General features: G+C 64.4%; 57 protein-coding genes (1 of these 57 cut by a window edge). 22 read left to right on the forward strand and 35 right to left on the reverse strand.

Going from position 1 to position 56067, the window contains the following annotated elements; translation table 11 throughout:
• From AC1DNF_RS10505 to AC1DNF_RS10570, 14 genes are all read right to left on the reverse strand, one after another.
• A protein-coding gene (locus tag AC1DNF_RS10505) for a hypothetical protein (protein WP_478148521.1) crosses the window boundary here: on the reverse strand, nucleotides 1-2030 show its 5' portion. It extends 1057 nt beyond the left edge of the window; the window shows 2030 of its 3087 coding nt (coding positions 1-2030); its start codon is at nucleotides 2028-2030; its stop codon lies off the left edge, out of view.
• Nucleotides 2031-2084: 54 nt separating this feature from the next.
• Nucleotides 2085-2921, reverse strand: coding sequence for a hypothetical protein (locus AC1DNF_RS10510; RefSeq protein WP_478148522.1), 837 nt, complete (start codon nucleotides 2919-2921; stop codon nucleotides 2085-2087).
• Entirely contained in the window at nucleotides 2918-4183 is a 1266-nt protein-coding gene (locus tag AC1DNF_RS10515; RefSeq protein ID WP_478148523.1) for a hypothetical protein, read from the reverse strand. The genes AC1DNF_RS10510 and AC1DNF_RS10515 overlap by 4 nt, the downstream gene beginning before the upstream one ends.
• 22 nt (nucleotides 4184-4205) lie before the next feature.
• Nucleotides 4206-4754 carry a hypothetical protein gene (locus AC1DNF_RS10520; RefSeq protein WP_478148524.1) on the reverse strand — a complete coding sequence of 183 codons (549 nt, stop codon included), beginning with the start codon at nucleotides 4752-4754 and terminating at the stop codon, nucleotides 4206-4208.
• Between the two features lie 323 nt (nucleotides 4755-5077).
• Nucleotides 5078-5485: a DUF6750 family protein gene (locus AC1DNF_RS10525; RefSeq protein ID WP_478148525.1), complete on the reverse strand. Its 408-nt coding sequence runs from the start codon at nucleotides 5483-5485 to the stop codon at nucleotides 5078-5080.
• Nucleotides 5486-5604: 119 nt separating this feature from the next.
• Nucleotides 5605-6099 carry a hypothetical protein gene (locus AC1DNF_RS10530; RefSeq protein ID WP_478148526.1) on the reverse strand — a complete coding sequence of 165 codons (495 nt, stop codon included), beginning with the start codon at nucleotides 6097-6099 and terminating at the stop codon, nucleotides 5605-5607.
• Nucleotides 6100-6111: 12 nt separating this feature from the next.
• The gene (locus tag AC1DNF_RS10535; RefSeq protein ID WP_478148527.1) at nucleotides 6112-7302 is read right to left on the reverse strand and encodes a hypothetical protein; all 1191 of its coding nucleotides are present in this window, start codon (nucleotides 7300-7302) and stop codon (nucleotides 6112-6114) included.
• 3 nt (nucleotides 7303-7305) lie between these two features.
• Nucleotides 7306-8706, reverse strand: a complete 1401-nt coding sequence (locus AC1DNF_RS10540; RefSeq protein WP_478148528.1) for a DotG/IcmE/VirB10 family type IV secretion system protein — start codon at nucleotides 8704-8706, stop codon at nucleotides 7306-7308.
• A gap of 14 nt (nucleotides 8707-8720) precedes the next feature.
• Nucleotides 8721-9596: a DotH/IcmK family type IV secretion protein gene (locus AC1DNF_RS10545; protein ID WP_478148529.1), complete on the reverse strand. Its 876-nt coding sequence runs from the start codon at nucleotides 9594-9596 to the stop codon at nucleotides 8721-8723.
• A 387-nt stretch (nucleotides 9597-9983) separates the two neighbouring features.
• Entirely contained in the window at nucleotides 9984-10244 is a 261-nt protein-coding gene (locus AC1DNF_RS10550; protein ID WP_478148530.1) for a hypothetical protein, read from the reverse strand.
• Nucleotides 10245-10302: 58 nt separating this feature from the next.
• Nucleotides 10303-10962, reverse strand: a complete 660-nt coding sequence (locus AC1DNF_RS10555; RefSeq protein ID WP_478148531.1) for a DotI/IcmL family type IV secretion protein — start codon at nucleotides 10960-10962, stop codon at nucleotides 10303-10305.
• 11 nt (nucleotides 10963-10973) lie between these two features.
• Nucleotides 10974-11375, reverse strand: a complete 402-nt coding sequence (locus AC1DNF_RS10560; protein WP_478148532.1) for a hypothetical protein — start codon at nucleotides 11373-11375, stop codon at nucleotides 10974-10976.
• 4 nt (nucleotides 11376-11379) lie between these two features.
• Complete coding sequence (locus tag AC1DNF_RS10565; RefSeq protein ID WP_478148533.1) at nucleotides 11380-11985, reverse strand: hypothetical protein; 606 nt, start codon at nucleotides 11983-11985, stop codon at nucleotides 11380-11382.
• Complete coding sequence (locus AC1DNF_RS10570) at nucleotides 11982-12827, reverse strand: hypothetical protein (RefSeq protein WP_478148534.1); 846 nt, start codon at nucleotides 12825-12827, stop codon at nucleotides 11982-11984. The genes AC1DNF_RS10565 and AC1DNF_RS10570 overlap by 4 nt, the downstream gene beginning before the upstream one ends.
• Before the next feature lie 223 nt (nucleotides 12828-13050).
• On the opposite strand from AC1DNF_RS10570, the gene AC1DNF_RS10575 reads away from it, so the two are divergent.
• The 3 genes from AC1DNF_RS10575 to AC1DNF_RS10585 are packed head-to-tail and all read left to right on the forward strand — an operon-like array spanning nucleotide 13051 to nucleotide 15187.
• Nucleotides 13051-14493: a replicative DNA helicase gene (locus AC1DNF_RS10575; RefSeq protein WP_478148535.1), complete on the forward strand. Its 1443-nt coding sequence runs from the start codon at nucleotides 13051-13053 to the stop codon at nucleotides 14491-14493.
• Entirely contained in the window at nucleotides 14490-14879 is a 390-nt protein-coding gene (locus tag AC1DNF_RS10580) for an HU family DNA-binding protein (protein ID WP_478148536.1), read from the forward strand. The genes AC1DNF_RS10575 and AC1DNF_RS10580 overlap by 4 nt, the downstream gene beginning before the upstream one ends.
• Before the next feature lie 38 nt (nucleotides 14880-14917).
• Nucleotides 14918-15187 (forward strand): hypothetical protein, encoded by a 270-nt coding sequence (locus AC1DNF_RS10585; RefSeq protein WP_478148537.1) that lies wholly within the window; start codon nucleotides 14918-14920, stop codon nucleotides 15185-15187.
• A 54-nt stretch (nucleotides 15188-15241) separates the two neighbouring features.
• Here AC1DNF_RS10585 and AC1DNF_RS10590 read toward each other — a convergent pair whose 3' ends face one another.
• The 6 genes from AC1DNF_RS10590 to AC1DNF_RS10615 form a co-directional block, all read right to left on the reverse strand.
• On the reverse strand, nucleotides 15242-16222 hold the full coding sequence (locus AC1DNF_RS10590; RefSeq protein WP_478148538.1) for a DUF72 domain-containing protein: 981 nt from the start codon (nucleotides 16220-16222) through the stop codon (nucleotides 15242-15244).
• Nucleotides 16223-16231: 9 nt separating this feature from the next.
• Nucleotides 16232-16732: a hypothetical protein gene (locus AC1DNF_RS10595; protein ID WP_478148539.1), complete on the reverse strand. Its 501-nt coding sequence runs from the start codon at nucleotides 16730-16732 to the stop codon at nucleotides 16232-16234.
• A gap of 20 nt (nucleotides 16733-16752) precedes the next feature.
• Nucleotides 16753-17037: a GIY-YIG nuclease family protein gene (locus tag AC1DNF_RS10600; protein WP_478148540.1), complete on the reverse strand. Its 285-nt coding sequence runs from the start codon at nucleotides 17035-17037 to the stop codon at nucleotides 16753-16755.
• Nucleotides 17038-17105: 68 nt separating this feature from the next.
• Complete coding sequence (locus AC1DNF_RS10605; RefSeq protein ID WP_478148541.1) at nucleotides 17106-17444, reverse strand: hypothetical protein; 339 nt, start codon at nucleotides 17442-17444, stop codon at nucleotides 17106-17108.
• A 294-nt stretch (nucleotides 17445-17738) separates the two neighbouring features.
• Nucleotides 17739-18656, reverse strand: coding sequence for a DNA/RNA non-specific endonuclease (locus AC1DNF_RS10610; RefSeq protein WP_478148542.1), 918 nt, complete (start codon nucleotides 18654-18656; stop codon nucleotides 17739-17741).
• 349 nt (nucleotides 18657-19005) lie between these two features.
• Nucleotides 19006-19998 (reverse strand): IclR family transcriptional regulator, encoded by a 993-nt coding sequence (locus AC1DNF_RS10615; protein ID WP_478148543.1) that lies wholly within the window; start codon nucleotides 19996-19998, stop codon nucleotides 19006-19008.
• On the opposite strand from AC1DNF_RS10615, the gene AC1DNF_RS10620 reads away from it, so the two are divergent.
• The 7 genes from AC1DNF_RS10620 to AC1DNF_RS10650 all read left to right on the forward strand — a co-directional run bounded on the left by AC1DNF_RS10620 (nucleotide 19986) and on the right by AC1DNF_RS10650 (nucleotide 27123).
• Nucleotides 19986-20966 carry a fumarylacetoacetate hydrolase family protein gene (locus AC1DNF_RS10620; protein WP_478148544.1) on the forward strand — a complete coding sequence of 327 codons (981 nt, stop codon included), beginning with the start codon at nucleotides 19986-19988 and terminating at the stop codon, nucleotides 20964-20966. The genes AC1DNF_RS10615 and AC1DNF_RS10620 overlap by 13 nt on opposite strands.
• Nucleotides 20967-21010: 44 nt before the next feature.
• Nucleotides 21011-21556, forward strand: coding sequence for a VOC family protein (locus AC1DNF_RS10625; protein WP_478148545.1), 546 nt, complete (start codon nucleotides 21011-21013; stop codon nucleotides 21554-21556).
• A gap of 96 nt (nucleotides 21557-21652) precedes the next feature.
• On the forward strand, nucleotides 21653-22807 hold the full coding sequence (locus AC1DNF_RS10630; RefSeq protein WP_478148546.1) for an alpha/beta hydrolase family protein: 1155 nt from the start codon (nucleotides 21653-21655) through the stop codon (nucleotides 22805-22807).
• A 167-nt stretch (nucleotides 22808-22974) separates the two neighbouring features.
• The gene (locus AC1DNF_RS10635) at nucleotides 22975-24024 is read left to right on the forward strand and encodes an IS110 family RNA-guided transposase (protein ID WP_478148547.1); all 1050 of its coding nucleotides are present in this window, start codon (nucleotides 22975-22977) and stop codon (nucleotides 24022-24024) included.
• A gap of 304 nt (nucleotides 24025-24328) precedes the next feature.
• Nucleotides 24329-25303 carry a Bug family tripartite tricarboxylate transporter substrate binding protein gene (locus AC1DNF_RS10640; RefSeq protein WP_478148548.1) on the forward strand — a complete coding sequence of 325 codons (975 nt, stop codon included), beginning with the start codon at nucleotides 24329-24331 and terminating at the stop codon, nucleotides 25301-25303.
• A gap of 15 nt (nucleotides 25304-25318) precedes the next feature.
• Nucleotides 25319-26344: an NAD(P)H-quinone oxidoreductase gene (locus AC1DNF_RS10645; RefSeq protein ID WP_478148549.1), complete on the forward strand. Its 1026-nt coding sequence runs from the start codon at nucleotides 25319-25321 to the stop codon at nucleotides 26342-26344.
• A 23-nt stretch (nucleotides 26345-26367) separates the two neighbouring features.
• Nucleotides 26368-27123: an alpha/beta fold hydrolase gene (locus tag AC1DNF_RS10650; RefSeq protein ID WP_478148622.1), complete on the forward strand. Its 756-nt coding sequence runs from the start codon at nucleotides 26368-26370 to the stop codon at nucleotides 27121-27123.
• Between the two features lie 42 nt (nucleotides 27124-27165).
• On the opposite strand, the gene AC1DNF_RS10655 is transcribed toward AC1DNF_RS10650, so the two are convergent.
• From AC1DNF_RS10655 to AC1DNF_RS10705, 11 genes are all read right to left on the reverse strand, one after another.
• The gene (locus AC1DNF_RS10655; RefSeq protein ID WP_478148550.1) at nucleotides 27166-27531 is read right to left on the reverse strand and encodes a hypothetical protein; all 366 of its coding nucleotides are present in this window, start codon (nucleotides 27529-27531) and stop codon (nucleotides 27166-27168) included.
• A gap of 51 nt (nucleotides 27532-27582) precedes the next feature.
• Nucleotides 27583-27837 carry a hypothetical protein gene (locus AC1DNF_RS10660; protein WP_478148551.1) on the reverse strand — a complete coding sequence of 85 codons (255 nt, stop codon included), beginning with the start codon at nucleotides 27835-27837 and terminating at the stop codon, nucleotides 27583-27585.
• A gap of 14 nt (nucleotides 27838-27851) precedes the next feature.
• Complete coding sequence (locus AC1DNF_RS10665; RefSeq protein ID WP_478148552.1) at nucleotides 27852-28700, reverse strand: DNA methyltransferase family protein; 849 nt, start codon at nucleotides 28698-28700, stop codon at nucleotides 27852-27854.
• Nucleotides 28697-28957 carry a hypothetical protein gene (locus AC1DNF_RS10670; protein ID WP_478148553.1) on the reverse strand — a complete coding sequence of 87 codons (261 nt, stop codon included), beginning with the start codon at nucleotides 28955-28957 and terminating at the stop codon, nucleotides 28697-28699. Before AC1DNF_RS10670 ends, AC1DNF_RS10665 begins: the two co-directional genes overlap by 4 nt.
• A gap of 112 nt (nucleotides 28958-29069) precedes the next feature.
• Complete coding sequence (locus AC1DNF_RS10675; protein ID WP_478148554.1) at nucleotides 29070-31004, reverse strand: adenine nucleotide alpha hydrolase family protein; 1935 nt, start codon at nucleotides 31002-31004, stop codon at nucleotides 29070-29072.
• 136 nt (nucleotides 31005-31140) lie between these two features.
• The gene (locus AC1DNF_RS10680; protein ID WP_478148555.1) at nucleotides 31141-32103 is read right to left on the reverse strand and encodes a type II toxin-antitoxin system HipA family toxin; all 963 of its coding nucleotides are present in this window, start codon (nucleotides 32101-32103) and stop codon (nucleotides 31141-31143) included.
• A 24-nt stretch (nucleotides 32104-32127) separates the two neighbouring features.
• Nucleotides 32128-32319: a hypothetical protein gene (locus AC1DNF_RS10685; protein ID WP_478148556.1), complete on the reverse strand. Its 192-nt coding sequence runs from the start codon at nucleotides 32317-32319 to the stop codon at nucleotides 32128-32130.
• A 127-nt stretch (nucleotides 32320-32446) separates the two neighbouring features.
• Nucleotides 32447-32968: a hypothetical protein gene (locus tag AC1DNF_RS10690; protein ID WP_478148557.1), complete on the reverse strand. Its 522-nt coding sequence runs from the start codon at nucleotides 32966-32968 to the stop codon at nucleotides 32447-32449.
• Between the two features lie 120 nt (nucleotides 32969-33088).
• A complete protein-coding gene (locus tag AC1DNF_RS10695) occupies nucleotides 33089-35692 on the reverse strand; it encodes a DEAD/DEAH box helicase (protein WP_478148558.1) in 2604 nt (867 codons plus the stop codon).
• Nucleotides 35693-36211: 519 nt separating this feature from the next.
• The gene (locus AC1DNF_RS10700) at nucleotides 36212-36919 is read right to left on the reverse strand and encodes a hypothetical protein (RefSeq protein WP_478148559.1); all 708 of its coding nucleotides are present in this window, start codon (nucleotides 36917-36919) and stop codon (nucleotides 36212-36214) included.
• A gap of 103 nt (nucleotides 36920-37022) precedes the next feature.
• The gene (locus AC1DNF_RS10705) at nucleotides 37023-37613 is read right to left on the reverse strand and encodes a TetR/AcrR family transcriptional regulator (RefSeq protein WP_478148560.1); all 591 of its coding nucleotides are present in this window, start codon (nucleotides 37611-37613) and stop codon (nucleotides 37023-37025) included.
• A gap of 267 nt (nucleotides 37614-37880) precedes the next feature.
• Here AC1DNF_RS10705 and AC1DNF_RS10710 point away from each other — a divergent pair, with 267 nt between their 5' ends.
• From AC1DNF_RS10710 to AC1DNF_RS10750, 9 genes are all read left to right on the forward strand, one after another.
• Entirely contained in the window at nucleotides 37881-38861 is a 981-nt protein-coding gene (locus tag AC1DNF_RS10710) for a VOC family protein (protein ID WP_478148561.1), read from the forward strand.
• A 42-nt stretch (nucleotides 38862-38903) separates the two neighbouring features.
• Nucleotides 38904-40046, forward strand: a complete 1143-nt coding sequence (locus AC1DNF_RS10715) for an FAD-dependent oxidoreductase (RefSeq protein WP_478148562.1) — start codon at nucleotides 38904-38906, stop codon at nucleotides 40044-40046.
• 29 nt (nucleotides 40047-40075) lie between these two features.
• Nucleotides 40076-41260: an amino acid ABC transporter substrate-binding protein gene (locus tag AC1DNF_RS10720; protein ID WP_478148563.1), complete on the forward strand. Its 1185-nt coding sequence runs from the start codon at nucleotides 40076-40078 to the stop codon at nucleotides 41258-41260.
• 38 nt (nucleotides 41261-41298) lie between these two features.
• Nucleotides 41299-42183, forward strand: a complete 885-nt coding sequence (locus AC1DNF_RS10725; protein ID WP_478148564.1) for a branched-chain amino acid ABC transporter permease — start codon at nucleotides 41299-41301, stop codon at nucleotides 42181-42183.
• Nucleotides 42183-43142, forward strand: coding sequence for a branched-chain amino acid ABC transporter permease (locus AC1DNF_RS10730; RefSeq protein ID WP_478148565.1), 960 nt, complete (start codon nucleotides 42183-42185; stop codon nucleotides 43140-43142). The genes AC1DNF_RS10725 and AC1DNF_RS10730 overlap by 1 nt, the downstream gene beginning before the upstream one ends.
• Nucleotides 43139-43882 carry an ABC transporter ATP-binding protein gene (locus AC1DNF_RS10735; RefSeq protein ID WP_478148566.1) on the forward strand — a complete coding sequence of 248 codons (744 nt, stop codon included), beginning with the start codon at nucleotides 43139-43141 and terminating at the stop codon, nucleotides 43880-43882. Before AC1DNF_RS10730 ends, AC1DNF_RS10735 begins: the two co-directional genes overlap by 4 nt.
• Nucleotides 43866-44579, forward strand: coding sequence for an ABC transporter ATP-binding protein (locus AC1DNF_RS10740; RefSeq protein WP_478148567.1), 714 nt, complete (start codon nucleotides 43866-43868; stop codon nucleotides 44577-44579). Before AC1DNF_RS10735 ends, AC1DNF_RS10740 begins: the two co-directional genes overlap by 17 nt.
• The gene (locus AC1DNF_RS10745) at nucleotides 44579-45481 is read left to right on the forward strand and encodes an alpha/beta hydrolase (RefSeq protein ID WP_478148568.1); all 903 of its coding nucleotides are present in this window, start codon (nucleotides 44579-44581) and stop codon (nucleotides 45479-45481) included. The genes AC1DNF_RS10740 and AC1DNF_RS10745 overlap by 1 nt, the downstream gene beginning before the upstream one ends.
• A 182-nt stretch (nucleotides 45482-45663) precedes the next feature.
• Nucleotides 45664-45789, forward strand: coding sequence for a hypothetical protein (locus tag AC1DNF_RS10750; RefSeq protein ID WP_478148569.1), 126 nt, complete (start codon nucleotides 45664-45666; stop codon nucleotides 45787-45789).
• 245 nt (nucleotides 45790-46034) lie between these two features.
• On the opposite strand, the gene AC1DNF_RS10755 is transcribed toward AC1DNF_RS10750, so the two are convergent.
• The 4 genes from AC1DNF_RS10755 to AC1DNF_RS10770 form a co-directional block, all read right to left on the reverse strand.
• Nucleotides 46035-49520, reverse strand: coding sequence for a hypothetical protein (locus AC1DNF_RS10755; RefSeq protein WP_478148570.1), 3486 nt, complete (start codon nucleotides 49518-49520; stop codon nucleotides 46035-46037).
• 863 nt (nucleotides 49521-50383) lie between these two features.
• The gene (locus AC1DNF_RS10760; protein WP_478148571.1) at nucleotides 50384-51478 is read right to left on the reverse strand and encodes a hypothetical protein; all 1095 of its coding nucleotides are present in this window, start codon (nucleotides 51476-51478) and stop codon (nucleotides 50384-50386) included.
• A 52-nt stretch (nucleotides 51479-51530) separates the two neighbouring features.
• The gene (locus AC1DNF_RS10765) at nucleotides 51531-52124 is read right to left on the reverse strand and encodes a hypothetical protein (RefSeq protein WP_478148572.1); all 594 of its coding nucleotides are present in this window, start codon (nucleotides 52122-52124) and stop codon (nucleotides 51531-51533) included.
• Between the two features lie 4 nt (nucleotides 52125-52128).
• Nucleotides 52129-53850, reverse strand: coding sequence for a UvrD-helicase domain-containing protein (locus AC1DNF_RS10770; RefSeq protein ID WP_478148573.1), 1722 nt, complete (start codon nucleotides 53848-53850; stop codon nucleotides 52129-52131).
• Nucleotides 53851-54029: 179 nt separating this feature from the next.
• Between AC1DNF_RS10770 and AC1DNF_RS10775 the strand changes: the two genes are divergently transcribed.
• From AC1DNF_RS10775 to AC1DNF_RS10785, 3 genes are all read left to right on the forward strand, one after another.
• The gene (locus AC1DNF_RS10775) at nucleotides 54030-54527 is read left to right on the forward strand and encodes an RNB domain-containing ribonuclease (protein ID WP_478148574.1); all 498 of its coding nucleotides are present in this window, start codon (nucleotides 54030-54032) and stop codon (nucleotides 54525-54527) included.
• Nucleotides 54508-55344 (forward strand): RNB domain-containing ribonuclease, encoded by an 837-nt coding sequence (locus AC1DNF_RS10780; RefSeq protein WP_478148575.1) that lies wholly within the window; start codon nucleotides 54508-54510, stop codon nucleotides 55342-55344. The genes AC1DNF_RS10775 and AC1DNF_RS10780 overlap by 20 nt, the downstream gene beginning before the upstream one ends.
• 164 nt (nucleotides 55345-55508) lie before the next feature.
• A complete protein-coding gene (locus AC1DNF_RS10785) occupies nucleotides 55509-55871 on the forward strand; it encodes a double-stranded RNA binding motif domain-containing protein (RefSeq protein WP_478148576.1) in 363 nt (120 codons plus the stop codon).
• Nucleotides 55872-56067: the final 196 nt, after the last annotated feature.

Raw genomic sequence — 56067 nt, forward strand, 5'->3', positions numbered from 1 at the left:
TCGGCCATCACAACATGGCCCGCCTTGAACAGAGCGTCGACCACGTCCCACACGCGGGTACGCCCTTCGATGATCTCGTTGCCCAACTGCTCATACAGCGCGCCGACTTCCGGATCCATCGCGTTCTGCCATGGCTTCGCGTCCGATGACAGCCGCGAGAAGCGCTCGTACGCAGCGGCGATCAGCTTCTGGAAGAACTTGTCGGCTTCTGCTCCAAGAGCCGGGGAGATGGTGCCGAGGACCGCAACGATGAAGTCGCGATCCTGCTCAGTGCACTGGTCGAGGCCCAGGAAGGTGTCGAACGGGTTGACCGTGTACTCGGGAGAGTTCTTGATCCGGATGGAGACGACCTGGTCGCGCTTGCTCGCCGGCAGCATGGCGCGATAGAGGTCCATGATGAGCTTCGAGCTCGGCCCCACGTCGACCACCGTCACGTAAGGCACGTCTTGCGCGCCAGGCGCCATGAGAAGCCCCGAGTTGAGCAGGTTCATGAAGAACGACTTGCCCGAGCCGGTCGGGGCGAAGCCTACCGTCGCCCAAGACGTTTGCAGGCCCGAGCCGAGCGCGATCGGGTACGGCCGGCCCTCCAGGGTCGAAGCGATCAGCTGCCCGGTCTTCCAGATCGACGCCGCGCGCACCACCGGTGACATCCGGGTGATCTCGCCGATGGGCGCCGGAAGGTAGGGCGCGGAACTCGCGCGCGAGAAGCCCGCCGCCGTCGAGATCGCCGCGAGCGCGGGCTCGCCCGTCTCGTTGGAACAGACGGTCGAGCCCCAGGCCTCGATCGAGCTGCGGAGGTACTCGACCTGGAACTGCAGCTGCTCTTCGGTCTTCGCCCAGGTGGTCATCGTCATGCGGGTCGCCGCGACGTAGCCGCCCTCCCTTTCAAGGCTCTTGAGCTGGTCCCACCCGCGCTTGATGCCCTTGTTGAAGTCACCCATGGCGGCCATGAAGCTGCCGAAGAACTGGTCGGCCTTCCGGAACTCGAGGCCCGAGGGCAGCACGTCCTGCGCGTAGGCCAGCGGGATCGTGCGGCCCAGCTTGTCCATGAGCTTGTTGAAGGGCTGGGAGCCTTCCTCCGGCAGCACTTCGACGACGACACTGGCCGTGAAGCTTGAACCTTGACGAGCGAACTCAAACGCCTTGAACTCTTCCTTGAAGCTCGCGGGGATCATCTGGCGGGAGAGCGCGACAGGCATTACCGCGGCTTCGTCCGCTCGCCTGATCGGACTCGCAGCCATGGCGCCCTTGTCGCCGAGGAATCGCGGCGCCCAGGTCGATGGGAAATCCGTGTGGTCGAACACGCGACGCACCATGTTCGCAGCCTCGCGCACGCTCATCGTGTGGGCCAGCAAATAGGTGCCGCCTGTGTTGATCTCCACTGAGAGATCCTTCACCAGGTTCTCGACCATCGACTTGTGGCGGGTAACCAGTAGGTTGGACGGCTGTGCCAGGGACTGCGAGAAAGTGTCGTTGAAGGCGACGGTGACCTTGCGGTTGCGAAGCTCCGCCGCCGCCTTCTTCTGCCGCTCGACCAGGTTGGCCTGCTCGTTGGCGTTCATGCCCGCGCGGTGCGTGAACACAGCCAGGTAGACCGCTTCATCGGTACAGGCCCGCGCCAGCTCGTCCACGCGCGCATCGAAGAACGCGGTCTCGGTCATGCCCAGGCGCTTGGCCGTCGTGGACATGGGAGCCATGAGCTCTCGCGCCAGCCGCACAGACCCCGCCGGATCGCTGCGAAAGCAGAACGTCATGCTGTGGTTGCGCCCGTTGCCGGCCTTCATCCGATTGGACAGGATCGTGGCGAGGTTCTCGGCCAAGGTCTCGAACTCCTTCGCGCCGACATAACGCCGGATGCCCTTGATCTCGATGAACGAGACCACGCTCCCGCTCTTGAGCGCCATGATCTCGGCGGGCACATCCGCATCCGTCTGGATTGGAGCGCGCCAGTCGCAGGCCAGGTCTGTGTCGCCGAGAGTGAGCTGGGAGCCGGCCCAGTAGATGAACGACTCGATTGCGTTGATGAGCATGGGTCTCCTAAGAACTGGCGCGCCTGCGGGCGCGTGAAAGGTGAACGCCGCGGCTCAACCGGCAGGACGCCGGAAGCCGAATCCGAGGGGCCGATCGCCAGGGGGCCGATCAGGGGCAGGCGCCGTCGAGCCTGGGCTCGTCGCGACCTCACCAGGCTCCATCGAGCCTGTCGATGCGGCACGAAAGCCGAGACGCCCCGGGCGCTCCGCTGGAAGGCCGATGGCCTGGTCGCCGCCTTGTTCGCGGGTCGCACCTGCTGCACTGGCGGACGCCGTGGCGGATGAGCCGCCGCGCAACTGCTTTTCTGACGCCTGGCGACGCATGTACTCCTTTCGAAGCCATGTTCCCATTGCCGCGGTGAACGCATGTTCGGAGGCAGATCCTGCAATCCCGAGCAGGTCCTCCATCACCCGCTCGCGCGCCAGCGCGCGCAGGCGCGTGATCTCGAGCTCAGCCTCGTCGGAATCCTCGAGGTTGAAGCCGCGCATCACCTCGTTGATGTGCAGCGGGCTGACGTAAGCCGTCACCGATCCTTCGTCACTCGCGTTCGTCACTGATGGCCGTTCAGATTGGACCTTCAGGTATTCGATCAACGCACGCAAGCGCAGGAACGCCGATGGCTGCCGAGCGATCTCGGCGAATGCCATCGGGGCACCTGGATGATGCGAGAGCATCCGACGCATGGGCTGCGTGTTGTCCTCATCCAGGACATCCCGCATCTGGCGCTCCTTGAGCGGCACGAAGGCGAACGGCTTCCTCGGTCCGGACTCCTCGCGCACTCCACTCTGACACCACATAGTGAGCCAGTTGATGAAGTCGGGTCCCGCGGCCGCCGGCGTTTTGGCGATGGTGTCGGCGAGTCGAGACTCGCGGTGGGCATGGTCGTTCACGTATCTCCCCTCTCTCGACCGACGATCTCCGAGGCCAGACACGGGTGACTGGCCCCGACTGCGTCGGACACTTCAAGCAGTTGTTGTACCGAAAGGTTCTCCAGGCGCACCTGAACGCCACCCGAGCCATAACCGGTCACGTTGCCGCCCAGTTCCTTGGCCGCCAGGGCCATCTGAAATGAGATCGCACGATCCATGGCTCGGTACCAGACAGACGTCGAAGAGATCTCGGACTGTCGCTTCAGCCGGCTGTAGACCGGCCGCGCCAGGCCCGCCCAGTGCGCCTCCGCGACAAGACCATGAGGAATGGAGAGCTGGTAGACGGGGTCGCCTGCAATCACGTTCGGCAGCTGAAGCTGGGGCGGGAGCTGCGCGGCCGCGTTTGCTGCATAGGCAGACAGAACCGTGATGCGGGCGTACTGCAGCAGCCACGTCAGCTCGATCTGGGACACCCAGCGGCGGATCAGGGTGTTCGATGCATCGGCGCCGAACGCAATGAGAGAGACCAGGTCAGCGTCAGCGTGGCGCCATTCGATCGCGACCTCGACCAACGACGGCTGCCCGGGGTCGAGCAAGCTGTCGAGGGAATAATTCGTGGCCATCGACCAGCCGTTCGAAGGAAGCGGCGTGCGCATGATGTCCAGCGCGTGTTGGACGCGATTTCGGCGGAAGTAGATCATCCGCGAGCCGCGGTCGTACATCATCTTCTGCTGCATCTGCGGGCTGCTCCAGGACTGGTAAGCCCCGCGCAGCGCGACTTCGATCTGCGCGACAGAACGCTCCACCGAGGGCAGAAGCTCGGAGATGCACTCGCTCAGGCGCGGCTTGTTCCACTCTCGATCGGGTGCCTTCCACGGATAGGCCGCCACGACCAGATCGCGGGTATGGTTCAGCACGCGAGCCACGTCCACCATCCCGCCCTTGTCGATGCCATTCACCTGTTTGAATCCGGTGAGCTCGGCGCCCAGATCCTCCGCGAGCGTCGTCAGCTTGGTCTGCAAGAACTTGTTCGAGCGCAGGCTCGGCAGCTGTTTGGGCACCATGTCCAGGTTCGTCACCCAGATGAGGTTCATGAGGTCCCCGCCGGACTGAAAGCGACGGAAGCCCCCCTTGGTCGAGTAGCAGACGCCGCCCGACGTCACGTCCTGGAGGTCGAAGTGGGCCACGCCGAAATCTGGCGCGGTCCCCAGGGCGGTCGGGAGTTCCTCCTCGGTCGGGGCGGAATTCCGGTACGAACCGGGACGCGAGCTGCTGATTGCCATGTCGAGCTTCCGATCCCTCGTGTCAGACCTGACCGGCCAGCGCCTCGTCCACCAGATCGCCATACGAGGCGCCCCAGGTGCTCGGCTTCATTGAGGGATGGTCCTCGAGCATGTCAGCGCCCGCCTTTTTCAGCACGTCAGGCTTCCACACGAGGCGCAGGTCGTACACGGCATCGCCGCGGTTCGCATAGTCGATCGCGTTCAGCTTCGACATGGCGCCGGCGAAGTCCAGAGCCTTGGAGGTCCCGAAGGCCGCACGGACGGGCCGAACGCGCTCGCAGAGCAGTTCGTAGATCTGCCTGGCGGCGGCCGCCTCGTGCGGGTCCGACATCGCAGCGCCAATCGCGCGCAGGAGGTTGTTCAGGTCGGCAGCCGACAGCTCGGGGATGGCGGCCAGCTGTGCTTCGGAAGCGAGCCCGCCCCCGCCGCCGGTCGACGTTGTCTTGCATCCAAGGTGGGGATAGCCATGGCAAAGGCTGCAGATGGGCGCCAGGTTGCTGTCGTCGTTGTGATGGTGGTCGTCGTCGCGGTGATGCACCTGCAGCTTGGTCGGCTTCTTCGGCGTCTGCATCGATCGGTACAGGCACCCCTGGCACGTGTATCGAGACTTCTCGAGCACCTGAGGCCGGCGCGCGACAAACACCGCGTCGGCTTGCGTTGCCCGCGGGTCATTGTCTCGAAAGACGCTGCGTTTGATACCAGGGATCAGCTTGAACATGTTCTAGGTCGTTACTTCACGCAAGAAAATGGCCGACCGCCAGGAGAACAGGTGCCCTCCCCGACGTCGACCAGCATGGTGCACTCCGAAGAATGCGAATACAGTTCGCTTGCCCGACAGCATTTTAGCCTTTGTATCAGTAGCCTTTTGTGAATTATTTGATTGGCGATGTTGTGCTAGAAGCTCTGAACCCTGCCTACATCGGATGTGTTTCCGCCGGCCGCAGTCACTGCGAACTCGACGATCGCCCAGATGCAGATCATCGCGGCGCCAGCGGCAATAGGCATCCAGATTTGACGGGCCTCGACTTGATCGCCCCCGTTGTCCTGCCCTTTCTTCTTCCACTTCAGCAAGCCGTAGCAGATCGAGACCATCCCGGATACAACCATCGCCCACTGGAACAGCGAAACGGTAAGCTTGAACAGGTTGATCAAGCCGTTGATCGAGGTGTTGGCGTCGAGCGCGAACGCGTGGCTCGCGAGGAGGGTCGTGACTACGGCAACCGCGGCATTGCGGCCCACGGCGCTGGTGTTGGCAAGGCCCATGGCGATGCGGACGTTCAGATTGGAAATCAGCTTTTTCAAGATTGCTCCTTGGGAGATTTGAAGGTGGAGGGTTTGACGCGTTGGGGGGATGGGGGACTGCGAAATGCGTTCGGGCCGGGGCGAGGGAGCGGTGGTTGGGGGGGGGCAGAGTGACGTGATCAATGTGTCGCCAGATTGACTAGCACCGCGCCCCCGACGACGTGCCAGAACCCGCGCCAGAAACCATCGCCCTCGCGGTCGTGTCCTTGAGCGGCGCGATTGAAGAGAAGGAAGGCGCGAAAGATCGCGCAGATGCCTAGCAAGAACAGCCAGGCGTAGATCGCGGCCCAAAGGGGCTGCAATGCACCGGAGCTGCTGTCGCGCATGTACGCCATCTGCGAGGCCACTCCTTCGTCGATGCCGCCGTAGCTTTTGGTGAGCGACTCCACCCAGGACGACAGCATCGTGCAGCCGACCGTGACGAGAAGATTGCCGCCGACGCCGCCCCAGGTTGGGGCCTGGCCGCCGCCCTGGTCGTGGCCCATCTTCGCGATCTTGTGAAGGGCCGAGCCGGTGAAGAAGAAGCCCGTCAGCAGCGCCGCCCAGTAGACGAGAGGGACGAACGCCTTTCCGAGCGCGGCGAATTCGCCGAGGAATGCTGCAAAATTTGGCATCGCTAGTCCGCCCTACGGAACGATCTGGCCGGCCGTGGTTTGCACCACCTCGCCGCGATTGCCGATGGACACCACCCGGGCGCCAGAGATCCGTGCGCCCACCGACACGGTCATGAGACGGCCGTTGTCGTCCGCGATCCAGGCGAGCTGACTTGGGCCGTGGCTCGGCCATGTGCCGCGAAGCTTCCAGCCAGCCAACACTTCCTTCGACTCGGACGTCGCGTCCTTGTCGATCTTTCCCGCTCCCTTGTCCTTCGAAGGCTTGCGCGCCTGCGCGACCGCGACGCGGACAGGCTTTGACGCGATCGAGGCAGTCTTCGTCGGCTTCGCGGGCCCCGCGGTAGCGACGACGTGCGGCCGCCTCGCGGCCTTGGCCGGCACCGTCCGGGCGGCTACGGCGACAGGTTTGTCCGATTCGCTGCGGGCGGCGCGTGCCGGTGCGGTTGATAGAGGTGCAGCCGCGGGCGGGGGTGCCTTGACAACATCAATCTGGGAGACGACCGGCTCCGACTTCTCAACTGCGGTAGCGCTTGGCGCACTAGCGACTGGCGCTGCAGCGACTGGCGCGGCAGCCACCGGCGCCGCATCCCGAGGCGGTGTAACGACGGACGAAGAGGAAGTGCCAGCGGCCGCAGAGTACTTTGGAGCCCCTTGACTCGCCACGATAGGTGCTGCCGCTGCCGCTGCCGCCGGCGCGGGTCCAGAACTCTTGTCCGCCAGAAGGCCCGCCTCCGCATCGAATTGCGCTCCCGGCTTTGCATTGCCTCCGCCAAGAGGATCGGCACTGGCGGCGTTGCCGGCGCCGGCAGCGCTCATCAAAGAGTCCGGCTTCTTCAGCGTCTCGCTCGCCACGGCCGAGGCGACCCGGGTCGCATCGACCGACTGCTTGCGTGAGCCGCCTATCAAGCCGGACTGGTAGCCGACGAGCCCGACGGCGACGACGGCGAACGCAGCAACCGCGCCATAGAACGGCAGGCTCGACTTCTTCCTGGGAGGCGGTTCTTCGGCTTGATCCTTCGGAATCGCGTCTGTCGGATCGTCCAGCGACTCTCTCAGCGTATCGCGCGCTTCGCGGTTGTCGAAGCCCGCTTCGGCCGAGTCATGAAGCAGGGCTTCACCGCCGGCGTCGTCAGCCCACAGCTGATCCTCGAAGGAGTTGCCAATGCCCTCGGCTTCGTCGCGCTCGTGTTCGTGGTTGCTCATCAGTTAGCGCACCTGCATTTGATTCATTGGAGCCGCCGGGGCGAAGGAGCCGTAGTTCATGCCCGTGCTCAGGTTGGGCTGAGAAACGGGCGCGGGCACGTAGACCACCTGCTGTGGCACGCGCTCCTGTTGCTGCGGCATCTGCGGCTGGCTGGCTCCGGCGGACGCGGTCGGTGTCTGGACCGTGTTGAACAGAATGCCGATCGTGGTGTTCGCAGCGAGCGTCACCGTATTCGGCTGCTGCGCAAGTCCCTGGACGGCTTGCTGGCCGATCTGGGTTGCCGAGGCCAGCCCAGCCGCGGCGGCCTGGCGATTCGTCGCTTCAGGCAAGACAACCGACGAGCTAAGCCCGTTGGTCACGACCTCCGAGCTGCGCTGGGAGATCGCGCTGGCCGCGCCACTCACCGTGGCGAACGTGATCGGCAGGATGTACTTTGAGAGGATGTGACGATCGATGCTGCCAGCGAGAGCGTCAGCCGACGTCTGTTCGTCCAGCGCCACTGCGTTGATCTTCGCAACCTTGCCGTTGAATCGAATATCCGTGAATGTGACTTGGAGGCCCTCGCCCCGGTTCAGGACCGCGGTTCCCTTCAGGAACGCCCCCGCGAACTTCCCACCGACGATCTCCGCTGAGACGTAGGGGGACTTCGCCGTATCGATCGGCGAAGTGGTCCGCGCCACCTGGATGGTCAGCGGGCCCGGGAGGTCCAGATCTTCGGCGACGGAGCTCGTGGCGGCCGCGCCCTGCCCGCTCGCCGCGCCGCCCATCGGCCCCTGGCCCGCCGCCACCTTGTTGGGATCTTGGTACGCCTGCACCCGGGAGACGGCAGCGCCGGAGGGTGCGTCTGCCAAGAGCTGCGCAAGTTGGCGATTCAGGCCTTCCTGAATGGCCTGCTGCCGTGCAGGGTCCTGGTACGAGCCCGGCTGTACGGCGACCTGCGGAGCGTTGACGTATGTCTGGTACGACCCAGGGCCCGGACCCGCTCCTGGAGCGCCCAATCCGACTGGGCCACCGGACTTGTCCTGGGCGACAGGAGCGCCCGCCGGCGGCGGCACGTACACGCCACCTGCGGTCTTGCTCTCCTCGGCCTTCTGACGCTGGATCTCCGCGAGGCGGCCCTTCTCGTAATCGGTCTGAACGACATCCGTCTGCTGTCCCGTGGTGCGCAAAGGAAGCACGACATTGGCGTTCATGTCCTTCTTGCCACTGGCCATGAAGACGAGTCCGCCGACCGCCACAAAGGCGACGCCGAAAGCGAGCGCCACCCATTTGATGACCCGCTTGGCGCCGGGGTCCAGCCGCGTGCCTTTGCCCGTCCCTGCCGGCGCGGCACCAATCTCGTTGCTTTCCGTGGCGTCGAACTCCAGTTCGCCGGCGTCGTGTTGCTGCTGTTCGTTGTTCATGTGCGCTTCGCCCGTCACTTGGTGGATCCTTGAAGCCCCGCGCTCGACAACATGGCTCCCGAAACTGAGGTGGCATTCGAACCTGCCGGCTCGACGCTGATTCCGCCGAGCGCCACGTTGCGAAGCTCGCCGCCTTGCGAGATGACGACCACCGGGGTAATCGGCAGCTGATAGACGAACACGCCGTCCGAGGACCCCTGCCGGCGCATCCACGCAGGCGAAAGGATCTGGGCCGACGTCCGAACGGCCATGGTCGTGGGCGAGATCTGCCAAGCCATGATCTCGTCTGTACCACTGCCACCGATCGTGAGGCGCCGGGCCTCGCGCGGCGGGGTGCGGTACAGGTAGGCCATCAGTTCGTCGGCCATGTGGGTCGGAGCGGGCGCGGCACTCGCCATTGCCGTCGGCGGCACGCCACCCACGAACTTCGGCACGACCAGGTCGAGGTTGTAGTCCGTCGCGTCCTGCGCCGGCATCACCGTGACCGACACCGGCCGGGAGATATCCTTGAGCTTGAACGCGATGTTGCCGATCTGCGGCAGCTTCATTCCGACGGAATAGACGTGTTCGGCCAGGGCCTTGACGTCATACCCGGCGTCATTGAAGTTGTCCGCGGCCTCGACCGGCCAAGGACGCCCCGCTGCGTCAACGAACATGATCGTCGCTCCTTGACGTGGCGAAAGACGCAACACGGGCGGCGTCCCGCCAGGAGAGAGATCCACGGTGGTCTGGGTACTCGTGGGCCGAGCGGGCGCACGACCGGTCACGTTCTCCGTGAAAGCATCCTTGCGCTCTTCAATCTGCTTGCGCAGATTGACGATTTCCTTGAGCGTCAGCGGCGCCACTTTGTCGAGCACCGCCTGCGAGGTCGCGACATAGGGCGTCGGCATGGCGGCGGCGCTAGCCTGTGTTGGCTGAGTGGCTGGAGACGCCAAGGGCCCTGACCCCTGTGCGCCGGGCGCGCCCGACGGAGAGGGCCCATTCTGAGGCAACGCGCCTGCGGGCGCGGCACCTGGCTGGTTCGCCGCGGCACCGGCCGGAGCCCCCAGACTTGAAACGCGAGCCACGCCCTGGGCGTGCACCGCGGTCAGCCCCGCGCATCCGAGCAGCGCCACCAAGGCGGCCGCGGCTGCCTGCCGACCCCGAATGCCGATGCCCGTAGCCATCGCTGTTCGGGCTTTCGCTCGCGTGACTGAATCTCTTTTTTCATTCATTTCGCTATTGTGCTGCAAACTATTTCAATGGTGCTCTTCGGCATCGCTTTTCCGATGCGCAAATTAGACGAACGGAATGCCCGTGTGGGCGGCGATCTCGAGACGCATTGCCATCTTGGAATAGATGCAGGCATTCGCGAATGGCGTAGGAGCCGTCGCCCAGAGCTCGGCCAGTTCTGCACGAGTGGCCGCCGTATCGGGAAGGACCTCGTTGTACATCGCGTACCACTCCGGATGGTTTGCCTCGATGGCATCCATCTCGGCAGTTGCAATCGCCATGCCGATGGTTTCGGGATCGAGTTGTTTTTGTTCGTTCGCGCTCATGTTGGTTCTCGCTAGTTGCACTAAAGAATGGGTGGTTGAGGGTTGCTGCCTACAGGGGTTAGTTTCTGGACGCATCAGGGACCAGTTGCAGGCTGTCGATCGCGATGCCGCGAGGGTTCTGATCCAGAGCTACTCGGCGCACGACCACCTGCAATACGAAGGGCCGCGGCACGTCGCTGACCTTCGTCCCGCGACGAAAGAGCGAAATTGGGGCTTGCACGCGCCAGGCGAAAGCGCCGTTGAACTCGCCCCGCTTGGCGATCACAGGGGTGTCAGCCAGGCTTACAGACATCGTCAGCTCACGGTCAACGATGTCCTTCACCCAGGGAGCAAGGGCCTCTTCCACGGCGTCTCCACCCTTCTCGGTGAAGCAGGCTTTCGAGCCCTGAAGTGTCGTGCGCCAGTGCAGGAAGTCGTGGCTGAAGACCGCCCGCGCGCACTCGTCGACATAGCCGAGCACCCGCGCATCGCTCACATATGGCTGGTCCAGCGGAATGACGGGAATCAGGCGTCCATCGGTTGTCGCGGCGATGACCTCGCGATGAGTACGCGTGACGAAGACGATGGCGATGATCAACGCCGTCGCGAGTGCGACCACCGAAATGGCGAGCAGGACGGCCAGGCGCGTGAGCCTGCTCACTTGCGCGGCGGCCGCTCCGCCCGCGCGGGCAGAGCCGCCTGCTGCCGCCACGGCCTTCAAGGTGCCGGCCTTCTTCACTGCTGTTGCGCTCATTCGTCAGTCGCCCTCTTGGGCGTCGTTCTGTTGGGGTCGGATGCTTTGTTTGCCCGGTTCGGGCTTGCCGCCGCGGCAACCGAGGCGCCGGTACCCTCCGGGCGCCCCTGGGCCTGGGCTGCGGACGTGTTAGCAGCGAGAAGGGCGCGGAGCGCTTGCTCGTTGCTCTTGTCGAGTTGGTGCAGTGGGACCAAGGCACCGCCGGGGGTCACGGCCACGACTTCGTAGTCCATCTGCACCGCCCAAACGACGGCGCATAGAAGAGCGATCGAGATGGCCGCGGCCACGATGGCGATCCACACGGCGATGCTGGTGAGCGTGCCGGTCATCTTCGGCGCGATCACGCCGGCCAGCGCGAGCGCGTCCGAGCCCATAGGGTTCAGCGTCCTGGCGTCCACTTCTTCAGCCTCGAGGCCCGGCGCCGTCAGTCAGCAACAGATCGGCGTCGGAATGCGCGACCCTCTTCGAAATCTCGTGCAGGCCCCTGGGAGCCGGCAATGAGGGGCGCTGGCTGGGGGGCGACAGGGACTCCTGAAACTCCTGGGTCCGCGCCGTTCCGAAGGCGGTCGCGAACCGCTCGGCGAAAGAGCTCCACGCGAACCGGTCGCCGCGGTCCGGCATGATCTCGTTGATGCGGGCCCATCCACCCATGTTCTCGATGGCTCTGCAGAGCATCGGACCGGCCAGCTCCTGCTTCGGCGCTTCGTACGGCCCGACACGGGACACCAACAGATAGAGGCGCTCCAGCGCGGTCTCTTCCTCAACAAACGTGGGATCGAGCGCCTTGCGCAGATCCGCGACAGTTGGTGCCTTCCTGCTATTGGTCGAGACCCAGTTCAACAGGAATTTCGTGGTCGCGGCCGATCCGAAGGCCTCGATGGCGGCAAGCCAGGCCGTGACCTCAAGGTCATTGAGTTCGTGGCGGCAGGCGGCGCAAGCCTGCACAGCTGTCTCGAGGACGCCGGCGATCTCTTCCTCGGCGGTCTTGCTCTCTTGAGGTCCGCTCATGCTGCAGCTCCAGGGGCGCCAGCACCTCGGCTAAAGCCGAACCCACGAGGAGTGAAGCCGCCAGGCGCGGGCCGCGCCGCCTGCTTCACCTCCGCGTCCTGAACATCGCTCTGGGCACCGAACCGCTTGGCAAGCACGCGGCTCACCGAGGACTGGCTCCCATTCAACGCGGCCGATTCGAACGACTGCGGTCCGGAACGCGCCGGCGCCGGCGCCCCCAGGACAGGCGTGAGGCGGGCACGGCTGTCACGAGGCCAGTAACCGAACCGTGCCAAGAAGTCGCGCTGCGTAATCGAACTTGAGAAGAAATTGCGGGCCGTCGCGTCCCAGTTCGAGTACAGGCGCTTGCTTGCGGTCGCAAAGTCCTTGAACTTCTCCAACAACCAGGCTTTGTGCTCGTCCAAGATATAGCCCGCGTCCTCTGCGTTCTTGAGGAGGGCTTCACTGAACCGGAAATCCTTGTCCAGAGCACGCTTTCCCTTGCTTCGGCCTTGCGGTTTGATCTCGCCGACCAATGGGAATTCGTCCACTGCCTGCCCCGCCAAGACTGACGACGCCGCCAACTCCCCGAGCTGAGTACCAAATCGCTCATTGACCGCATCGAACAACTCGCCCATCGCTCGGTGTCGCCATGCGCCGTCCTCGACCTCATCGAAGCCTTGAAGCACTTCGTGCCCCTTGACGGCCCAAACATTTGCGCTCAAGCCGCTCAAACGCGAGAGGATGAGGGGGTCAGCCGGGAGCGTTGCCGGCCGGCTGGATCGCGAAGCGGCCTCAAGAAGAAGCACTCCTGCGCGAACCACCGAAGGGTCGTCCGAGTGAAACCAGGTGGACTCCGTCATCCAACGACAGTCCATAGTTACGGTGATTAATGTGTTGACCATCTTTTTTCGTCCGCGATGTTAGTCGATTGCGTGCATAGGCGAACGGATTTTCTGTTTTGCATTGACTGTCGTTGCTTGTTCTCTCCAGAATATCAACACGAAACGCGATCCGTAAGGTCAACGTTCCGACTAAATAGAAACTTAGGTTTCTGTTTCAGATATTCGATGAAAAAAACTTTCGATGACAGCAACTACCAACGCACCCCTTGCCTTTCCACCCGCGCAGAGCCCCCCTGCCGCCAGTCGTGCGGCCAATGAAGCGTCGGTCGCAGCGTCCGTCGCAAACAACCCGCTCATTTCGCAGATCAGCGAACGCACCGTCCTTTCCTCTCTGCTACAAGAAGGCCGCGATGCCCTGTCTGGCCAGATCGCGGCGATCCTGGGCCCACTGGACTTCGGCCAAGAGATCCACGCGAATCTCTTTCGCCTCTGGCAGACCTTGGGTCAGGCCGGGCACCCTCGGGATCTGGTCGCGTTGGTCGACGCTTCGCGCACGCACAACCTCTTCACCGGCGGGGAGGACTATCTGATCAACCTTGCGACGAATCCGACCTACCTCACCGCGGGCGTGGAAGCGATCCAGGCAGCGGCCACGCGCATCAAGCAGCTGAGCGTCACCCGGACGCTTGTCGAATCGGCGACACAGTTCGTGAAGACGGCATCTGAGGGCCAGACGAGCGTCGAGGCGCTCATGACCGTACTTGAAGACTCCGTCGCCAACGCGCGCACGGCATCGAAGGCGTCGCGATCTGGCCCCGAGCACTTGGCAGGCTTCATCTCCGTCCTGCTGGAGCAGATCGAACGGCGCCTCGAGGGACACGAGGTGGAGTCCGCTGTCACCACCGGCTTCCCGAGCGTGGATGCGCTGCTGGGAGGCGGCTTCGTCGACGAGGACTTGGTTGTCCTCGCTGCGCGGCCATCCATGGGCAAGACCGCGATGGAAGTCAACTTCATGCTGGCTGCCGCAGACGCCGGCCGCGCCGCCCTGCTCTTTTCCATGGAGATGCGTGGCACCTCGATGGCCAAGCGGATGATCTCGCGCGCCGGCCGCATTCCAGGAGAGGTCTTCACGAGCGCCGAGCAGTTGGGCGAACGGCTGGATGGCATCTACGACGCTGCCCATAGCCTCGGCAACCAGACGATCTTTATCGACGAGTCGCCCGGCCTGTCTTTGGCCGAGATCCGCACACGTTCACGTCTCTTCCTCGCACAGAACTCGGGGCGCAAGCTCATCATCGGCGTCGACTACTTGCAACTTATCTCCGCCGGAGCTGCGGCCAAGCCCGGCGCCGATCCGCGCGTGGTCGTTGGCGACGCCTCGAAGGGCCTCAAGCAGCTCGCCCGGGAACTGAAGTGCCCCGTGATCTCCCTCGCCCAGCTCAGCCGTACAGTGGAGCAGCGCGCGAACAAACGCCCCATGATGTCCGACTTGAAGGAATCAGGTCAGATCGAGCAGGACGCGGACGTGATCATGTTCCTGTACCGCGACGAGGTCTACAACCCTGAGACCCCCGAGCCAGGCATCACCGAACTCATCGTGGCGAAGCAGCGGGAGGGCGCAACTGGCACCCGCAAGCTGGCGCACCAACTCGCGTCGTCGCTCTATGAGGAACACCTCCAATGACGGCGCCGACCCCTCGCAAGCGGCGCTCACGCTACAGCGCGAATGCCGTCGTCCGGAAGGAGGCCGAGCTGCTCAACATCTCGCCCGAGTTCAGCGTTTCGTTCTTCTTCAACCTCATGAACCGCGTCGTCAGCAGCGCGATGGTCAATGGCGAATGCTGGGTGCAGGGGATCGGAACGTTCAAGCGCACCGAGTACGCCGCGCGCCGGCGACACAACCCACGCACAGGGGAGATTGACCACATCCCCGCAGGCGAGAAGATCACATTCCACCCGACCAAGCCCCGAAAGCCAAAGGCCAAAGTCGAACAAGCCGATCAGGCGCCGATCAAGCCCGCGCGTAAGCGCACCCAGGCCGTCGAGTCGACGGTGCACAGGATGAGGTAACCATGTCGCTCTGAACCATCAAGACGCGCACGGAGGTCTTGCTCATCACCGCCGGGTGGCTATGGACGTTCTCCCTGGCCGGTATCACCAGGTCAGCCGATTCCTCCAAGACGGCTGTCGCCGCCGGGCTGGCGCTTGCACTATCGCTCGGCTTTCGCCGCTCCGTCATGGGCTTCTTTCGAACAGACCTCGACACCATCGGCGACCGGATTACCGAGGCCTACCTCTGGACGATCGTCGCGGCCGTCGTCGGCCTGGTATGCGCCGTCTACGTGCTGGCCGGTGGCCCCTCGCCATTCGAACACTGAATTCTTCCGCGCATCGCGCGCAAACCTAACCCAGGCCCGCTCCCGCGAGCAATGTCACTCCGTGACGCTTCGATGAGACGAAGGCGGATTCGACCGCCCTTCTTCCGAACGACCGCTGACCGCCTCCCCAGCGAGGGCCAGCGCCCGCATCATCGTTCGCCCATTGCGCTGCGCCTGGTCCTCCATGTTGTTGTTGAAGATGACGTGGGTGCGGCCAACCGACTTTGCGAGCTGCGCGACCTGGCTGGCCAGCGCGTTGATTTCTGCGTCCGGGTAGTCGTAGTTGAATCGGTCTGAGGCCGCCGTCGCACCCTTCACGTTCCATGTGGCCGCATTGCGCCCGTGCAGGCGCACCAGCGCGTAATCGGGGTGGGTTGTCTCCCAGATGGCCGGCACGCTATTGACGAAGCCCTGCGGCTCGTCCACGATGGTGTGAACCGCACCAAGCTGCTGGAGAAAGCGCAGCGTCCCCGCCCGATGCTCCGGCTGGAACCAAGTCTTGTTGCGAAATTCAACGCTGACGGTATGGCCGGCCATCCGCTCAATGCAGCTCTGCACATGATCGTGGCCTTCTCGATTGCGCAGCAGCCACGGCGCGAACTGAAAGTGCACCAGGCCGAGCCGACCCGCGTTCTTCAGGGGCGCCAGCGCTTCGACGTACCTGCGCCACAGCTCGGCAACGATCTCGACGGGCAGCTTCTTGTAGTAGAGCGCCTTGCCAGGGGGTACGCCGCCGCCGTCCGCCAGGGCCTGCTGAATGTCCTTGTGCAGGACATCGAGCTGCGTCTGGTGTCCGGTGAAGAGGCGAAACGCCTTCACATTCATCGTGAACGAGTCGGGCGTTCGCTCTACCCAGAGCTGCGCGGTACTCGCCGACGGGATCCCGTAATAGCTGGAGTCGACCTCCACGAGCGGGAACTGGGTGGCGTAGAAGCGCAGCCGCGCCTCAGCGCTTGTCGCTTCCTTGGGGTAGAAGCGACCGCAGGCGATCAGCGTCGGGTCGGTCCATGAGGCCGTACCAACCAGGATGGGCATGACGCCATCCTACCGAATCCGCTCTGGTCGCCCAAACAGCGCCTCGTCTTGAACCTCAACCGTCTTGCCCGCGACGGCGGCTTGGATCAGCGGCTCAGCTTCAGCAGCATCTGCGTCGCCCGCGCCGTCGCCGCGCATCAACGCAAGAACGACCTGCTGCGAGACCTCTTGCGCCAGTCCTGCCGGCGCCAGCCGGCCGCCTGGCCCCAGCGTGAAACGCTCCCGAAAGAGCAGGCCGTCGGCGCTGCCCGCAATCACGGTCCAGGACACGGGCGCGCCCGGCTCTTCGTTCTGCAAAAGCACGTCGGCGGAACGTATCGCGCGATTCGAGCCACCCTTCAGCTGAACCACCAGATCTGCTGCGTGCAGAGCGGTGTTCAGGGCGACGGCGACCTGCGCTTGGCGCAGCGCCGCACGCTGAGCTTCAGCCTGCGCCTCTCGTACGTTCGCACGGTACGCCTGGACTCCAACCGCGAAGACAAGCGCCGCCCCGCCCGCAGCCGTCAGCATCAAACCGCCTCTCACTCCTCTCACGCGCGCACCGTGCCGAGAAAGGCGAGTTTGCCGGACCGCCGGAACCTCTTGATCGCGTACTCGGCCTTGGATGCTGCAGATCGATCAGCATACGACCTGGCACCAAGGATACGGAGCGGAGGATTGGCCCGCGTGAACTTGGCTCCCTTACCAGCCCGGTGCGCCGCGAAGCGCTCCGCAAGGCGGTTCGTGATTCCTGCGTACATCACGCCGCCTTTGCATTCGAGGAGGTAGAGGCACCACTTTCCGGCTGGAAAGTCCAATTCGACGTTCGTGCTCAAGTCTGCGTCCTTCACTGAGGCTTTGTTTGGTCAAGGCGAGCGTAGCCACGTGCTCGCGGCTTCTCGGACTACTTCCACGCGGGCGTAGGCCAATGGCGATCGATTGCCGATAGTGGCCACGAGCGCGAAAGACCCCGGAACTCGGCCTCGCGCGCCTCGATCCATTGAGCGACGGTCGGAGTCTGCACGCATCGCTCGGAAGCGCTCTCGCCGGCGGGCGATCGATCCATGCACTCTAGCCAGGCTGCGACCGCTCCTACCGCCGACGGATGGCACGTGAAGTACTTGGCGTCGGCAAGGCTCGCTGCAAGCTCGCGCTGCCTGTTGCCGATCACGGCATGGCTGAACAAGACGAAGATCACGATCAGGACGGCGAGCAGGACTTCGAGCGCGATACGCGGGGGCATACGGGACTCCTCGGTAGTGAGGAAGGTTGGTTCGGGGCTTCAGAACAGGGCGGCCTGCGCGGGGGGGCTCCGGCATTCGCATATTGAGTGCATGGTCGCGCGCGAACACGTGCGCATCGCGCGCCGCGGCCAGGTACGTGTCGCTCGGGGTCTTGCTCGTTTCCTGGCCAGGCACATAGGCCGCCTAAATACGGTCCCGAATCTCCTTGGGCAAAGTGAACCAGTGCGACGAGCAACCCCAGCGTGCGGGCGGAACATGCTTCCGGCAGCCGGGCCAGTGACAGGTGTGCGCTATCACAGGCCACTGTTCCGACGGACCTGTCGCGCCTGCGCGGGGACTGCGCGGTCGAGCAGCGACCATCCGGTCGCCTTGACGAAAGCCGCATAGTCCATTGGAGCTTCGATGCGGGCGGTCGCGGTGTTGTCAAGGATGTAGGCCCAGGAACGACCCGATGCCTCGTCGTAGACCAACTTGAAGAGGCGCGACGGTACCCACACCCGATTCGCGCCGATCGTGCGTCGCTCGCCATCGAAGATCGGACCCGAGAAGACGAACACGTCGCCTTGCGCGCGCCGCACGAACTTGCGGACATCCTTCTCCACCTTCGCCCAGATCTTCCGGTTATTGGTCGGGTCTTGGGGGACCATGTTCGACAGCGCAAAGGACTGTGCCATCGACTGCTGATCTGGCTGGTCCCCAGCGGGTGACAGGTGCCCGCGATCGAGCCCGCTGCCCCGGAAATCCTCCAGCTCAGCGCGCGCGCCATGCGGCAGGCGCGGGTCGGGAAAGAACTCGTCGGTCCGCTTTTCCTCGAGCGCCTGCGCCATCTTTGCCGAGCTCAGGCGTTCAACAACTACCAGGGGCGTCTTGCTCAGGCTCGAGTACAGAACCGCGAAGTGGTTGGAGCAGAGAGCGATCGGCTTCCACTCGGGGTTGACCGAGGCAACATTCAACGGCGCCTGTTGAGGGAACAGGTTCGTGCAGGCGCTGAAGTCTCTGCCGTCGGGCAAGGCGAAGGGAGCGGCGACGTGATCACCGTACGCGCTTCGAAAATGTCTTGCAACGCCAGCGGAGACGGCGTGCTCGGAAAGCGTTCCGAGGCTCCACGCCGAAGCAGGGAGTGAAATCGCACAGAGCCCGCCCGCCAGTAACGCAGCGGAAAGCGCCCGAGACATTAGTCCGAAAGAATTATGTTTGTATGCTGAGTACATTGCGTGCGCTACCTTTCCCGCAACGATACAGGTTGAAGTGTGAATCGCGCTAGGTTGATGACGCGCGATTCGCCTGGCTGTAGCGAGTGCGTCGCATTCATCGGTTCCTCGGCAAGCTTCCCACCCGGATGCCAAGCAGGGCCCCTACGGTCGGCGCTCGTCACCCGATGAGATCCACCCGGCTACCTGCTCGGGCTACCCCGCGCGTGTGCGCAAACCGCACCCTGCCACTGGCGCGATGCGCGCCGCCAAGCGAGGAAATGGCAGGCGCGTCGGCCGGCCGCCGGGCGGTGAAGAACGCCGGAGTTGAGGATGCGAACCAACGCGGCATCGTTGGCTCTGGGCGTCGTCAGGAGCGCAAGAAGGTCCGCCCCGTTCTCAACGCCTGCTCCATCTCCTTTGCGGCGTGCTTCAGAAGCCGGTGCACGACCGTCACACGTGTTTTCGTCATCCGCTCGTTGATGGCCGCGAGGGTGACCGCGCCGGAAATTCGCCCCATGCTGTCGCTGTAGGCCACACCCATCGCGGTCACGCCTGGTGTGACGCGATTGCGGATCAAGGCGAATCCGTTGCGCCGCGCATCTTCGATCGAGGCGCGAAGAGCGTCTTCCGGGAACTTCCATTCCTTTACGATGTACGGCACGACCTGGGCAAGAATGTCTTCGCGTTCGACCTCTTCCAGCGGCGCGAGTATCGCCAGCCCTCCGGCCCCGAGGCCCAGCGGCCGGCGACTGCCGATGCGCAGCGGAACCACCCTAATGGCCGAAGGTCCCTCGACCATGTCGAGACAGACGGCTTCGAATCCGCTGCGTATGTGTACGTAGGCCGTGTCGGCCGCTTCCGCGGCGAGCCTCTCGATCGTCGGACGGAATGCGCCACGAAGATCGAATCTCTGCGCTGCGGCGAGGCCGAGCTCGAATGCCAGCGGCCCTAGCGCATAGCTGCGATTCTCTTCGATCTGGATCACCAGCCGCTCATGAATCAGATGCGCCAGCAGGCGATGGACGGTCGAGTGCGCGAGCGTCGTCTTCGCCGAAAGCTGAGACAGCGGCAGTCCGCGCGGACCGGCGGCCGCCAACAGGCGAAGAAGGGCCGTACCGCGCTGCAGCGGCCCTTCGGCAATTTCTCGGGGTCGATCTGGAGTGTCCATCTGATGGAAGCTGCGCTGGACTGTCCGGAGACAGCGAACCTTGGATGCCGGCGAGTATGTACTTTCATTCAGGAGATTGACAGCGCCCCCAGTTGATTTCCATTGGATGGACAAGCCGGCCTTGCGGTGCTTGCTGACCGAATAATTCACGGCAACGAAACGCGCATCAAGCCATCGAGATGAAACTTGCAAGCCTGAAATCCGATCACCGTGACGGTCGACTCGTCGTCGTCGATGCCGAGCTCACCCGCGCGGTGGAGGTTCCCGAAATCGCCGCGACGATGCAGCTCGCCATCGAGAACTGGCAAGCGGTCGAACCTCGACTCCAGGAAGTCCATGCGTCGCTGCTGGCGGGGCATCGCTCGGACGCCTTTCCCCTCGCGCTGGAACGGCTGGCAAGTCCCTTCCCGCGCGCCTATCAGTTCCTCGACGGGTCCGTCTATCTGCACCACATGGAACGAGCCCGCAAGGCGCGCGGCGCGGAGATGCCTCCCAACTACAAGGTGGACCCCCTCATGTACCAGGGCCTGTCGGACCGCTTCGACGGCCCCATGGATCCGATGCGGCTGCCCAGCGAAGATCTTGGAATCGACTACGAAGCCGAGGTCGCCGTCGTCGTCGACGACGTGCCGATGGGAGTGTCTGTGCGCGACGCGGCTTCCCACATCAAGCTCCTCATGCTGCTCAATGACTACACCTTGCGCAACTTGACGCGGACCGAACTGCCGAAGGGATTCGGCTTCGTGCAGGCGAAACCGACAAGCGCGTTCTCGCCGGTCGCGGTGACGCCCGAGGAGCTTCGGGACGCGTGGGACGGCAGCAAGCTGAGCCTGCCCATCGTCTCTTCGATCAACGGCCGAAGGATGGGCAACGCCAACACCGGCAGCGACATGTTCTTCTCCTATCCGCAGTTGATTTCGCACGCCGCGCGCACCCGGTCGCTCAGTGCTGGGACCATCATCGGCGCAGGCGCGGTGTCGAACCTCGACCGCGCAACCGGATACGCCTGCGTCGCGGAACTGCGAGCGGAAGAAGAGCTGCAAACCGGCTCCGCGAAGACGCCATGGCTTCGCTTCGGGGACGTGGTGCGCATCGAGATCATGGATGCCGACGGGCGATCCGTATTCGGTGCGATCCAGCAGACGATCGCGCAGGCCTGACCGAAAACCCGGAGCCTCGCGCCCCCTGACCTCAAGGAACACGCATGCTGTGCAAAAAACTTCATCACGCGGCCTACCGCTGCAAGGACGCGGCGGAAACGACGGCCTTCTATAGAGACGTGCTCGGACTCAGGTTCTCGCATGCCATGGGCGAGGACCACGTTCCATCGACCGGCATGTACAGCCCCCACGTCCACATCTTCTTCGAGATGGAAGACGGAAGTTCCATCGCCTTCTTCGAGTGTCCAAACGACGCGGGCAACATGAAGGACCTCGACTCACCGGACTGGATCCAGCATTTCGCGTTCGAAGTGGAGAGCGTCGACGCGCTGCTCTCCGCCAAGGAGATGCTTCAACGAATGGGCAAGAGCGTCGTGGGCCCCACCAACCACGACGATTTCATCCTGTCGATCTACTTCTTCGATCCGTCGGGGCACAGGCTCGAGCTCACGGCACGGACCTGCGACGCCGATCGCCTGAGGGCCTTCGAGGAGGAGGCGCCACGCGTCCTCGGCCTCTGGAACCAAACCCACGACTGGTCGCGTCGCGACGAGGTCTTCGGGTCGAACTCCGGCTATCGGAAGCGCTAGCGCTTCCCCGTCCGATCTTCTTTTCGTTCCATGCTCAGCGGCGCCGCCGCCGAGGGCACAACCACGTCCGTCGAAAACCATCCAAAAGGAATATTCATGTTTCATTACTTTCCCGGCAACTACATGTGGTCGCTTGGCGTGAATCGGGCCCTTGCGAGCGGCGCGCTGTTCGGTGAGATCGACTGGGCCTGCAGCCCGCTGCGCGCGGCGGTCAGCGAAGGCGCGACGACGGGGAACGAAGACTGGCACCGCGCATGGCTGAAGCTCGCCACGCAAGTAGAGGGCATCGCTCGCGAAGCCGCCGAAGCGGGCCGCGAAGTCACGGCGCGAGAGCACTACATGCGCGCGGCGCTCTACTACCAGTGGGCCGAGGCCTTCCTCCGGCCCGACGATGCCCGTGCTGCTCCGCTCTACGCGAGTCATCTCTCGAGCTTCGCGGCGGGTGCCGCGAGATTCGATCCTGTCATCGAGATCGTCGACATCCCCTTCGAATCCGAGACCCTCTATGCCTATTTCGTCCGAGGCAAGGGCCCGGGACCGCGCCCGACCGTCGTCCTGTCCGACGGCCTCGACGGCACCAAGGAGGAGATGGTGTACGTGGCCTTCGCGCTGGCACAGCGCGGCATCTCCACACTCGCGATCGATCACCCCGGCCAGGGAGCCACGCTTCGGCTGTCGGGCTTCAAGGCGCGCCACGACTCGGAGGTGGCGGCGGCCGCGGCGGTCGACTGCCTGCAGCGCAGGCCCGACGTCGATGCGACGCGCCTGGGCATCGTCGCGGCCAGCATGGGCGGCTATTACGCGCCACGCGCCGCGGCCTACGAGAAGCGCTTCAAGGCTTGCGTGGCATGGGGGGCCGTCTACGACTACCACGGCGTGTGGGCGCGGCGATTCAAGGCCATGCCGGGACGGCCGGTGTCCCTGGACACCAAGGCCGCCATGGGAACGACGGGGGACCACATTCTCAACATCCTCGGCGCCGCCGACTTCGACGACGCGCTGCGCCGACTCGAACCCTTTCACCTTCGAGAAGCCGCGCGGGATATCACCTGCGACATCCTGGTGGTGCACGGCGAGGACGACAGGCAAACACCGCTGTCCGATGCGCAGCTTCTCTTCGACTCGATCGCGTCGAAAGACAAGACCCTGCGCGTCTTCACTCACGCGGAAGGCGGAGCGGCGCACGTCCAGCTCGATCGACCGGAACCGGCTTTGAGCCTCCTGTGCGACTGGCTCGTCGACCATCTGTAGGCGAGGACTCCGAACCCAACCAAGGAGATGGTATGGACGCCTCCCCCCGCTGATCGATTGCGAACGGTGGCGATGCAGGTGATGAAGGGGGGCCTCGCAGTCGACGGCATCGAGTGCCAAAGTGGAAGTTCTTCGGAACGACCCACTTAACAGACGGAGGCCCCGAGATGAATCGTACGACGTATGGCTTGGACATTGCAAAGAACGTGATGCAACTTCATTGGGTTGATGGCGAGACAGGCGAGATCGGGCGTAAGAAGCTCGGTCGGGCCAAGCTGGGCGAGTTCTTCGCACAGCGGCAGCCGGCACGCGTAGCGATGGAGGCGTGCGGCAGTGCGCACCACTGGGCTCGCGTGCTGGGTGGTCTCGGACATCAGGTGGAGTTGATCCCGGCGCGACAGGTGCGCGCGTTTGTGCGCAGCAACAAGGACGACGCGGCCGATGCGCGAGCGATCTGGCTGGCGGCGCAGCAATCGGACATTCGTCGGGCACCGGTCAAGACCGTCGAGCAACAAGCGGTGATGTCGCTGCATCGGGCGCGTTCGCATTGGGTGAGCGTGCGCACGGCCACGATCAACATGCTGCGAGGCTTGTTGTACGAGTTCGGTGTCGTGCTGCCAGGTGGCAAGAAGGCTGGACTGAAGGCGATGGGAGTCAAGCGGGCCGAGATCGACGATCAACTGCCGCCGCTGATGCGCGAGCTGGTCGACCTGCAGCTCGAAACACTCAAGGGGGTCGAGCGCAGCATCGATCAGCTCGAAGCCGGGATCGCCGAGCAGCAACGCCAGATGGGCACGGCGCGCACGCTGCGCGAAGTGCCCGGTATCGGCGTGCTTGGTGCGACGGCGCTGGCCGCCACGCTGGGAGATGCGAGCGGCTGGCGCTCTGGGCGCGAGTTCGCGGCCAGCCTGGGACTGGTTCCTGCGCATAGTGGAACGGGCGGCAAGACGCGCGTGGGCCACTTGAGTAAGCGTGGTGACCCTTACCTGCGGACCTTGCTCATCCACGGTGCGCGCGCCGTGATTGCGCACGCCAAGGTCATGCCCACGTGGCTCGAAGAATTGCTGCGACGCCGCCCGCTGAACGTGGCGGTGGTGGCGTTGGCCAACAAGATGGCTCGCACGGCCTGGGCGCTCCTGGCGCACGGGCGGGCGTACCGATCGGAGTGGAAGAGCACTCCGTCCAGTGGCTGCGGCGCACGAGCGCAGGCGGCTTAGATCAACAACCTGAGACAACAACCTATAGGAGTGGATGCCGCAAAGAGTGCGTGAGTCGAGTCGATGAAGTGATGGTGGAGCGGTCGGACCGCGGGTCGGGTAAAGCTGAATCTTGTCTAGGGCAAGCCTCGTGCGCAGCCCGTCAATGGAGATGAGCACCGGCCCCGCGCATGACCATCAAGGCCAGCGAGCGGGCTTCGGTCCGATCTGCACAAACAGGCCGGATATAAGACCGCAGTCATTACCGCCGAGTCAGAACTTCAAGAACTCGCTTGCCACACGGGAGGCGTCCATATAAGACAAGATGACATTCAAGACAAGATGGCAGCGTTTCGCGATGACTGCCTTGCTGGGCATCGGGCTCGCCGCGACCGCACAGGCCCAGCCCTATCCGAACAAGCCCATTCGTTTCCTGGTGCCCTATTCCGCGGGCGGCGGCATCGATCTGATCACGCGCGCGGTCGCGGCGCCCTTGAGCGAGCGGTTCAAGCAACCTGTTCTCGTCGAGAACAGGCCCGGGGCGAACGGCGTCCTCGCGACGCGGGAGGCGATCAAGTCGCAGCCGGATGGATACACGCTGCTGGTCGGCGTGCCCGCGACCATCGCGATCAATCCGAGCGTCTACAAGCTGAACTTCGATCCGCTGAAGGACCTGCAGCCGATCGCGCAGCTCGCGGTCGCCCGCTTCGTGATCGTGACATCGTCGGAGAGCGGCATCCAGTCGCTTCCCCAACTCATCGCACTTGCGAAGGCGCATCCCCGAAAGTACAGCTTCGCCTCGTATGGCAACGGGTCGGCCTCCCACCTGGCCGGCCAGATGCTCAGCACTATGGCGGGCATCGACGTCACGCACGTTCCCTACAAGGGCTCCGTCGGCGCCTTGCCCGACATCATGAGCGGTCGCGTCAGCTTCATGTTCGATGTGGTCGCGAACGTGCTGCCGCACGTTCAGTCCGGAAAGCTCAAGGTCATCGCCGTCGCGAGCGAGCAGGAGCTCCCCCAGTTCCCTCGTGTGCCGACGGCGACAAGCGTCGTTCCGGGCTTGTCCGTCGAAGGCTGGGTCGCCATCTTTGCACCCGCGGCGATGCCCCTTCCGCTTGCCTCGCAACTGAGCGGCGAGGTCAAGGCGGTCCTGGCCAGCGGCGAACTCAGGCAACGGCTCGCCGTCGCAGGCTTCGAAGTGACGGACGAGACGCCAGAGCAGATGCGGGAGGTCATTCGCAAGGACTACGCCACCTATGCCAGGGCCGCGCGCGATGCGGGCCTCCACATCGATTGACCCAGGAGACATGAAATGATCGTCATCGACGTTCCCCGCCACGGAGGCCCCGAGGTACTCGCGGCTATCGAGCGGCCCATCCCGACGCCGACCAGCGGCGAACTGCTGATTCGAGTGCATGCGGCCGGGGTGAACAGACCCGACTTGATGCAGCGCGCGGGTGTCTATCCCATGCCGCCAGGCGCCCCGACCGTGCCTGGGCTGGAGGTCTCCGGCATCGTCGCGGCGCTCGGCGATACGGTGTCCGGCTGGAAGGTGGGCGACCCGGTCTGCGCGCTGCTCATTGGCGGGGGCTACGCCGAATATGTCGCGGCTCCGGCCGGACAGTGCATGAGGATGCCGGAGGGCATGGACATGCTGAGTGCCGCCGCACTGCCGGAGGCGGCGGTCACCTGCTGGAGCGCGTTGTTCGAGCATGGGCGGCTGCAGGCCGGCGAACGACTTCTGGTCCATGGCGGCACCAGCGGCGTCGGCTCCCTCGCCATCCAATGGGCGCGCCACGCCGGCGCGCGAGTTTTCGCGACCGCGGGCAGCGAAGAAAAATGCCAGGTATGCCGCGGCCTCGGTGCCGAACTCGCAATCAATTATCGCGAAACAGACTTCGTGCAGGAGATCAGCCGCCATGCGGATGAACAGGGCGTCGATGTCATTCTCGACATGGTGGGGGCCCCTTACTTCGCGAGGAACCTGGAGATCGTCGCCCGCGATGGGCGCATCGTCTACATCGCACATCCGATGGGGCGCGAGCTGACAGTCGACATTGGGCTCGTGATGATGAAGCGGGCCTACATCACCGGAACGACCTTGCGTCATCGCACCCTGGAGCAGAAGGCCCGGATTGCGCGCGAGCTCGAACGCACGCTCTGGCCGATGCTGGCGCCGGGCAGGATCATGCCGGTCGTGAACCGGGTCTTCGCACTGCGCGACGCAGCCAGCGCGCATCGATACCTGGAATCGGGAGACAATGTCGGCAAGATGGTGCTTCAGGTGGAGGCCGCCGATCGAAACTCTGCCTCCGATAGCCTCGCCCGGCGTCCGTGATGAATCCGAGGAGACAGATCGTGATGAAGCCCGTCGTCGTGGGCGAAGGCCCGATCCGCGTTCTCGTGCTGCATGGCTGGTTCGGAAGCGCCGCCGCGTGGGGCCCGTTCGCCGATCTGGTCGACACCTCACGCTTTACCTACGCATTCATGGACTACCGAGGCTATGGCGCCCGCGTCGAGGAGCGGGGCACCTTCTCCATGGACGAAATCGCACAGGATGCGCTCGCGACGGCCGACGCGCTGGGCTGGGAGCGCTTCGACGTGCTGGGCCACTCGATGGGAGGTAAGGCCAGCCTGCGCGTATTGGCGGTCGCGCCGCGGCGTGTGCGCAGGCTGGTCGCCGTGACCCCGGTGCCGGCCAGCGGCGTGCCTTTCGATGCCGCCACTTGGGAGCTGTTCTCCAGCGCGGCGGCGAACCGCGGAGCGCGACACGGGATCATCTCCCATTCGACCGGTGCAAGGTTGTCCGAGCACTGGGTCTCGAACATGGTCCAGCATTCCCTCGACCACTCCGCGCCCGAAGCCTTCGCCGCCTATCTGCAGGCATGGGCCAAGGGTGACTTCTCCACGCAGATCGCGGGCGCCCAAGTACCGATCAAGGTGATCGTCGGGGAGCACGATCCCTCACTCACGGCCGATGTCATGCGCGCCACCTATCTCAAGTGGCTCCCCAATGCCGCGCTCGAAATCATGCGCAACGCCGGCCACTATCCGATGAACGAGACGCCGGTGGCGCTAGCCACCTCGGTCGAGAATTTCCTGGCCGCCGCGCCATAGTTGCCAAGCGCATTGGCGGCCGTCACCACGTCGACGTCGGCTTCAGTCCTCAGGCTTCGGAGCCACCAACGCGCCCACCTGGGCCCCGAACCGGTCGAGAACACTCGCCCGGCTCGCCACACGGGGCGGCTGCTGCTCGAACCGGTAGTACCGAATGGCCTCTTCGACGACATCCCTGGTCGACGTCCCCGGTTCAAACACGGTACCGTGCACTTGCGCCTTTTCCGGGAGCGCCGGCCAGGCCGCCTGGGGCGCGTCCCCCGGCGCGGCCAGCGCGGCCGCAAGAACGCGAAGGGCCGCTGCTACGCCGGCCGGGACACCTTCGCCCTGCAGATGGGCGACAGCTGCCAGGGCGTCCGAGCGCCAGTCGCCGCTAGCGGGTCTCGGATCGTTCGAGGGATGGTCCATGCCCGACAGTATGAGCGCGTTCCCGCGGTGGCGCGAGGGGGCTGAACAGCGTCATTGGTCCGCTCCGGCGGGCGGCCCGGATTCGACGGGAATGCAATGACTCATGCAGACACAGCCGGCCTTGCCCTGGAGCCAAACGACGGCAGTGTGACCGCTTAGGATCTGGGCCTCGGTGCGCGTCTTGAGCCGCTCGCGGGGCGCGCCCTCGCAGAAGAAGTAGTCGACCGTGCCGCCCAAGGGCACCTTCGAATTGAACATGTCTACCTCGGCCTGAAGGCGCTTCTGGGCTTGTGTTTCTCGGTTCATGTCGTGGACTTTGTTCACGCGGCGACAGCTTCGCGTAGTTGGTATTGGCCGGGTGCGGTCCGCTCGAACGCGCTGCCGTGCCGCTGGAGCACCTGGCGCACCTCGGCGCGCCAGTGCGGATTGGTCGTCGGTCGCATCGCTTGAATCGCGTCGTAGATCTGCTCGAGGTCGGCTGCGCCACCCAGTGTCCGCAGAATCTCCCGCACGACTGGAAACCAGACGCCGCGGCTGTCACGGCCCGTGGACACGGCATGCTTCCAGCGTCGATCGATCGCGGCGATCTCCTGCGCTTCGCGATACAGCATGAAGCCGAAGAACCGGCGTTCGCGCTCCTTCGTGAAGGTAGCGAAGCACAGCGGCAGGGACAGCCCAGGGAATAGATTCCTGGGGATCAGTGCCTGTTTGATGCTGAACAACGACTGCAGCTGCTCCACGCGGCTACTTGTCTGCATGATGTACGCGGGCAGGATGAAGCCGGCTTGGCCGCCGTCCTCGAGGATCTCGTGAGACTTGCGCAGGAACGCCGCGACGGTATCGGACTGGAACGGGGGGTTTCCAATGATGGCCTGCACGCGGCCCAGGTCCCGCGCGGGGACCTCCAGAAAATCGCCGACGATCACCTGACGCCCGGACACGCGACGAGCGCGTTCAGCCTGAATGGGATCGATCTCAACGCCCACCACCTCCAACGAGCCGGGCAGAGCGCACAGGAACGCTCCGTCGCCGCACGAAGGCTCGACCACGCGATGCCCGGGCTGGAGCCAGCCGAACGCCTCCTCGACAATGCCTTCCGCGGCGCAGGCGGGCGTGAACCATTGGTGCAGCATCCGCTGCGTTGTTTGGTTTGCGGTCATCGCGCTCACATCGACAGCGGGTAACGATTGTCGAGATAGGACACCTGCTCCCGGTTGAGCTTGACGACGATGGGATCGATGGTCACGGTGAGCCCCGACCGGCGCAATCGACGGGCGAGGCGAACGGCCGGAGCACGAGGCACCAGGCGACACTTATGGCCGACTTGGACGCCAAAGATGCTCTCGGGACGATGCACCCGGATTTGGAAGAGTTTGCGGATCCTGTACTTGATGGCGGCGATCATTTCATCGTGGTCTGAATTCATCTCAGATCAAGGTACAGGCCCGACGCCCGATTTGTAAGGACAGGACCTCGAAAACTTCACGGGTCGGCCGTCGCTGCGCTCCGCCGCATCCGAGGCTGTCGTGCGCCGTCAATCAACCCATCGGCGCCGGCGCGCGCCCCTCTTCGTCCTCCTCATCTTCGTACACCTCCTCTTCGTACACCTCCTCTTCGTACACCTCGGCCACTTCGCCGACCAGGTCGACAAGGTCGCCCTCCTCGAAGAGCGCCGCTTGCGCATGAGTCGGTGACGGATCCGATAGCACGAAACCCCGACTGCGCTGCTCTTCAAGAATCCCCAGCAACCGGTCGCGCTGCACCTCACCCACGAGCCCCTGGCGCTGCATCCACTGCGTGCGCTGGGCAATGGCATGCCAACGCCCGATGCTCGCGTGGGCCGGCGCCACGATGCCCATGCTCAAGTAGGTGCTGAGCGCCTGGGTACGGTCGGCTTCCTCGTTGTGGTAGCGCGCGATGTACTCCTCGCCCATGAGCATGACAAAGTCTGCGGCGCCTTCTTCGTCGACGTCGAACGAGTCCTCGGTGTCCCAGGCGGTCGTGGAATCACCGTTGGGCAGTCGCTTCGCCTCGAAGCCGCACGACTCCGAGAACATCTCATGCGCATGCGAGCGGATGCCGCCGGACAACATCCGGTCGCGCTTTGGATCTCCTGTGCGTCGGTCTTCTTCCCACGCGCCGCCGACATGGATCTTCCCGTACTTGGGGACCGGCGTGCGCGGCAACGGGCCGGTGATCGGAGCATCGCTGAGCTTGCCATCCATCACCTCGAAGAAGATCTTGAGCGCGTGGAACGGCTGGTGAATTCCGTACATCGACCATTGGGCATCAATCGCGACGAGCTCGCGAAACCCCATGATCGTGAAGCGGGGCTTGATGCCGAGCTGGCGCGCCGCGGCTTGTTCCCGAGCTTGTGCGGTGAGTGTGTAACGCAGGAGGCGCTCAAGCATTGTTGGAGAGTAGACATCGGCCCCGACGGCAACGTTGCCGTCCGCGTCGATCGTCCGACCGAGGTAGTTGCGCGCGTCCCAGTCGTACTGTGTGTTCGCAATGTAGTTCCGCAACCGATTCAGGCCCCGCATGAACCCGTATCGTTCCGGATCAGATTCGATCATCGTCTCTGCGCTCTGGTCTTTTCCGACCCTCACGCACGTCCAGCAACCCGATCTTGCCCCACATCCACCCTTCTGCTTTGCGGCTGCCTCCTCAATGCGCATGTTGCCCACTACGGAGCACGATGAGCCGCCGGCGTCCCGATAGAACTGCAAGGTCTCCGAGAAGTCGGAATACGTTTCGATCGTGCCCGCAGATGCGTACCCCAGATATGAGAAGACCTCATCTGCCGGCCAGTGAATGATCGGACTCAACCCCAGACGACCCTTCGCATTCGTCCAGATCTCCGTTGCGCTCTCACCGCGCGCGCGAATGTTCGCTCCGCGGGTCGCGGATTCGTCCAGACGCACGCCGGTCATCACCACCGGTTGGGCGGCAGCACGGTCCTTGCGCAGCGCGGCGAACACTTCGTCCATCAGCCGATTGCCAGTATTTACCTTCCAGTCCATCGAGCAATCGGCTTTCCCGGTGGGAAAGGAAGGCAGCGCGCGGCCGCCAATCACTCGCACCGGCCACGACGTGTAGAGGGTTGGCCGGCCAACCCGGATTTGCAGCGGCAAGCCATTGATGTCAGCAAAGACACGCATCTTCGCCAGCTCACCGTCAGCCAGCAATCGCACTGCTGGGGATTCGACACCCGTGTCCGTGTGAACGACGAGCATTGGCGGGACTGGCAGGCCGATCTGCCCGCGAGCAACGGCCACGGTGAACACCAAGCTCACAAGGACCGAGCTGTCCTTCCCAGAGCTCCACCCCATCACGACCGGCGAGCCCGAGTCCATGACGCCGTCGATGACCCGCATCGCCTCAGCGGCCAACGGGTGGAATTCCTCGATCGTGGCAATGCGCTCCTCGATTGAGGAGCTTGTCGGCGCTGGTTGCGTAGCAGTTTGGTTCATCTCGAATCGGCACTTGTTGCCGATTCAAGATATCTACGGAATCGCGAGACGCGCTATGTGAATGAAATGTTGCGATCTCGCATTTCTGTGCTTGCAGACGGCAGTGCAGCAGCAATCAAGATCGCTCGATACCACCTCAACCGATCGGGGGGACGCGTCCGTCCGAGTCCCCGAGTGCAGGGGCATCTGCTGGTCGTTCAGCCGACCAGGCGCCGAAGCACCCTGCGTACCGTTCCATCACCTCTTCGGACAGGCCGTTTGCTGCGAAGCGCTCTCGCCACAGTCTGCGCACCGACGACGCAGTCTCATCAGCGATCACGGCGGCTGCGCCGCGGGTCAGTCCAAACGCCCGGCAAGCAGACAGGACGTTCTCAAGCGAACCGACAGCCCCCTCTTCGCCTACGTCCATCGCCTGCTCCCGGCGAGCAGTGCGGTGAACGCGGGGAACCAGGTCGAACGCCGGCGCGAGCCGGTAGCCGCCGGTGACATCGTCCGTAACGACGCCATGATTGCGATCGTGGTCGTCGGTGTTCGATGTGAGGCAGTTGAACACCATGCGGCGAAACAGCTGGGCGCGGTCGGCCGCGGGCCAGGCGCTCCAGGTCCCAAACTCCGTCGCGACGCGTGGATATGAGGCAGCGAACGAGTAGGTCTGGAGCTCCGGCTTCGCGTGGAACAGCGTACGTGCACTTAGGTACGCATCGCGGAACCACCCGCCCTCGTGGCCTCCGACGCTCCTCGCGGCGGTTCGATCGAATCGCTTCACGAGCAGGATGTCCTGGTCATCGACCGTCACCACAGTCGAGTCCACGGCCTCGATGCCGCATGCGCGCGCCAGCGACAGCATCGCGCATTCAACGCGTGTCTTCGGGGCTCCTACAGGATCCTCGCGCGATGGGAACTTGCCAATCCACTGGTGCCCGGCGTGCGCGATCGTGAGCTTCGGTCGAGCCCCGCCCAACGCGGTGTTCGGGAGGATGTTGCCGAAAAGAGCGGGCGCGACGTCCTTGTCGAGCTCGGCCAGCAAGGCCACAGCCGCCGCCAGATCGGAGAGGCCGGGCAAGCTCGGGTCAGTCCGCGGCTGGTTGCCGGCGGTCAAGTCGAGATTCCCGACGCGATCGCCCTAGCTGCGCAGCGCGTACTGAAGTGGCGTGCTCGTCGCGCCCGACTGTAGGTCGATCACCTTTCGACCCCAAGCTTCGGGAGTCGCGTCCAGGAGAGCGCCGAAGACGCCGATCTGCAGCGTGGAGACGAGCTCGCCTGCCTTGAGCGGGAGCACGACGGGATCGACGGGTATCCGATCCGAGTTCTTCAAGTACGCAGCGTCATATGTGAACCTGCCGACGCCGCGCCCCCCGTGATCCGCCCGGTGCTGGAACGTGCCGCACAAGGTCGGCCTGACATCCCCAGGAAGATAGATCCAGATGTGGGCCGTGTCCATCTCAGATGGCCGCTTCAAGAGCCCGATCCACCTGGGTGATCGCTGGCCACCGTGCCCGGAAAGCTTCCATCCGAGCCGCGTTCTCTCCCCTTGATAGCTTCGACGACCAGACGACCTGTTCGCCGAGATCGATGCGCCCGAGCGACGGATGGAGCGTCTCGCCGGCCACGGTCGTCTGCTTGCGCCAATCGTCCGGGACGTACGCCCACCGGGACTTATGGCCGCGCGGCGTCGTGACGTTGTACGCCCTGGCCTCATCCGCCTCAATCACAGGACGTTGATACACGCGGCTCACGATCTCGACCACGAGGGAGCTCGCCTCCGTCACGCTATACGACTTCGCGGCCCGCTCCGCCTCATCAACCATGCCCTCGGCCGAGGAGAGGTAGCCGTAGAAATCCGTGTGTGTCGAGCCACGCTTGAGCTCCTCGCCGCCGTGAACGAACCGGAGCACAGACTCGGACTCTTGCAGCCAGACGATCTCGCGATCGAACTCGAACCGTCGAAGTTCTCCGCCCACCATCGCCCAGTCGACAAATGTCTCAGTGGAGCGGCGCGCAACCGGGCAGGAGCTGTAGAAGACGTTTTTGCATGGGAATCAAGTCGGATGCGGCCCGCTTGGGCCAGCGGACGAGAAGACGTACTACCCGCGTGGAGGAAAGGAACGTCGAGGAGGGAAGCCTGGCACGATTGCAGGATCACGCTTGCCCTGGGGTGAAGGCCGGGGTTCAGCGGACTCGAAGTCGAATCCGGCCTGGATGCGTTCCACCGCTCCAGGCGGCAGCGGCGCGTGGGTGACAAACGCCCGCGTCGCCGGCGTGGGGAAGCGGCCGACCACAGGGCCCAGATTCGCAGGCGTTCGCACAGCGGGTCGCGCTGGCAATAGGCGGGAGCCCAACTGCTGGCCAGGCGGCGCCGTTTCCGTGCGGCGAGGAGGAGCGGCCGCTGGGGCCGGTACCATTGCCCCGGCCGGTGATCGGGGCTTGAACGATCCGGGAGGCGCCGGTAGCTTGCCAGGTGCTGCCGGAGCGGTCGGTGGAACGGAGCGATCGCCCGCGGCGGCCACCTGGCGCAGCTTCTCCACTTCCTTGCGCACGCGCCGCATCAGTGCATCGGCCTCGTTCGCATCCTCCACGTCGGCCGCACCCGGTTCGCCCGCCGCCGCCGTCGCAGTCGCGATACCGAGGAAATCCGCCGGCGCGATCTTGGTTAGCCGAAATACGCCCTGTGACGATCCGCTCTGGCTGTCATCGACATACGAGCCGAAGCCCCGCTGCTTCATATCGATCTCGGCCAGGCGGAAGCCATTGGTTGTCAGCTTGCAGGCCATCAGCCGCTCGAGGGCCGGATCCTCCAGCCCCTCGATCGACTCGACCATCATGAAGAAGTCGGCCGCGCCGCCGTTTCGCACCAGCCGGCCGCGCAACTGGTGGAGCTGCGAGAGCCCCAGCCGGTCGGCGTCCCGGACGACAACCAGGCCGATGTCAGGAATGTCGATGCCCGTCTCCACGACCACAGAGGCCACGGCAAGAGGCTTCTCAAGGCTGTGGATTTGTTGGATTGCGCTCTCTTTGTCATCGTCGGATAGCAGGCCGTGGAGTGCAACGACTTTCCCGGGGAACGCCCGCTCGAAGGTCGCCGCCGCCTCGACGACTCCCTGCGCCGTACGGCTCGTATCTTCCGTGGCCCCTCCAAGGTCAAGTTGCGCGCCCTCCTTCAAGGCCTTGGCCTTCTTGGTGACCTCGACGCTGTCGACGCGCGGGTAGACAACCAGCACGCGCCGGCCCGCCGCGATCGTGTCGCGGATTGCTCGGGTCACGATTGCGCGGCTACCCACGTCCACGATGTGGCTCGTAATGGCGCGCTCCACCGGCGCCTGGCGCAGCGTGAACACCTGCATGCCATCGAAGAACACCGTGGCGAGCGATCGCGGGATGGGCGTCGCCGTCGCCTCCAACACGTGCGTGGTCGGACCCACGAGCGCGCCCCGCGTCTGCACCGAGAGCTTGTGCTGCTCGTCCATGACCAGGACGTTGGGCACCATGCCGGCCTTCGCACACGCACTTGTCAGCCCGCTGGTACCGACCAGGATGCGATCCTTGTTGCGGATCTTCTTGCCAGCCTCGACGCGCTCGACGCCCCGGATTTCGCCCGCGAAGCGCTTCATGATCTGCTTGGCGATCTGGTTCGCCAGGATGATGGTCGGCGCCATGATCGCCACGCTCGCCCCGTTCCGATGCGCCACGATCGCGGGCAGCAGGAATGTGAGCGTCTTGCCCGTGCCCACATCGCCAGGAATGAGGCCGTTCATAGGAATGGGGGACCGCAGCGCGCTCGCGATCCCCAGGATGGCGGCGCGCTGATCATCGGTCAGGGTCTCGGGCTGCTTGGCCGCCAAGTCGAGCACCTGCTGGTCCGGAACGATCAGCGGCGCGTCCGCATGCGGCTGGCGCTTGCTTTGTGTACGCGCCGCGGTGCGGATCGAGGCGGCATCGATTCGCTGCGCGAGCTGCAGCGCCCGCTCGCCAGCCGCAACCGAAACAGGCCGATGCAGAGCGACGAGCAGTTCCCGCAGGCTCGCGAACCGCGGCACACCGTCCGGAAGTCCCGCCAAGTCGTACTGCACGCAGGCGAGCACGCCCGCCTCGTCCACCTGCATGGCCGAGACGATGTGTCGTTCGCACTTCAGATAGGCAACCTCCTTGTCGAGCACCGCGTGCACGGCGCCCGTGACCGCCTCGCCCGTCACGCGCCCCTGCAAGCCCAGGTATCGCGCCCAGATCCGGCCAATCGCTCCGCTGTGCGGCTGCTCGGCCCCAGGCTCGACATAGAGGTCATCGCCGAACCGCTTCACGGTGGCGAGGAGGTGAACCTTCGCGCCGACCTCAATCGACCGCCAACCCCAAGGCGCGAATGAGTTGAGATAGGCGATGCGCCCAGTGGCGTCAGCGACTTCGATCTGCAGGCGACCGATGTTCTTCCAGAACGGGTACTGCCTCTCCTGCAGCTCCGCCATGGATGTCACGACCCTTCCGGCCCATGTCGCGGCCGACTTGTCCTTGTTGACCGCCTTGACGCGATCGGTCACGACGAAGCTCAAGAGGTGGGACGTCTTCCCGGTATGGTCCGCCTCGTCCAAATCCGTGATAGATCTCGTGCAGTCGACGTACGCGGCCGGCACGCAAAGCAGCGCCAAGTCGGGGTCGGCTACCTTGAGACGGGACAGGAAAGTCGGAGTGGAGGCCATATGCGCGCCGCGGCATACGGCGATTCTTGATTCTTCCGCAGAAGAATATCGCTACAGAGTGCGAATGCGCAAGGTTGCGGCGCCGCTGACCATTCCAGAATCCCCATAAAAGGGGGCGGGGGCGCGGGACGGATCAACTGAGCCACGGACATCGTGAGGTCTCAGCGGGCGGGCGAGTCGCCGGTGCGTTTTCGCATCTCAGCGCTCGCGCCCTTCTTTCGATTGGCCTTGCGGCCGCAATTGCCATTGCTGAGGGCGGATTCTGCGCCCGGCGCTACGAAGCGACAAGCAACCTCGCTGCAAATGGGCGCCAGCTGCCAGGGAGCGTGGCGTGCAAGCCGCAAGAAGGGCGAGCATACGAAGGTTTCAATTCGCCATCGGCGCACGAGAATCGCTCTCGCTCTCGCCATCGTCGGCCGAAGAGGACGCCTCGATTGGGATCGCGCCGGCACAGTCCGACACCAAGGCGAGCCGCGGGATCGGCTCCCAGACTTCATCCGGTTCGATGTACTGCTCAGGCTAGGCGTCGGTCTCCACTGGCGCGACTCGCTCGAGATGCGCCAGTCCAACCCAGGCGGCGCGGCAAACCTGCTCCTGGCGAGGCTTCCCGTTCGCAAGCGGAGGTCGATCGTCATCGAACCGAACGCTCGCCGTCCGGCCGCCGGGCCCTGTAAAGAGCTCCTCGATGCAGGCGTACCTCGGACCGGCCTTGCCCACCCAACTCCCGGTCGTGCGCACGCGGTCACCGACCCGAAATCCCCATCCTTCCGAGAGCAAGGGCGTGCCGTTCAGGTGGTAACCGGCATAGGGGCTCGGCAGCGAGGCCGGGTCACGAACAAACTGACCCAACTGCGAGCGCTGCGACCCGATGCCGCCCGACACCTCGGAGATCAGGAGATGCCGAGCGAGCTTGCCGCTGTGAATCAGGGCGCCGACCATGGCCCGCATCAGATGACGGTAATAGCCACCGCCCGGGATCAGGATGCGCGTTGAGCTTGTCGGCCAGGCAACCGATCTCACGAACTGCTCGAGCTCGCATTGCAGCTCGCGCGCACGCGACTCGGTCAGCAGCTTCTCGTAGGGCTCGACAATCCAGGAGCCGTGCACGAACCCGTGGAGTGCCGAGAGGACCACGGTGTGGGGCCGCTGGTCGGGGTGACCGTTGGCGCTGAGTGATTGCCAAAGTGGTGCAGGCGTCTCTGCCGAAACACCAAGATCGGGCAGCAAATTAGCGTGCGCCACCGAACACCTTGTGCCGGAAGCAGGTGCCCTCGAGATCGAATGGCCTGCGTCACCATTCAATTCGACCTCTGCAGCCGCCAGACCGCCTTCATGGCGTCGACACGGATGTCGCGGCGACGCCAGCGAACAAGCGACTGAACAGTCTCGCCATGTCGTCGTCGCACGGGGGGCTGTGCGCCAAGCGAACGTTCATGGCAAAGCCGTCGAACGCCATGAGCGCGACGCTCGCGAGCATGTCGCTTACATCGGGCGGCGTCGCGAGACATTCACGGATCCAACCGGCTACGCGCGACTGGAACAGCTGGCGCAACGCCGGGCTGTAGTCGCCGTTGCCGCTGCTAGTGGAGACGGCTTGCATCACATTGTTGGTGAAGCCGTTGTTCTCGCGGGGCAGGTCTCGCCACAGCGTCAACAACAGCTTTCGCAGGCGCTCTTGCGGATCAGCGATTCGGCGCTGTGCGCGTTCGAGTTTGTCCAGGCGTCCCAGCAACCACGGCGAGTACAGCTGGAACAGGATGTCGATCTTCGATTGAAAGTAGACGTAGACGTTGGCTGTCGACATGCCCGCTTCACGCGCGATGCCGGGAATGGAGGTCTCGCTGTACCCCTGTTCGCTGAAGAGGCGAAACGCCGCTTCGAGGATCGCGTCGCGAACCCCTTCCTTCTTGCGTTGAACCATATGCCGATGCCTCCTTTTGGTGCTTTCGCCAACGGCGACAACCGCAGCGTTCGATGCACCGATTGTGCTTGCAATCGCGCGTCACAAAATCTTCAAAACTGAATGGTATTCGCTATTGACAGCGTTCGATCCGACTTCTAGAGTTCGCTTCGATCGCAACTTTCAACACTGCGACACACGAACAGTTCTGGTGCTTGCCAATGCCAAGGAAATCAATGACTGGCCCGGCATTGCCCGGCACCTCCAGCGACTCATGAAAGGCCTTCCATGACTGCCACACGTCAAGCTTCCTACTTCACCCCACGCCGCCTCGGCCACGTGAATCTCTGGGTGGAAGACATCCCGACGTCAGAGCGCTTCTACAGCGATGTGTGCGGCCTGCGCGTGGAGTTCACCGAGCCCGAGCTGATCGCCACCTTCCTCGGAACCGGACACACGCCGCACGACCTCGGCATGATCCAGAAGACCAACGGCGTGGACCGCTACGGCAAGGATGGTCTGCTGCAGTTGCCTGGCACCATCGGCCTTCAAGTCGGCCTGAATCACCTGGCCTGGGAACTCGAGAGCGAGGCCGACTTGGTGGCGGCTTTCAGGCGCTTGAAGGACGACGGCGTTCCGACTGACATCACGGTAGACCATCAAGTAGCGCACAGCGTCTACATGTTCGATCCCGACGGCAACTACAACGAGTTCTACTGCGACACCGTCCAGGACTGGCGCAACGTCCTGAGCGGCCCCATGGCCCTGATCACCACGCACTGGGATCCGCTGAGCGCCGAGGGCTTCACTGAGGGTCGCTACGACACTGACCCGGTGCTACGCACCAACGCCGCGGCACCGATGCGCCCCTGGCGCATCACGCATGCCGTGCTCGAGACGGCGCGCATCGAAGAGATGACGCGCTTCTATACCGAGATTGGCGGCCTGCACGTGGTGGCGCGCGAGCAGGGCGTCGTGTATCTCGGCGCGACGCAGGCACAGTATGACCATCACCTCGTGCTGGTGCCAGCAAACGGCGCGCGCTACCACCATGCGAGCTTCCAACTGGCCGACGAGGCTACGCTGGATGCGGCCACTGTCGGCCTGCAGGCGAAGGGAGTGGCCATTGCGCGCCAGGTTGATCTGCCCTGGAAGCGTTCGATCTTCCTGCGCGACCCCGACGGTCTCTGCAGCGAGTGGTATGTGAAGCGTCCGGCCCCGAGAAGGCTGTCGGCGCTCGGCGATGTCGACCTGGTCGAAGCGGCCTGAGCGGTCTTCCGTTCGGCATCTAACAGCCTGAAAGACAAGACCATGGCAAGAAGTGCAATCATTTCCGGCGGCGGCATCGGCGGACTGGCCACCGCCGCCGCACTGGCCCAGCGCGGCTGGGACGTGACCGTCTACGAGCGGCAATCCGAGCTGCGCGCGGCCGGCTCGGGCATCTACATCTGGGAGAACGGCTTGCGCGTACTGGAAGCCCTGGGGGCCTACGAAGAAGCGACCGAAGGCGCATTCCACGGCACGCACTTCGAGCAGCGCGACCACCGCGACGAGATCATCGAGTCGGCGCCGATCGCCTCCGGCAAGCGCCTGTTGACGGTCTTGCGCAGCCGGTTGCTCGGTTCATTGAAGTCGGCCTGCGAGCGCGCCGGCGTCAAGGTCGTCACCCATGCCGAGACGATCGGCGCCACGGCCCGCGGGGAACTGCTGCTGGCCAACGGACAGACAGTGCGCGCCGACCTGGCCGTGGGCGTCGACGGCATTTGGTCGCGCGTGCGCCAGAGCCTGGGACTGGAGCTGCTGCACGAGCAGACCCGCGAGGGTGCGTTGCGCACCATGATCGCCTCCCGGACCGGCGACTTCGCGCCGCAGGACGTTGGCAAGTACATCGAGAACTGGAATGGCACTCGCCGGCTATTGGTCACGCCAGTCAACGCGACGCAGATCTATCTCGCGTTGACCTGCCTGCAGGACGACGAGGCGCGCAACCTGCCGCTGAACCGGCAGCTCTGGATCGACGCCTTCCCGCGCTGGGCGCACTTGATCGAACGCATCGGCGACACGCTGAGCTGGGGCGTCTACAGCGTCACGCGCAGCCGCGCCTGGTCGGCCGGCCGCACGGCGATCGTTGGCGATGCCGCGCATGCGCAACCGCCCAACCTCGGCCAGGGCGGCGGCATGGCGATGCAGAACGGCCTGGCCATGGCCGTGGCTCTTGAACAGGCCCAGGAGCCGCGCGACATCCCCTCGGCGCTCGAAGCCTGGGAAGCGGCGGAGCGTCCGCTGGTCGAGCACTGTCAGCGCTGGTCCATCCTGTACGGCGAAGTCACCTGCCTGCCCGACGCCGTGCGCTCGCAGGTGATCCGCTCGGCGATGGGCGACGAATGGGTCGCAGGCCAGGTCTTCAAGGCCGCCAACAGTTCACCCACGGGGACGGTGGCGCCACGCCGCTGACCGCATTCTTTCAACTCAAGGGCTCCATGATGAAACTACTGAATTGCTTTCGGATGTTCGCGACGGGACTCGTGCTCGCAGTGGCCGCCAGCAGCTGGGCCGCCGAGCCCGTGCGCATCGGCATGAGCATGGCCAAGACGGGGGCCTTCGCCGCCGCCGGTGCCGGGCAGCTCAACGCCTATCAGTTATGGGCAGAACAGGTCAATGCGTCCGGCGGCCTCGATGTGGCGGGCGCCCGGCGGCAGGTGGAACTGGTGGTCTACGACGACCAGTCCGACCCCGCCAAGGCCGCGGCGATCTACGAGAAGCTGATCACCAGCGACAAGGTCGACCTGCTGCTTTCGCCATGGGGTTCGCCTGCCCACTTCGCGGTGGTCGGCGTGCTGGAGCGCTACAAATATCCGATGGTCGGCAGTTCGGCCGCCTCTTTGCAGATCCGCTCGCTCAAGGCCCGGAACATCTGGTTCCCGACCTCCGCCATTCCGGATGCGCTGGGCGCCGAGCTGGCCAAGATGATGCAGGCGCAAGGCGTGAAGGCGGTTGCCATCAACACCGTCCAGCTGCCCTTCCCCCAGGAGATCAAGCGCTACCTCATGCCCGCGGTGCAAGCTGCCGGCATCAAGGTGGTCTACAACGAGGAATACGCGCCGGGCATCAAGGACATGACCGCGAGCATGGTGGCCATCAAGCGCGCCGCGCCGGATGCGGTGATCTCGCTGTCCTACCCTGAAGATTCGATGCTCTACATGAAGCAGGCGCGCGAGCAGGACATCCGGGCGCCCTTCCAATTCGTGGCGGTCGGACCCAGCATCGCCTTCTTCTCGAAGATGTTCGGCGCCAACCTGGACAACATCGTCACCCTCGGTCATTGGTCGCCCGACCAGAAGGCCTGGCCGAAGGCGAAGCCCTTCTTCGACGCGTACAAGGCCAAGTACGGCGAGGCACCAGACTACCTCGACGTGGCGCTGGCCTGGGTGTCGGCCGAGATCCTTCAGCAAGCCGTCGCCAAGGTGGGCCTGGACAAGGACAAGCTGCGCGCCACCATCGCGTCCGGCACATTCGACACCATCGACGGTCCGATCGCCTTCGACGGCGTCCAGAATCGCCTGACGCCAGCGATGTTTCTGCAGTTCCAGCAGGGCAAGGGCCAGATCGTCTATCCGCCTTCGCAGCAGACCGCGCCCTTTGTTGCGAAGACCGGCTGGCAGAAGTAAACCTGGCCACCTTTACCAGCGACACCCCGGCGATTTCCATGGCACAGATCCTTTCTCCAGAACTGCTGCTGGCGGCATTGATGCTCGCATCGACCTATGCCCTGGTGGCTCTGGGCCTGAACCTCATCTACGGCGCTATGCGTCTGCTCAACGTGGCCCATGGCGACATCATGGTGCTGGGCGGGTACGTGGCCTGGAGCGGCTTCACCTTGCTGGGGCTGAGCCCGCTGGTGGGTCTCTTCGGTGCGATGCTGCTCGCGGCCGGCCTGGGCATCGCGTGCTACGCGCTGTTCTTCAAGCGGCTCGTGCGCAACACCGCCATCGCAGCCCGGCTGGAGGCCAACTCATTGCTGATCTTCTTCGGCGTGTCGATCATTCTGCAGAACCTGATGTCGCTGGTGTTCACGGCCGACGCGCGCAGCTACAGCTACATGGACACGCTGGTGCAGTGGGGCGATGTTTCGATCGCCCTCAATCGACTGGTGATCCTGGGCATCAGCGCCAGCGCGACGCTGGCGGTCCTGGGGTTCTTGCGCTTCAGCGTCTTCGGCATCGCGATCAGGGCCTTGATACAGCAGCGCGACGCAGCGTCGCTGGTCGGCATCGATGCCGATCGCATCAACATCGTCGTGTTCTGCCTGGGCTTCGCACTGGCCGGCCTCGCCGGGGCGCTGATCAGCATGACCGAGAGCGTGACGCCCTTCGGCGGCTTTCCCTTCACGATCGCGGCCTTCGTGGTAGTCATCCTCGGGGGCCTCGGATCGCTGGGGGGCGCTGTGGCGGGCAGCCTGCTGCTGGCTTTCGTCGAGGTCTACGGCGTGACGCTGACCTCAGCGGCCTACCGCTCGATTTTGGTCTACGGCTTGTTCATTCTCATCCTGTTCGTGCGGCCGCAGGGCCTGTTCGGGCGAAAGGCCAACTGATGGCACGCACCGTATTCTCCTCAGCCGGCAAGGGCGGCTTGACTGTCGCCGCATCGATGACCGGGTTCGCCGCGCTGTCGCCACTCATCCTCAGCGCCTATGGCGTCGGTGTGCTCACCCAACTTTGCGCCTGGATCGCACTGGCCGGCAGTTGGGTCGCGTTCTCGGGCATGACAGGCTACATCTCGCTGGGCCACGCGGTGTTCTTCGGCCTTGGCGCCTACATCATGGCGCTCGGCTGGCAACAGGTCCCGATCGTGGCGATTCTGCCGCTGGCCGGGGTGGCGGCGGCTGCGCTCGCGCTGGTCGTGGGCTTCCCGGCGCTTCGCGTGCGAGGGCCCTACTTCGTGATCCTGACCTTGGGCATCTCGGAGTTTCTCAAGTACGTGGTGGTCGCCATCGAAGCATCCCTCGGCGCAGGCGGCCGCCTGCTGATCGACACGCCCGACACGGTGATCCTGTTCTATCCGATGCTGGCCCTGGCCCTGGCCGCCACCGCCATCAACGTCTGGCTGACCCGGTCCCGCTTCGGCGCGGCGCTGCGTGCCATCCGCGAGGACGAGACGGCTGCGGCCACGGTGGGCGTGCCCGTCACACGGATCAAGATGCTCGCGTTCGCGGTGTCGGCCGTGATTCCAGCGATGGTCGGCGCACTAAGCGTGCTGCGCAGCACCTACTTCGAGCCCATGCAGCTGTTCAGTCCGACCACCTCTTTTTCCATCGTGACCATGGCCATCATCGGCGGCAGCGATCGGCCTGCGGGCCCCGTCCTGGGCGCAGCGTTCATCCTGTTCCTGAGCGAGCTGCTGTGGGCCCGGGCGCCCCAGACATACATGATCCTGCTGGGCGCGCTGCTGATCGGCTTCGTGCTGCTGGCACCGTCAGGACTGTCTGGCCTGTGGGCCAGGCGGCGCTCGGTGGGGCTCAAGCGCCGCGCCCGTGTTGGGAGGCCCGCATGAGCCTTCTATCCGTGCGCAACCTGGCTCGCCGGTATGGCGGCAACCTGGCGGTCAACGACGTCAGCTTCGACGTCATGCCAGGAGAAATCCTCGGCGTAATGGGCGCCAATGGCGCCGGCAAGACCACGCTATTCAGCATGATCGCCGGCAATGTCAAACCTTCGTCGGGGCAGATCATGCTCGAAGGCCAGGCCATCCACGGGCAGCCGCCGGAGCGCATCAATGCGCTGGGCGTCGCTCGCACCTTCCAGATCGTGCGCCCCTTTCCGAGCATGACCGTGCTGGAGAACGTGGCCGTCGGTGCCATGTACGGGAGCGGCCGCATCGCATCCCCCGCGGCTGCCCGCGAACATGCCTTCGAGTTGCTGCGCGAGACCGGGCTGTCCGATCGCGCCGACCTGCCCGCTTCGCAGCTCAACCTGGCGGGACGCAAGCGCCTGGAGATCGCCCGCGCGTTGGCGACGCGACCACGCCTGCTGCTGCTCGACGAAGTGCTGGCCGGACTCAACGCCACCGAGGTGGGCGCGGCGCTCGAGCTGATCCGCGAAGTGCAGCAGCGCTACGGCCTGAGCATCGTCATCATCGAGCACGTGATGAAGGCGCTCATGCGCCTGAGCGATCGCATCGTCGTCATGCACGAGGGTCGCAAGGTGGTCGAGGGACTGCCCGCGGAGGTCGCCAACGATCCTCGCGTCATCAAGGCCTACCTGGGAGAACGACGCCATGCCGCTCATGCTTGAGGCGATGGGCGCCTGTGCCGGCTATGGCGAGATCCAGGTGCTCGACCAGGTCGACGTCGCGATCCCGGCCGGTTCGATCACGGCCATCATCGGCAGCAACGGCGCGGGCAAGTCCACGCTGATGCGGTCGCTGGCGGGATTGCTGCGCCTGCGCTCCGGCCGCATCCAGTTCGACGGCGCCGACGTGACCGGGCGTTTCGCCCACCAGCGAGTCGACGACGGCATCGCGCTGGTGCCCGAAGGCCGCCTGGTGTTTCCGGACTTCACCGTCGCCGAAACCCTGCGCATCGGAGCCTTTCTGCCGCGCGTGCGCAAGGGGTGGCAGGCACGGGCGGACCTGATGTACGAATTGTTCCCGCGGCTGAAGGAGCGGCGCGCCACCCCGGCCGGCCTGCTGTCCGGCGGTGAACAGCAGATGCTGGCCCTGGCGCGCGGTCTCATGTCCATGCCGCGCGTGCTGCTGCTGGACGAGCCGAGCCTGGGCCTGGCGCCAGCCATGGCCGACGAGGTGTTCGCGGCGCTGCGCTCGATCCGCGCGCAGGGCGTGACTATCGGCATGGTCGAGCAGAACGTCTATGCGGCGCTGTCGATTGCCGACACGGCCTACGTGATGGAGGACGGCCATGTGGTGCGTCATGGCCCATCTGAGGCCTTGATCGACGATCCGACGATCCGGCAAGCCTATCTGGGATTGTGATGAAGCCACCGACGCTCTACCGCCAGTTCGCCAGCCAGGCAGAAATCGATGCTGAGTACAACCCCGCGGCCAAGCTGAGCGACCCCGGCTCCTACCAGCGCCACTACGTCGAACACAGCCGGCTGGCGCGTGAGCGCTTGCCCGGCCTGCAAGGCATTTCCTTTGGTCCGACGCTGGCCGAGACGCTGGACATCTTCCCGGCCGCGCAGGCGAACGCGCCGGTCTTCGTCTTCATCCACGGAGGCTACTGGCGAGCATTCTCTGCTGGAGATTTCAGCTGCGTCGCCCTGGGCCTGCATGCGCTGGGCATCACGACAGTGGTCGTGAACTATGCCTTGGCCCCCTGGGTCGGCATCGATGAGATCACGCGTCAGACTCGGGCCGCACTGGCATGGGTGCTGCGCAACATCGAGCAGCACGGCGGCGATCCGTCACGCGTGGCCGTCGGCGGGCATTCGGCTGGCGCCCACCTCGCTGCCATGGCACTGCAAACGCGTTGGTCAGACGACTACGGCCTGCCCGAATATCCATTCAGGGCCGCCGTCCTGGTCAGCGGCTTGTACGACCTGGAGCCATTGCGCCACAGCTATCTGCAGCCGCAGATACAGCTGGACGACGGCGTGATCCGGCGCAACTCGCCGCTGCTTTCGATTCGCGCCTGTCCCACGCCGGTTCTGTTGACTTGGGGTGCCGAGGAGAGCGCAGAGTTCGTGCGGCAGTCGACAGCCTTCCATTCCGCATGGACCGGCGTGGGCAACCTGTCGCTGTGCGCACCCCAACCGGGCGCGAATCACTACTCGGCGATCCTCGGCTTCGAGAAGAGCGGAAGTGCGATTTGCGAGTGGCTCAAGAGCCAGCTGCGTCCGGAGCGATTTGCCGAGCGCTCGCCGGCGGCGTGCTGAATTCGCAAGGTCACCAAGTTGCACCTGCAGCCGTCTGACCGACACGGACCGGCCGATCACGGTTCCGGTCGAGAGCAGCAACCGGGTTGATCTCGGTAGACGCAGGCCGCATAGATTGGGGAATCTAGACTTCGCCGGCCACGCACTTTCGCCTATTGCCACATGTTCTGGACGTCAGTGGCATGGTCAAGCCTCACCTCTTCGAGGCCATGATGGAGGAACTCGCCGACCAGGAGCTGTACCGCAAGGCCGTAAGCCGCTTGGCCGAGAAGTCGCGAGCCGTCGAGGTCGACATTGACGACCTTTAACAGCAAGCCGAAGCACAAATGCAAACTTCGCTTCATGCCGGAAGCCCAGATTCCTCAGCCTCGTCCGGGCGCTTCAAGAGATCGTTGATGAAGTCGCCGCCAGCGGCCAAACGTTCCCAACTCCTCCGGTTTGCGAATCGAGCTCATGCACGTCTTGCCAGAAACCTCAAACGGACGCCGCACTCAAAATATCAGGCGGACCCCGCTGCGATAGATCTGCGCGCAACGAGCAAAGTAGCTTCATTTCAGGCGCGAGGGGCTTCCGCGATCTCAGGTCCTTCCGGCTCGGTCAGCTCCGATTTGTCCGCTTCAACGGGAGCCGCTTCAACGCGGCGAACGAGGCGCGCGCCCACCTCGCCCAGCGAGCCGGTCATCTGAAGTTTCGAATCGATGTACATGAACTTTTCGGGGTCCGTGTAGTGACTCTTCGGACGGATGAACCGGTAATAGGCGCCCACTCCCCCGCGAATGATCGCGATGCCTCCCTCGACAGCACCGCGCACCTCCGGTGCAATGGGCGACTTCCGGGAGACGATGATCGTGTCGGCGATGGCGTCGGCCAGCGGATCGTCGATGCCTCGGTAATCCTCCTGATGGACCACCCTGCCGTCCACAACGCGCGTCCGGGGCCCGGTCGGTACCGCTGTTCCGAGCACCAGCTTGCGGGGTACCTTGATCAGCGCGGAGGCCATCGGCTTGCCCACCTGGAGCTCGACGACCACGTGGCCGGTGGGGATCTCTTGGTCGGGCTCGCGCGCGTTCGCCCATTCCTCGCGGGTGTACCGGCTGCCGGCGGGGAGGTCTTCGTGTGGCCACACATCCGCCTTCGGATAGGAGACCGGTACGCCGTCTGCGTCGTAACGCGCTTCGTCGAAGAGCTTGGCGAAGTCCTGGTGCAGACCGTTCGTTCGGGCCTGGTCGGACGACAGGCGCGCCGTCCCGCCGAAGCCCAGGGGCTGAGCGGGCTTTGGGCTTCGGCGCACGGGGACGAAACCCACGGCCCCCGATGCCGGTGGCACGGAAGATTTGGCGGAAGCCTGGCCGGCGCGGTCTGGCACAGGGGACTCCGCCGGACGCTTGAATCCGAAGGCGCTACTTCCAGCTGGGGTCGTCGGCACGCCGAGCCTCGCCCCGTGCGCGAACGCGAGGGGTCGCGGAGGGCGCGAAGAGATCGAGGAAACACCAGCGACTGGAGGTCGGTGAACAGGAGTCGCACTGGGCGCCTGCTCTCGTCCGGCCGCCTGTGGGATCGATACGGCGCCCCCTTCCCCCTGCGAGAAGGAATCGAGGTACCCGTCGTCCAGGTCGGGCATGCCGGCTGGCTCCGAATCCTCAGGAGCAGGTCCCGCCCACTGGTCCATCAGTTCGGGCGGAATCACGCTGGCGGCGACGCGGGCTACGTCCGCCGGTGGACTTTGCGATGCCGCTTGCCAGCCGATGGTCGTTGCAGGCGCCCGATCGATTGCGCTCAGCTGCAACGGCTCCTTGTTTTGGGCCTTGCGGGCCTTGTTCAACAGGAAACGTTTCGATGTCATCCTTGCCGCGTCCGCGGTGGACACGGCGAAGGATCCGTCAGAGCTCGATGGGGCGGAAGGGGACGTGTTCATGGTGGGCGCCTCGTTCACTGCATTGTCCCGCATCTGGCTGATTGCGCGGAGTAATGTTCTCGCCACCGTCTCAGAATTGGCTGACAGCGTCGAGTGGTCCGCCGCGTCGTCATTCAGATCTCCGCTCGGTGGCTCACTCACGATCGCGCCCGCGCCGCCTTGATCAGCAGACGCGAGCTCGTCCAGCACGTCGCCCGCGCCGGCGCGCTTGGCAGCCGCTCGGAGTATCCGTTCCAACGTCGCATTCATTCTCCGGACGCATTTCTCTGTAGCGTCGCGCGCTTCCTTGACGACAGCCTCGGCGTTGCGCTTGGCCTCCTGGTGGGATGCTTCTGCCTTCGCTGTGAGCCACGCGTGCACATCCTCTGCACTGCCGTCCCCGGCGTATCCACTCTTGCGAAGTCCCGCTATGAATCGGGCATGCTTCCTTTTCGCGTTGAGCGCATTCCGCGCCGCCCACTCTTCCAAACTGAGCTCGGACGCTTTTCGATAGGCCCTCGGGGGCGCCTTTCCTAGCTTGCGGGCCTCACCCATCGCGGCCTTGTCGTCATGCCGGCGAAGGAAGTTTCGGATCTTGTTTGGGGTGAGGTTCAGCGCCTTGGCGATCGAGGAGCAGACCTTCTGCTCGGGAACCGATGAATCGCCATTCTTGCGGGCCTCGGCCAATTCGTCCCGCATTCGCAGCGCCTGGTCGTTCCAAGCCAGTCGCATTTCCCGGCGCTGGGCGCGTCCTTCGACCTTGCGATCGGCGCGGGCCCGCTTCTCGGCCGAGTCGATGATGGTGCTCAAGTCGCGCATCTCGTCCGGGGTGATGCCGAAGAGATTGATGAGGTAGTCGTTGGAAGGCGTGTAGATCGGATCCCACAAGGCCCCCGCGAATCGGACCTGGTGACCTTCTTCGCTCGCCTTGACTCGCTTGTGCAGGGTTGCCAGCGCGCCGGAAGTCCGGGGATTCTCGAAGCCCCTTGGCCCGGGAAGGTCGGCGTTGTCGAATGCGCGCATCAGGCCGTCGACTTCGCGGTAGAAGTTGCCCGAGTTGACCACGCCGGACTGCGCCAGGAAGTTGACCATCCAGAGCATGGTCAGGTCACGCGAGCCCTCCGGGATTCCACTCCCGCCAGCCGCCGCCGCACGTCGGTGGGCCAGGTTTCGCAGATCGACGAATCGTGCCCAAGTCAATGAACGGCTCGAAAAGCCGTTGCCCTTCCCGCACGCCTTGGCCTCGGCTTCGAGCTCAAAGCTGGGGCAGCGGGTGTCCAAGAGCAAACTCAGATCGCCTGGTCGACGGGGCGGCTCGGTAAAGGTCGGGTTCAGGCGGGTTCGGCCAGCCCTGTGCGCCACCTTCTCCCCCGCTTTCTGAATCGCCTCAGTCGTTCCCTCATCCAGGAGATTGACCGCTTGCCACAGGTCTTCGAACGAATGCCGTGGCGGGCCTTCATTCCAAACGACTCCAACGACTCCGCTGCTCGACCGATTCGCCTCAGCGACCACCTTCCCGTTCAGCGTATTCACGACTCGCAGCACCCTGGCCGCATCCATCGCCTTGATGTCCGCGCCGACATCGACGTAGAGCTGATTCAGCTTTCGCTGCACGTGATTCCAGGCGGGCAGGAGGCTGTCAGGAACTGGCTTGTCCAGCAGCCACTTCAGGTAGAGGCCACGCCCGGACGTCATGATGTGACTTGGAATCGGGATCTCCGAGAAACGGGCCCTGTGAATCAGCGTCTCGACGAACTCCTGCGTCGGCGCGATCCGGAGGGTGTAGCAGTCCAGGTCCACCCATGCGACCTGGAGCGACTTCACGTTGGAAATCAGGCGGGATCGCTTGGTCGCAAACACCGCGTTGCTGACGTAGAAGTCGGGCAGTCGCATCTGCTCGGCGCCAGAAATGACCTCCTGAAGCAGGCTGATGTGATAGCTCCTTTGGCGCGTCTTCACTCCCGGCCCCATATTCAGGATCGCGAAGTGTCCACCCCTGGCCAATTGCTCGGGCGAGTGCCCGTCAACCCCGAGTGCACGGGACGTTTCCAGCACGGCGCCCATGGGCAGATGCGCCAGCTGACGCGGCGCACCACCGGCGTCGTCGTCCAGTTCGTCTTCAAAAAGGAGACCGTTGTCTTGCACTGCTCGTCGCAAACGAACGAGCGCCGCTGACCGCGTGGGCCAGTTCTCCAGAACGCCGTGGCCCGGGAGCCACGCTCAACGTTCAACTACCGCGCCGAGTATCCCCTGATGGGTACAGGCTATATCGCGGCCAGACCAAGATGCCAAACTCTTAAGTTGGCAGAGACTTGGTAGAAGTCTGGTCGATGACTGGTAGATGCCGTCGGGTAATGCGCTGCGCGGCGACCTTGCGACAAACGATCAAGACCTTCGGCGGCTTCAAATTGAGGGGCCTCGCGTTGACAGCTCATAGATGCAACTACCATAATTGCGCCACATACATCCTTTTGGTGTTTTTCACACTCTGGCGTGGCGTTTGGGTTTCTGTTGCATCTCGGTGCCTGTCACCGACTCAACTCATCTCAAATTCGCTGCTCCTCGGTACTGAGAAACTGCCCAGAGGCTTTTCCTCGGTATCGAGGCAGCGATTGAGATTGAGATGCGAGGATCTTCGGATCGCCGTCCTTTGTCTTGGTCGGTGACTTGGTCACGCGCAGCGAGCATTCTGGATTTATCCGGTGCTCGCTTTTTTTTGCCCTTCTGATTCTTGACTCGCCTGATGGCAGGCGCACTCTCAACCCGGTAGAGCGCCTGGCACGTCGACCGAAGCCGACACTCGCCATCGCGCTGGCCGCCTGCTCACTTGGTGAGGCAGGTCGACTGATCTGCGACAGGCAGCACATGGAGCCTGTCTCTGCGTTCATTTTCCATCCACGCATCCGAATTCCGCAATGTTTCTCCATGTTTTTTACGTTCGTACTAACGGTTAAACGTGGCTTTGTAATTCCAACTGCTTCAGTTTCGTCGGCGGAAGGACGGAAGGATTAGCGAGGGACGTCCGCGGTCGGGCCGTCGTCATCGTGCAGCGGCTCCGCTACGACGTACGGTTGGCCATTCACCATGACGTCCGTGGCGGTCATCGCGGTTCGCACCTTGAGCGAGTGCGGCACCAGCGCAAGCACCTTCTCTGCGTTCTCCGCCCTGTCGGCCAGCACGGTGAATGACTCCACGTGCGTGTAGGCCACCGTGTCGCCCTCCTGGCGACCGGTGAGAGCGCTGGAAAGTGTTTGGTGCCCGGAAGCGGGATAGGCGACTTCGCCGGCCACTACCGTGGTCACAGGTTGGCCAGCCACGGGCTGGAAGAGGCCATTCAGCTCACGCCCAAATTCGTCGTACTCGTCGTCCCCGCCTTCCATCACGAAGCGCAGTTCCTTCGGGGTAGCGATCTGCACGGTGAACGCCTCGCCACCGACGCGGGCAACTTGAGCGACTGCTTCGCGAGCAATCCTCGCTTCGTTGACCAATGCGAACTTCGTCATCGGGTTGGCCGCACCGCCCACGCTGGCATAGAGCTGCTCCCAACGCGCGCCACTCAAATGCGCGAGTGTTGCCTTCAGCGGCGCAGCGAGTTCGGTGGGAACCGTGATCGTGACCGTCTCCGGCATGCCGCCCATCGCCAGCATGATGTCGCGGCGTTGCTGGTCCATTCCTTCGCCCGGCTCGGCGCCGTCGACCAGTTGCAGCAGGTAGATGGATTTCAGCAGCGGGTCGGTGCGGAACTTTCCGTCCTCCATGCGCCCGAAGACGCCGCCGAAGACCTGGCCTTCACGGCCGCCCGTCGGCAGCATGATCGTGATCAGCTCGGTCGCAGGGACAACGTCACCGGCGAGGCCGGCGGCCGCTTGGGCAGCCTGGTTCGTTGACTGGTCGACAGGCACGGGGTTGGCGGGCGCGCTCAGTTGCTGCGCTGCGGTGGCCAGGACGGCCGCCGAAGTTTCAGGTGGCGTGGAGGCGGTGGCCGTCGAATCCGCCGCGGCGGCAGCTGCTGCTGCCGGGGCCGGCGCGACCGCGGTGGGCCGCGCGAATCCGAAGCGAATGGGGGGTTTGGTGCCGACGGCTTGGGTGGCGGGGTTTGTCATGATGCTGTTGCTCCTGGTGAATGACTCTTGTTGATTCCGCGATTGGGGGGCTTTAGGCGCGGGGCACCTGGCCGGCTTCGGCTGATTCGAGCGAGGCTGCGGCGCGCGAGCGAATCTGTTCGCCGATGGCTTGGATGTCTGGAATCGGGTACAGCCGGTCCGCGAGGCGGCCGTCCGGAAGGCAGACGAACTCGGCCAGCACCTCGCCGCCAACGATGTCCGTGTGCACGAGCAGCCGCGGGAGGCCATTCACTACCTCGACGAACACAAGCAACTGCGGGACGCCTTCGAGTTGTCCATCGCCCAGGCCGGCCGGGCGGATCTCAACCATGCCCCGTTGCGCATCCATGGTCACCGTGTAGGTCGGCTCGGCCTCGACTGGCTCGGCGCTTCCGTCCTCCACGTCCCAGCGGCGCATGGAGCGCTGGATGGGCTCGCTGGCAGCGCGCTCGAGCTCGGCGATGCGCTCCCGCTGCTCGAGTAGCCTGTGGAACATGGCCAACATGAGGCCATCGCCGTCGGACGACATGTCCCGCCACGGCTCGCCGTTGCGCAACGCAGTGAAGCAGAAGCGGCCCGCCTTCGTGCCGAGCTCGACGGTGTACTTGCCGTCAGCGAGGGTGATCGAATCGTTGGTGTTGTTCATGGATTCAAGCAGTCGGGCGCGCCGTGCCGGCGCTGTTCATGAGTTCGAGTGCGCGCATCCGCTCGGCCTGCAGCGCCGGAAGCTCCTTGAGCCACTGGTCGGTCTCGTCGTTGAGCCGGCAGATCCCACGGGCCCGGGTGATTCCGACGTACAGGAGGTTGACCTCCTGCTGGATCGCCTGGGAGAGCTCGCCCGTCTCGCAGATCTCCTTCTCGGCGTCGAACAGAAACTCGAAGTCGTTCCCGATGCGAACGCAGTCCCACTCCATTCCCTTCGCCTTGTGAAGCGTCGTGAGGGTGAGCTCGGCCGCGGCGGGGTCCTTCACTTCGTTCTTGACGACCTGTGCAACAAGCTGAGGGATCTTGTGCTCGTGGCGCTCGACCACCTTGATCAGCATGCGCGTCTCGGCGTCGCGCGAAGATTCGGAATAGTCCACGAACTCGCTCCAGGAGCGGAAGCGCCTCATGAACGGCGAGCGGACCGCGTGGAGTGAGCGCGCCCAGATGTTGTAGGCGTCGGTGATCACGTCCAGGTTGTAGTTCTCGACGCCGCCCAGCCAATGCACGCCGCGGCCCTGGCGGGAGACGGCCTCTTCGAACAGGCCCGAGTTCGTGCGGGTGAGCAGCGTGGACTGTCGGCCCCAGCCGGTGTCCTTGCCCATGCCCTGTATCACGACCGACTCGCCCTTCAGGTTCTGGAGGATCTTCTTGGCCACATCAGCCGTCCTCGCGCCGAACCGCCACGTGCGCGGCATGGTGACGACTCGGCTACCCTCGATCGCTCGAAGATTTTGCATGGCGTTGGTCGCGCCGCGGAAACCAAAGATCGACTGGTGGCGATCCCCTATGGCCAGGAGCCTGCAGTGATCGAGCTGAGCCATCACCAGTTGCTCGGTGAGCGGGTTCGTGTCCTGCGCCTCGTCGAGAATCATGCAGTCGTAGTTCAGGCGCGGGCCCGACATCGTCCAGAGCTTGAGGTACGTGTCGTGCGTGACAGGCATCGTAGAGCCGGGCGCGATGATCTTCCTCCAGGCGCCACGAGCGTGATCGAGCACAAGGCCCTGCTCGGCCGGCGTCAAGTCCCAGTCCGCCACAGCCGCCAGGTGCGAGTCATTGATGTCAGGGTCGACGCTCGCGTAGAACGATGCCAGCGTCTTCCCAATGCAGCCCGCGATGCGGTTCTCCACGCCCAGCTGTTCGGCGATGTCCCGCGGACGCCACGACTTCACCAGCCGTCCGTTGAACTTGTGCCCGATCGCCCTGAAGGCGAGGCTGTGGACGTTGAAGACATCCACGTTCGAAGGGAATCGCTGGCGCGCCTCGTCGGCGTTGGCCCGGCCGAAGCATAGGTAGACCAGCTTCTCGCGTGGCCGCGCCACGGCGTACCCAACGGCGGTGGTCGTCTTGCCGGAGCCGGCGACGGCCTCGCCGATCACGATGTGGTCTTTCGCATCAATCAGCTGCTGCTGGTTGTCGTCGAACTTGACCTCAGGTTTCCAGCCGACGGCCGATCGCGGCGTCGTCACTGCAGCTGCCTGAGTCGCGGCCTCAGCGGCGACCCGGGCGATGTTGAACGAGAAGGCATGCGCGCGGGCCGTCTGGTCGAACTGAAAGCGCAGCGCACGGGCACGCTCGAGTGCGGATGCGCGCTCGCCCGGCTGTTGCTCGGCGGCCCGTGGCGGGATTCCGGGCCTTGCTGACCCGGGTGGAGGGGGAAGAGTCGCCATGGTGCCTTCAGTGTCTGCGAAGCATCAGAATACGCCCAGCCTATTTCATTTGCGCTGGACTATTAACGCGGTATACATTTGAGGCGCAACAATACCCGAAACGGTGTCGATCGTTTCTTCTTTTTTTTAGATCGCCCTCCGGTTCGGCTTCGGTATGGACCCCATACGAATACCCTTTCATGCACAACGACATCGCCCTGTTCACCATTGATGCGCCACACTCCCGTGACTTGGACGACGCGATTGGGGTCGCCCCGACGAACGCCGGCTGGATCATCCGCATCGCGATCGCGAATCCGTCTGCGGTCGTAGCGATCGGGGGTGCCGACGACCTGGCCGCGCGCAGGCAAGGCGCGACGATCTATCGTGGGCGCGACGCCGCGCAACCGATGCTGCCGCGCTCGATCTCCGGGGGGCAATCGACGCTTTCGGCTGGCGAGTCCCGATCAACGATGTTGATTGACCTCGAGCTCGACCATGCCTGCCGGATCCGAGAGACACGCCTATCCTTGGGCGAAATCACGGTGGCACAACGACTTTCGTATTCAGATATCCCGGCGATTGCGCACGACGAGACGCACGAGCTGCATCTGCCGATCGTTGATGGAATCGCGATAGCGCTCGGATTCCTGAAGCAGCGCCGCACGCGCAGCGCTCTTGCCGTCCTCGACCAGTAGCAGCTGCTGCTCACCGACGAGGACGGCCGCGTCCAGCACTACGACGCCGGTGAAATGGTTGCAGGAAATGATGATCGCCGCCAACGCCGCGGTCACCGAGCGCGCGGCCAAGAGCGATGTCCCCTTCTTATATAGATGCCACGAGCCACGGATCTCGGCGCCCCGCGGCCTGGCCGCTGCGGAATCGGTGGAGGCCTGGGTTGCGGGCGGACAGGCTTCATCCGCTGCCGCGGCCGATCGACTGAACCTCATTGCTCAGAGGGCGCGCTATACGAGCACCCTCACCGGGCAATACGGGCTGAACGTGCCCGCCTACGCTCACGTGACCTCGCCACTTCGGCGCTACGCCGACCTGGTTGCACAACGCCAGCTCATCGCGCTGATCCTGGAACTCCCCCTGCCCTACTCTCAGGATGATCTGACCTCGATCGGCGACGAGTTGCTCGCCGCATCCGAGGCGAATGATGCGGCGTCGTCCGAGTTCTCCAAGGCCCCATTGGTGGCCAAAGCACAAGCCGCAATCGATTCAGGCGCGCAGCATGCGCTTCGCGGTCTGGCCGACAACGAGCTGGGCCAGGCGGTGAAGGCCGGTCTGGCCGGCAGCTTCGCGCCAGCGTTGGTCCAGGAGCTGCTGCGCCGCATGGCGGCCGGCACATTGCCGGACAAAGTCTCGGTCCGTTTCATCGAGGGCCGCAGCTCTGTTCCCCCTGATATTTCCTCGGGATTCATCGCCATGGTGGCAGCCAAGCCCGCGAGCGCAGCTTCCCTCCTCAACCATGCGCGCGCGATCAGCGCGATCACGGACTTCGCCATTTAGTTCGAGGAGATCGCTCCCAGGCAAGGTGCCACGAGCCCGTCGTTCCGAGCGACAGCAACCATGCGCGACACCGAACATGGAGACGTTCTTCAGGCCGCCGCCCGGCGCCACTCGAAAGAAAGGGAGCGGAGCAGGCGGCCGCCCTCCTGGCGCTGTGTGACTTCATGAACGTCACGCGCCCGTTGTCCGGCGGCGAGGACGGAGTGTCTGCGGAGCGCGAAGGTCCGACTGATTCGTCGGCGGCCGCCGCCAAGCCGCTTCTCCCGAACGCCAAGGGTGCACTGCTTGAGTACTGCCAGAAGAAGAAGCTTGGGACGCCGGCATTCACGAGCACCTCTAACAGGCCCTCGAACGCACCGGCCTTCGTGTGCATTGCCGAGCTCAAGACCCGCGATCGCGCCCTGAACGCGCGCTCTCCTGGAGCTTCGACGAAGCGCCAGGCCGAAGTCCTCGCCGCGGAGGCGCTGCTCGAGCAGCTTCTGACCCTGAGCGTTGACGACCAACATGAGAATCCGCCAGCCCGGTGAATGCCAGCCAGCGAATCCGCGGCTGAGGCCTCCCCCGCGCCTCACCTCGCCTCGGCACATTGTTGCGGTTATTGCTTCGCCGCGAAACAATGATCGAAACAATCGACTGTTGCATGCTGCTGACACGCCACCGATGCGCTCCGCCGTCGCCCGCCAGGGCCGTCCACTCCTAGAGGGATGATCCTGGCCGGATTTG

The organism is Variovorax sp. 01T432 (assembly GCF_056398605.1).

Bases quoted from the DNA above. Each gene is read 5' to 3' on its own strand.
- AC1DNF_RS10530 (WP_478148526.1), bottom strand. From the start codon at position 6,099: ATGCCAAATTTTGCAGCATTCCTCGGCGAATTCGCCGCGCTCGGAAAG.
- AC1DNF_RS10740 (WP_478148567.1), top strand. From the start codon at position 43,866: ATGCCGCTCATGCTTGAGGCGATGGGCGCCTGTGCCGGCTATGGCGAG.
- AC1DNF_RS10725 (WP_478148564.1), top strand. From the start codon at position 41,299: ATGGCACAGATCCTTTCTCCAGAACTGCTGCTGGCGGCATTGATGCTC.
- AC1DNF_RS10775 (WP_478148574.1), top strand. From the start codon at position 54,030: ATGCACAACGACATCGCCCTGTTCACCATTGATGCGCCACACTCCCGT.
- AC1DNF_RS10570 (WP_478148534.1), bottom strand. From the start codon at position 12,827: ATGACGGAGTCCACCTGGTTTCACTCGGACGACCCTTCGGTGGTTCGC.
- AC1DNF_RS10695 (WP_478148558.1), bottom strand. From the start codon at position 35,692: ATGGCCTCCACTCCGACTTTCCTGTCCCGTCTCAAGGTAGCCGACCCC.
- AC1DNF_RS10720 (WP_478148563.1), top strand. From the start codon at position 40,076: ATGAAACTACTGAATTGCTTTCGGATGTTCGCGACGGGACTCGTGCTC.
- AC1DNF_RS10750 (WP_478148569.1), top strand. From the start codon at position 45,664: ATGGTCAAGCCTCACCTCTTCGAGGCCATGATGGAGGAACTCGCCGAC.
- AC1DNF_RS10710 (WP_478148561.1), top strand. From the start codon at position 37,881: ATGACTGCCACACGTCAAGCTTCCTACTTCACCCCACGCCGCCTCGGC.
- AC1DNF_RS10540 (WP_478148528.1), bottom strand. From the start codon at position 8,706: ATGAACAACGAACAGCAGCAACACGACGCCGGCGAACTGGAGTTCGAC.
- AC1DNF_RS10675 (WP_478148554.1), bottom strand. From the start codon at position 31,004: ATGAACCAAACTGCTACGCAACCAGCGCCGACAAGCTCCTCAATCGAG.
- AC1DNF_RS10760 (WP_478148571.1), bottom strand. From the start codon at position 51,478: ATGACAAACCCCGCCACCCAAGCCGTCGGCACCAAACCCCCCATTCGC.
- AC1DNF_RS10575 (WP_478148535.1), top strand. From the start codon at position 13,051: ATGACAGCAACTACCAACGCACCCCTTGCCTTTCCACCCGCGCAGAGC.
- AC1DNF_RS10650 (WP_478148622.1), top strand. From the start codon at position 26,368: ATGAAGCCCGTCGTCGTGGGCGAAGGCCCGATCCGCGTTCTCGTGCTG.
- AC1DNF_RS10715 (WP_478148562.1), top strand. From the start codon at position 38,904: ATGGCAAGAAGTGCAATCATTTCCGGCGGCGGCATCGGCGGACTGGCC.
- AC1DNF_RS10580 (WP_478148536.1), top strand. From the start codon at position 14,490: ATGACGGCGCCGACCCCTCGCAAGCGGCGCTCACGCTACAGCGCGAAT.
- AC1DNF_RS10610 (WP_478148542.1), bottom strand. From the start codon at position 18,656: ATGTACTCAGCATACAAACATAATTCTTTCGGACTAATGTCTCGGGCG.
- AC1DNF_RS10765 (WP_478148572.1), bottom strand. From the start codon at position 52,124: ATGAACAACACCAACGATTCGATCACCCTCGCTGACGGCAAGTACACC.
- AC1DNF_RS10565 (WP_478148533.1), bottom strand. From the start codon at position 11,985: ATGAGCGGACCTCAAGAGAGCAAGACCGCCGAGGAAGAGATCGCCGGC.
- AC1DNF_RS10545 (WP_478148529.1), bottom strand. From the start codon at position 9,596: ATGCCGACGCCCTATGTCGCGACCTCGCAGGCGGTGCTCGACAAAGTG.
- AC1DNF_RS10625 (WP_478148545.1), top strand. From the start codon at position 21,011: ATGCTGTGCAAAAAACTTCATCACGCGGCCTACCGCTGCAAGGACGCG.
- AC1DNF_RS10645 (WP_478148549.1), top strand. From the start codon at position 25,319: ATGATCGTCATCGACGTTCCCCGCCACGGAGGCCCCGAGGTACTCGCG.
- AC1DNF_RS10655 (WP_478148550.1), bottom strand. From the start codon at position 27,531: ATGGACCATCCCTCGAACGATCCGAGACCCGCTAGCGGCGACTGGCGC.
- AC1DNF_RS10735 (WP_478148566.1), top strand. From the start codon at position 43,139: ATGAGCCTTCTATCCGTGCGCAACCTGGCTCGCCGGTATGGCGGCAAC.
- AC1DNF_RS10770 (WP_478148573.1), bottom strand. From the start codon at position 53,850: ATGGCGACTCTTCCCCCTCCACCCGGGTCAGCAAGGCCCGGAATCCCG.
- AC1DNF_RS10605 (WP_478148541.1), bottom strand. From the start codon at position 17,444: ATGCCCCCGCGTATCGCGCTCGAAGTCCTGCTCGCCGTCCTGATCGTG.
- AC1DNF_RS10660 (WP_478148551.1), bottom strand. From the start codon at position 27,837: ATGAACCGAGAAACACAAGCCCAGAAGCGCCTTCAGGCCGAGGTAGAC.
- AC1DNF_RS10590 (WP_478148538.1), bottom strand. From the start codon at position 16,222: ATGCCCATCCTGGTTGGTACGGCCTCATGGACCGACCCGACGCTGATC.
- AC1DNF_RS10635 (WP_478148547.1), top strand. From the start codon at position 22,975: ATGAATCGTACGACGTATGGCTTGGACATTGCAAAGAACGTGATGCAA.
- AC1DNF_RS10620 (WP_478148544.1), top strand. From the start codon at position 19,986: ATGAAACTTGCAAGCCTGAAATCCGATCACCGTGACGGTCGACTCGTC.
- AC1DNF_RS10785 (WP_478148576.1), top strand. From the start codon at position 55,509: ATGAACGTCACGCGCCCGTTGTCCGGCGGCGAGGACGGAGTGTCTGCG.
- AC1DNF_RS10670 (WP_478148553.1), bottom strand. From the start codon at position 28,957: ATGAATTCAGACCACGATGAAATGATCGCCGCCATCAAGTACAGGATC.
- AC1DNF_RS10705 (WP_478148560.1), bottom strand. From the start codon at position 37,613: ATGGTTCAACGCAAGAAGGAAGGGGTTCGCGACGCGATCCTCGAAGCG.
- AC1DNF_RS10550 (WP_478148530.1), bottom strand. From the start codon at position 10,244: ATGAGCGCGAACGAACAAAAACAACTCGATCCCGAAACCATCGGCATG.
- AC1DNF_RS10595 (WP_478148539.1), bottom strand. From the start codon at position 16,732: ATGCTGACGGCTGCGGGCGGGGCGGCGCTTGTCTTCGCGGTTGGAGTC.
- AC1DNF_RS10730 (WP_478148565.1), top strand. From the start codon at position 42,183: ATGGCACGCACCGTATTCTCCTCAGCCGGCAAGGGCGGCTTGACTGTC.
- AC1DNF_RS10520 (WP_478148524.1), bottom strand. From the start codon at position 4,754: ATGCAGACGCCGAAGAAGCCGACCAAGCTGCAGGTGCATCACCGCGAC.
- AC1DNF_RS10515 (WP_478148523.1), bottom strand. From the start codon at position 4,183: ATGGCAATCAGCAGCTCGCGTCCCGGTTCGTACCGGAATTCCGCCCCG.
- AC1DNF_RS10640 (WP_478148548.1), top strand. From the start codon at position 24,329: ATGACATTCAAGACAAGATGGCAGCGTTTCGCGATGACTGCCTTGCTG.
- AC1DNF_RS10535 (WP_478148527.1), bottom strand. From the start codon at position 7,302: ATGAGCAACCACGAACACGAGCGCGACGAAGCCGAGGGCATTGGCAAC.
- AC1DNF_RS10745 (WP_478148568.1), top strand. From the start codon at position 44,579: ATGAAGCCACCGACGCTCTACCGCCAGTTCGCCAGCCAGGCAGAAATC.
- AC1DNF_RS10630 (WP_478148546.1), top strand. From the start codon at position 21,653: ATGTTTCATTACTTTCCCGGCAACTACATGTGGTCGCTTGGCGTGAAT.
- AC1DNF_RS10690 (WP_478148557.1), bottom strand. From the start codon at position 32,968: ATGGTGGGCGGAGAACTTCGACGGTTCGAGTTCGATCGCGAGATCGTC.